Origin of the sequence: Rhizobium sp. S152 (assembly GCF_030380735.1) — a bacterium.
GTDB lineage: Bacteria > Pseudomonadota > Alphaproteobacteria > Rhizobiales > Rhizobiaceae > Rhizobium.
This window is the reverse complement of the sequence record NZ_JAUDRZ010000026.1, coordinates 1-56,051: the sequence shown is the minus strand read 5'-3', so window position 1 is coordinate 56,051 and position 56,051 is coordinate 1. Positions and strand designations below refer to the sequence as shown.

The window sequence follows — 56,051 nt, the reverse complement described above, 5'->3', positions numbered from 1 at the left end:
GAGAGCTGGAAGGTGCGGATCTGGCCGTTTTCGAGTGCTGCCACATCCGTGGTGCCGGTCGTGGTGATCTCGTCGAGGCCGCTGCCATGGACGACCCAAACGCTTTCCGAACCGAGGTCGCGCATGACCTCAGCGATCGGCATGACCAGCTGCGGGGAATAGACGCCGAGCAGCTGGCGGCGCACGCCGGCTGGGTTAGAAAGGGGGCCGAGCACGTTGAAGATCGTGCGGGTGCCGAGCTCGACGCGGCTCGGACCGACATGACGCATCGCGGAATGATGCTGCTGCGCGAACATGAAGCCCACGCCGGCCTCGCGGATACAGCGGGAGATGATCTCGGGCGTAACCTCGAGATTGACGCCGAGGGCAGCCAGGCTGTCGGCCGCGCCAGACTTCGAGCTGAGCGCGCGGTTGCCATGCTTGGCGACGGGGACGCCGGCGCCGGCGACGATCAGGGCCGCCAGCGTCGAGATGTTGTAGGTGCCGCTGGCATCGCCGCCGGTGCCGACGATGTCGATCGCATCGGCGGGCGCTTCCACGGTCAGCATCTTCGAGCGCATCGTGGTGACGGCGCCGACGATCTCGTCGACGGCTTCGCCCCGCACGCGCAACGCCATCAGGAAGCCGCCGATCTGCGAAGGGGTGGCCTGGCCGGACATCAGGATATCGAAGGCCTGGCGGGCCTCGTCACGCGTCAAGGGCTCGCGGCTCGCGGCCTTCGCCAAAAGCGGCTTCAGATCGGTCATGCGTTGTCGCTCCCCTTAACGAACCGCCGCCTGTTCGGCGAGCGCCTGATTGATCGAGGCGCCATACTGCGTCTGCAGCATGTTGACCATCTGATCGAGAATGTCATCACCCGCCGCATTGGCAAGCGAGGCGATCTGCTGGTCCTGGTTGTTGAGCACGTCGCCCGTTGGCTCGGTGTTCACTTCCGTGACCTTCATCAGGATCTGCGTGGTCGGGTCCGCGCCGATCGCGGTGGCGACCGTGTCCATCGGGCCGGTGAAGGCAGCGCGCACGCCGCCGGCGCCGAGGACGGCATCATCAAGACCACGGGTGATGCCGCTCTTGGTCTCTACGGTGATGCCGAGCGGGGCGGCGATATCGGCGAGCGACGTGCCCTTCTGCGCCTGCTGCTTCAGCTCGTCGGCCTTCTTGGCAAGCTCGACCTTCTGCTGCTCGGCCGTCCAATCGGCCACGGCCTTGTCCTTGACTTCCTCGAGCGGACGATCGCGAGTGGCGATCACGTCGTTGACGTCGAACCACAAATAGCCGTCGGTGCCGACCGAAAGCGACGGCGGCGACATGCCGGCCTCGGTGCTGAATACCGCGCTCAGAACCTGCTGCTTGGCCGGGATGTCCTTGACCTCGTTGCCGTTTTTATCGAGGCCGGTCTGGTCGATCGCATCGATGACAACGGACTTGAGCTTCAGCTGCGTGGCGATCTGTTCGAGCGTCGAGCCGGAGCTGCGGAGGTCCTCGATCTGGTCGTGGACATTGATCATTTCCTGGGAGGCATTGGCGACAGCCAGCTGCTTGCGGATGTCTTCCTTGACCTCGTCGAAGGTCTTGGCGGTCTCGGGCTTGATGTTGCTGATGCGCAGGATCACAGGGCCGAAGGAGCCATCGACAACGGGCGAGGTGCCGCCGTTGCGGCTGACCGCGAAGGCGGCGTCGGCGACGGCCTGATCGGGCACCTTGTCCTTGGTGAATTCGCCGAGGAAGACATCGCTTGCGGTCTTGCCCTGGTCGGCGATCAGCTGGTCGAAGGTCGTGCCGGTCTTCAGCGCGGCGGCGGCCGCATTGGCGAGATCCTTGTTTTGGAAGGTCAGCTGCTCGATGGTGCGGGCTTCCGGCGTGCGGTAGGCGTCCTTGCGCTTGTCGAAGTCCTCGCGAATCTGCTCGTCGGTGACGGACGCCGCATCGGCGATGTCTTCCGGCTGAAGCTTCAAATAGGTGAACTTGCGATATTCGGGAGCGCGGTAGCGCGGCTTGGCGCCTTCGAACCACTTGGCCAGCACGTCGTCGGCCGGCGCCTTGATCGGCTCGATATTGGCGTTGGTCAGCAGCAGGTAATCGATACCGCGGCTTTCCTGGCCGTAGAGCTTGAGGGCGTCGACGAGCGCCTTTGGCGGCGTGAAGCCGTTCGAGATCGCATCGACGATCTGACTGCGGACCGCGACCTTGCTGCGTTCCTTGATGTAATCGTCCTCGCGGATACCGGCGTTGCGCAGGCGCGAGGTGAAGAGATTGCGGTCGAACTGGCCATTGACGGCCTTGAACGCGGGATCATCGCCGATCAACTGGGCAAGCCGATCCTGGGAGAGGCCGAGCCCCATGTCGTCGGCCAGCTGATCGAGCGAGGCACCGGCGACGAGCTGCGACAGAACCTGCTGCTCGACGCCGAAGGCGCGGGCCTGTTCGGGCGTCAGACGCATGCCGAACTGCTGGCTGACATTCGCGACCTGGCGCTGGTAGGCAAGGCGGAATTCATCGACATCCACCTTCTGGTCGCCAACCGAAACGACGGTCGTGCTGCTGCTGCCCGTCAGCAACGAGTGGGACACGCCCCATATGCCGAAAGAGGCAACCAAAAGAAGCATCAGGAGCTTGGCGGCCCAAGTATGGGCAGCTCTTCGCAGAAGATCGAACATCGAAACGCAAACCTCGCATTCTTTTCGCCCGTTCGCGGGCAAAGCATTGGACGTTCCTTAGAACAAAGCCGGCAGGAAATGAAGGGTTATCGCGTGAAAACATATGCGCTATACCAGCATCGGTTCGAAGACCGCTCCCGTCGCAAAACAAGCCCTGGGATCGGAACCTTTCGCAGGGTCTCAACGTTGTGCAACGTCCCGGAAAAAGAGGAGCTAGAAATGGCCGACATGAAAACCGCCTCCGCCCAGTCGACAACCGCGCGGGTCAAGGCGGACATCGCTGCAGACGATCTTTCCGCACAGGTGACGGCTCTGCGCGAGGATCTTGCACGGCTCTCGGAGAGCGTTGTCGCGCTGGGGCAAGGCGCCAAGACTGCTGTAACCGACGAAGCCTCGGTCATGACTGAGCGCGTACGCGACAAGGTTCGCGAGGAGCCGATTTTCGCGCTGACCGTCACTGCCGGCGTGGCGTATCTCTTCGGCCTTCTCAGCCGCCGATAAGCAGTCAAGAGTCAGCGATAAAAAAGGGACCAGCCGCCAGCGCAGCCGGTCCCTTTTAATATTTGAGATGATCAGCGGCGAAACAATCGACCGACGGCGATCAGGATGCATGCTCCGATGAAGCCGGCAATAAGATAGGCCAGCCAGCCGCCCCCGAGCGAAAGATTCAGCGCTCCCAAAATGGCATTGGCCACGATGGCACCAACGATACCCAGAATAATGTTCATGATCAGCCCCATATTGCTGTTCATGAACTTTTCCGCCAGCCAACCGGCGAAGCCGCCAATGATAATGGCGGCTATCCAACCTACGCCTGCGTCTTCCATATGGCTTCCTTCCAAAACAAGAGCTGAACGACAGAATTGACATCCGTGATGGGTAGAAACGACGTCTGTCCACGCGAGCGGAACTACCCCCAAAAAGAGATAGGCGAACCATCAGTCACGGCAAGCCAAGCTTTAGCGTCAACCAAGATCTGCTGCGTCTCTTCCGGAGCACGGCACTAACCGACCCGTGCGAAGCTATCCGACGGCTCAACCGCAATCTAAAATACAACCTGCAGAGGATTCACCCGCAAAAACTCGACATAACGTCGCGCCGGAGAGTGAGGAAGAACCGAAACCACGGATGTCGACAACGCCATGAAAGTCGCCGGCCACAAATTTCACTCAGGAAGAAAATTGCATCCGCAGTTAGCGAAGGCGCAATGGCAAATTATCTGGCAGCCCACAAAATAATACCAATTCAAGAAGCTTACTTGTTCGCATGACGGTAATAGTAATACCAATTAGTCGCCGCGCGAACCGCGCGTGTATCGGTCAAAAAAACAGGCCACAGACTATTTTATGAGTAAAACTCGCGTTTTCCATCACTGACTTGTGATGATTTCGCCATCCGAACTGCCGTTACCGCCATGCAAGTGTCATCAAAAAACATCATTTGCGGCGAAAATGAGCTTTTCTTTCAGCAATCGCTTGCTCAACCTGCAATCTATGTCATGTTAGCAGCCTGCAAATGAGGGGAACCTGCCATGATCAATCTTCAGTCGGTTCAAAGTGACGCAACTCACGACCAACGCTTGCTGGACTGCCGGGCGGAAGTGGAGCCAGCACTTCACCAGATCATTAAGGATGCGCAGCGCAACGGGTGGGCACCTGCGGAAGTCGCGATGGCCATCGCCGACGCGGCCGATGACTACATCCTGCTGCTCGCCAATCGCAAGGCGACCGCCCATTGATCAAGCGGCCGTCGTCCGTCTAGCCGGCGATAGCGAATGACTTAGGCAACTAATCTTTTTGCGAGAAAGCAATTGCCCGGAACAGCCGTCACATGCTCGCCAAGCATTCCGAGCAATGGAAATATCCTGCCCAAGCGTTAGGCGTTGGCGACTTGCAATGTCACCGGCTGCCGACGCTTGGCGGCCATCAGCAAATCGAGTTCGGTGGCTGACGGACCGAACTTGTCAAAGAGCCGCTTGGCTTCCTCATCGTTGAGGCGATATCTGCGGGTGAACTCTGCAAGATCATAGGCTCTCCCACGAAGAACCTTACGTGTGGCCGGGTTATGTTCGATCATGCTGGTCATGACGGGGCTCCTTGTTGCTTGACGTATTAACTAGTGCGTTATAGCCTGGTGAACAGATTGATTTCATTAAATATTCTTCGGAACCTTTTAGCGACTCGTGCGTTCGTGGCGCCAATTTTCGCGAACTGCAGACGTGCGACGGTTTCGACGCGCCGATACCGCCACGACGTCGATAAGGAAAGCGGCGGCCAGATTGGTCATTTCTCTGGGGTGGCCAAACCCTGCGCGAGAAATGTGCGTGATGCACAGAAAACGAAGATTTTTCTGTTGACCGCAATAAGGTGCCTGCATATGTTCCGCGCACTTCCAGCCGGGGCGTCGCCGCGGTGACAGGGAGAGCGTAGCTCAGCTGGTAGAGCAACTGACTTTTAATCAGTAGGTCATGGGTTCGAGCCCCATCGCTCTCACCATATAATCAATCACTTAGGTTTTTTGGCCTCGATTATCGGTATCTCGAACCGATCCCGCGACCGCCGCTATAGGAATTGGCTTCTAGGCCGCTGCATCGCACTGGCGACATATTCCCTGCATGTCAGACCTGGCAAAAACTAAACCCTCATTACCAAGATTTCATTTCGCTCCCGCTTCAATCCATGGCAATTCGGCCATAGATGAGTCGCATGACGGCTCCGCCCGCGATTATCGCGGCGCGGGAATGACTTACCGATCGAGGACGGAATGAACGATACGGGAACCAGCAGCGAAACGAAAGCGGCGAAGAGCGGCGCCGATCTTGCGGCGATCCTTTCCGCGTCGGCGACGCAGGGCAAGGGGCGCCGTTGGCGCGGGCGGCTGCTGGTGGCCGGCTTCGTTCTACTGGCGGGTGGCGCTGCCTATTATTTCTATTCCGGAAGCGGGCAAAGCCAATACAGCTACGCCACCCAACCCGTGAAACGGGGCGATCTCACGGTGCTCGTGACCGCGACCGGGTCGGTGCAGCCAACGGAACAGGTGGACATCTCAAGCGAGCTTTCGGGCACCGTGCGCGACGTGAATGTCGACTATAACAGTGACGTGAAAGCAGGCGAGGTGCTGGCTGTGCTCGACACCAACAAGCTCGAAGCCGATGTGAAGAGTTCGCGTGCCAAGCTTGCCTCCGCCAAGGCCAACGTCGTCAAGGCTATCGCCGACATGCAGTCGGCTGACACGTCCTACCAGCGCTACCGCAATCTGGTGCAAAGCAACGTTTCCACGCAGCAGAGCCTTGAAGACGCGCGTTTCAAGTATGAATCCGCCGTCGCCACCAAGGATATCAACGAGGCGACCGTTCTCTCCTCCGAGGCCGACCTGCAGCTTGCCGAAGTCAACCTCGCCAAGGCCAAGATCGTTTCGCCCGTCGACGGAGTGATCCTAACGCGCTCGGTCGATCCCGGCGCGACCGTCGCGGCCTCGCTGTCGGCGCCGGTGCTCTTCGTCATTGCCGGGGACCTGAAGCAAATGGAACTGCAAGTCGATGTCGACGAGGCCGATGTCGGGCAGATCGCCGTCGGACAGAAGGCAACGTTCACCGTCGATGCCTATCCCGACCGGACCTTTCCCGCCGAGATCAGGCAAATCCGATTCGCGTCGGAGACGACCAATAATGTGGTGACATACAAGGCGATTCTTTCGGTCAACAACGCCGACCTCCTGCTGCGCCCGGGAATGACCGCCACAGCGGACGTCACCGTCGAAGCCGTGAAGGATACGCTGATGATCCCGAACGCGGCCCTTCGCTACGCGCCGCCTGCGGCCGAAGCACCGCGCCGGGGCGGCCTCTTCGGGCTGTTTCGTCCGCCCCGCATGGGACCTCGCGGCGGCCGGCAGGATGGAGACGCGCTGACCGGCGCCAAGCGCCGTGTTTGGGTGCTGCAGGCGGGGAAACCCGCGCCGGTCGTCATCCAGGTCGGATCATCGGATGGACAATTCACGCAGGTCACGTCAGGCGACCTTAAGGAAAACGCCGCCCTGATCGTCGATGCCACGACGCAGACGAAGTAGGTGGTGGCGAGATGACACGTCCGCCGCTTCTTGAATTCAGGCAAGTCTCGAAGACCTATGGCCACGGTGAGGCGACGATCCACGCGCTCAACCGGGTCGATCTCTCGATCCGCGAGGGAGAGTTCGTCGCCATCATGGGCCCTTCCGGTTCCGGTAAATCGACGGCGATGAACATTCTCGGCTGCCTCGACGTGCCGACTTCGGGCGCCTATGTGTTTCAAGGCTTGTCGACGCAGGGCTTCGACCGCGCGCAACTGACCTTGCTGCGGCGGCATATGCTCGGTTTCGTGTTTCAGGGATTCAATCTCCTGTCGCGCACCTCGGCGGTGGAGAATGTCGAGTTGCCGCTGGTCTATCGCGGCATGCCTGCCGGCGAACGGCATCGCCGGGCAAAGGAAGCTCTTCGGCTCGTTGGCCTCTCGGGGCGCGAAAATCACAAGACCCAAGAGTTGTCCGGCGGCCAACAGCAGCGCGTGGCGATCGCCCGAGCGATCGTTACCCAACCATCGCTGCTCCTTGCCGACGAACCGACCGGCAACCTCGACACAAAGACCAGCATCGAAATCATGGACCTTATGACGCGGCTCAACCGGGAAGAGGGGATTACCATCGTTATGGTGACCCATGAGCCAGACATCGCCGCTTACGCGGGACGCCTGCTGCGCTTCATCGACGGCAAGCTGGAAACGGAAGCCGAGCATCAGGGGAGGGTCGACCATGTTCTTTGAGACCCTTAAGCTGGCGCTACGCGCCATCAGCCGCAACATGCTGCGCTCCTTCCTCACCGTGCTCGGCGTGGTGATCGGCGTCGCCGCCGTCATCGCGCTGGTGACGATCGGCAACGGCACCACCGCGCAGGTGACGACCGAATTGTCGCGGCTGGGCACCAATATGCTGTTTGCCCGACCCGGCCAATTCGGTCCCGGCCGCGCCAGCAGCGAGGCGAGGCGTTTCACGACCAAGGACGTCGATGCGATCCGCGAACAGGTGCCCGACCTCAGGGCCGCGGCGCCACTCAATCAGACGACGGCCACCGTCATCTATGGCGGCCAGAGCCACTCGACGACCGTCATGGGAACGACCAACGACTATTTCATCGCGCAGGACTGGGACATGGCGATCGGACGCACCTTCGATGCCGCCGAGGAGCGCGGACGGGCGCGCTGCATCCTGGGTGAGACCGTGCGATCGCAGCTCTTCGGCGCCGCCGATCCAACGGGACAGCAGATCCGCGTCGGCAAGGTGTCCTGCGGAGTGATCGGGGTGCTTGCCAAACGCGGGCAGTCGGGCATGGGCAACGACCAGGACGACGTCGTGATCCTGCCGGTGAAGGTCTACCAGCGCCGCGTCGGCGGTCGCGCCAACGCCAATGTGCAGATGATCGTGATTTCGGCGCGCGACGGCGTTTCCACCACGAAGATCCAGACCGATACCGAAAACCTGCTGCGCGAACGGCGTAAAATCATTCCCGGGCGCGAGGACGATTTCAGCGTCAACGACATGACGCAGATCGCCGAGGCGATGACGGGAACCACGATGCTTCTGACAAGCCTGCTCGGCGCGGTGGCCGCGATCAGTCTGCTCGTGGGCGGTATCGGCATCATGAACATCATGCTGGTGTCCGTGACCGAGCGGACGCGCGAAATCGGCATCCGGCTGGCGATCGGGGCGTTGGAAGGGCAGGTTCTCATGCAGTTCCTCGTCGAGGCCGTGGCGCTGTCGATATTCGGCGGCATCGCCGGCATCCTGCTCGGGCTGGGGCTAGGCTTCGGGGCCAGCGCGGTTCTGAAGATACCTTTCGTCGTCAGCCCGACGATGATCGGGGTGGCTTTCGCCTTCTCCGCCGCAATCGGCATGATCTTCGGCTATTTCCCGGCGCGGCGCGCGGCACAGCTTAATCCGATCGAGGCTCTACGGCACGAGTAGGCGAGGCTGGAGGAAACCGGGCGCAGAATATAAACTCCTGCATCCATGGCGTGCGACGATAGGATAAAATGGTTGCATTACAACCATTTGATGCCTTGCTATCGCAATTGCCTCATGGCATTTGAGATATATCAGAAAATGCGAATGGATTCGGGATGCAGGACTCTCTGAGCCACCGTGCCTATCTTGCGCTGGAGCACGCAATCGTGACGCTCGCGCTGCAGCCTGGCGCGCTGGTGACCGAGAGACAGCTCATCGAGCTTTCCGGTCATGGCCGCACGCCGGTGCGTGAAGCGATCCAGAAATTGGCATGGCAAGGGCTGGTGCTCGTGAAGCCGCGGGTGGGCCTGCAGGTGACGTTTATCAAGGACACCGACCACGTGAATGTCATGCAGGTGCGTCGCGAACTTGAACCGATCGCGGCAGCACTTGCTGCTGAGCACGCCACTCAACGGCAGAGAGACCAGCTTGGACTGTGCGCCGAAACGATGCGCGGTTGCGCTGCCAACGCTGATCTCGAAGGTTTTTTCGCCGCGGACAAGACATTTGACGAGATCCTCGAAGAGGCCTGCCCGAACGCATTCATCACCTCGGCATTAGGACCGGTGCAGACCCATTCACGCCGGCTTTGGTATTCGAATGCCGAGGCGGACCGGACCCAGCGATCGATCGCGTTGCACGTTACAACGATCACTGCCATCCAGCAGGGGGACGTTGATGCGGCGCGCGCTGCGATGGGAAGGCTGATCGACTATCTCAGTCAGACATGAAAACGGCTCCGTCTCCGGAGCCGTGGACATTTTCAAAACGCTCATCGACCTCAGCCGACGAAGGCGCGCTCGATGACGAACTCGGCTGGCTTGCTGTTGGCGCCTTCGTTGAGGCCGGCCTTTTCCAGCAGTTCCTTGGTATCCTTCAGCATGGCCGAGGAGCCGCAGATCATGCCACGGTCGATCGAGGGATCGAGCGGCGGGACGCCGAGATCGGTGAACAGCTTGCCAGAGGAAATCAGATCGGTGATACGGCCGCGATATTCGAAGTCTTCGCGGGTGACCGTCGCGTAGTGGCGCAGCTTGTCGCCGACGACTTCCTTGAGCAGTTCGTCATGCTGGATTTCGTGCACAAGGTCGAAGCCGTACTTCAGTTCGGCAACGTCGCGCGTTGTATGGGTCAGGATGACTTCCTCGTACTTCTCATAGGTTTCCGGATCGCGGATCAGGCTGGCGAAGGGTGCAATGCCGGTACCGGTCGAGAACATATAGAGGCGCCGGCCGGGTGTCAGCGCGTCGAGGACCAGCGTGCCGGTCGGCTTCTTGCGCATCAGGACCTGGTCGCCCGGCTTGATCGCCTGCAGGTGCGAGGTCAGCGGGCCATCCGGAACCTTGATCGAAAAGAATTCGAGTTCCTCGGCCCAGGCAGGGCTTGCGATCGAATAGGCACGGAAGATCGGCTTGCCCTCGACCATCAGGCCGATCATCGCGAACTCGCCCGAGCGGAACCGGAAGCCCTGCGGACGGGTCATCGTGAAGCGGAAAAGGTGATCCGTATAATGGGTCACGCTCAGTACCGTTTCGGCGTAGACGCCGGCGGGAATCGGGGAGGCAAATTCTTCGGTCTTCGCAGGGGCGTTCATTTCGGTATCGGATCCCGTATTCGTCGGATGAACTTTCGGATGCGAGCGAGATATTACAAATAGGTGTTGATTTAAAGGTATTCCATTCTTTCCGACGCCGCCTGCACGAAATATGCGTGTCATTGTCAGGATTCGGCAGCCCCTGTGGGCCGAGCGCTTTTGCTCTGGCGAAGCGAAGCAAAGGATGCATATTAGGCCAAAACCGCGCCTGCCGGGTGCGGATGCCATCGGCAGGTCGGGGAAACATGAAGATTTTCAATTACAAGCGTGTACCGTATGCGGAGATGCGCGCCTTTTCCGTCCATATTCTGACGGCATCGGGTTCGTTCCTCGCATTCCTGGGCGTGGTCGCGGCGGCCGAGCATCGCTTCATCGACATGTTCTGGTGGCTTGGTCTCGCATTGCTGGTCGACGGCATCGACGGTCCGATCGCGCGCAAGGTGAAGGTCAAGGAAGTGTTGCCGAACTGGTCCGGCGATACGCTCGACAACATCATCGACTACGTCACCTACGTGCTGTTGCCGGCCTTCGCGCTTTACCAGAGCGGCATGATCGGCGAGCCCTGGTCCTTTGTGGCGGCGGGTATGATCGTCGTGTCGAGCGCGATCTATTATGCCGACATGGGCATGAAGACCGACGAGTATTTCTTCTCGGGCTTTCCTGTTGTCTGGAACATGATCGTCTTCACGCTGTTCGTCATCGATGCCAGCGCCATCACTGCGCTATCCGTGGTCACGGTTTCGGTCGTCCTGACCTTCCTGCCGATCAACTTCCTGCATCCCGTGCGCGTGCAGAGGCTGCGGACATTGAACCTCGCGGTGTTCTTCCTGTGGTCGGCGCTCGGTATGTATTCGCTGCTGGCGCACTTCAACACGCCTCAATGGGCAATTGTCCTCTTCATCCTGAGCGGTATCTATCTCTATTGCATCGGCGCCGTGCTGCAGCTTTTCCCTTCGCTCGGACGCAAGAACTAGGACAGTACCATGAGCAAGACGCAGGCAGTTTCGTTCAGCAAGACCGGCGGACCTGAGGTCTTCGAGTTTGTCGATCTGGATCTGCCGCCGCCGTCCTCGGGCGAAGTGCAGATTCGTCACGCCGCCATCGGCCTGAATTTCATCGATGTCTACTTTCGTACCGGTCTCTATAAGGCGCCGCATCTGCCTTTCGTCACCGGCAAGGAAGCGGCGGGAACGGTGACCGCGGTCGGCCCCGGCGTGACCGATTTCGCGGTCGGCGATCGTGTCGCCTATGCGGGTTCGGATGGCGCCTACAGCGTCGAACGCAACATCGAGACCAAGCATCTCGTCAAGGTGCCCGACGGCATCTCGCTGGAAACGGCGGCCGCGATGATGCTTAAGGGAATGACGGCGGAATATCTGCTGCGGCGGACCTTCAAGGTTGGGCCGGAGACGGTATTGCTGTTTCATGCCGCGGCCGGCGGGGTTGGGCAGATCGCCGGGCAATGGGCCAAGGCGCTGGGCGCAACCGTCATCGGCACGGCCGGATCGGACGAGAAAGTGAAGATCGCTCTCGACCACGGCTATGATCACGTCATCAACTACAAAACCGAGACCTTCCTCGACCGGGTGCGCGAGATCACCGGCGGCAAAGGCGTGGACGTCGTCTATGACTCCATTGGACGCGATACCTTTCCGCAATCGCTCGATTGCCTGAAGCGGCTCGGCATGTTCGTCTCCTTCGGACAGTCGTCCGGGCCCATCGAAGACTTCTCGCTAGCAATGCTGGCACAGCGGGGCTCGTTGTTTGCGACAAGGCCTACACTTTTCAGCTATATCGCCACGGCTGGGGAGCTTAAGGATTGTGCAAACGCGTTATTTGATGTTGTGCTGAGCAACAAAGTGCGTATCAATATCAACCAGACCTATCCGTTACGTGAGGTCGGGCGAGCCCACTCGGATTTGGAATCCAGAAGAACTACCGGAACGACGCTGCTGATCCCATAAAGTCCGCAAAGGATGGGGACAGCGGGGGGAAATGAGGGAACGTGTCGTCATCGAATGCGCCGATTGCCGGTGCGTTACTGTCGGTTCAGAAGCTGACGAAGCTCTTTGGCAGCTTTACTGCCTGCGACCATATCGATCTTGATATAGCCCCCGGCGAAATCCACGCTCTTCTCGGCGAGAATGGCGCGGGCAAGTCGACCCTGGTGAAGATGCTGTTCGGCGTTCTAGAGCCGACGGAAGGCCAGATTGTCTGGAGCGGCAATCCCGTTTCGATCGCGTCTCCCGGCGATGCCCGCAAGCTCGGCATCGGCATGGTGTTCCAGCATTTCTCGCTGTTCGAGGCGCTGACGGTCGCCGAAAACATCGCGCTGTCGCTCGACGACAGCATCCCGATCGGCAAGATCGCCGAGGAGGCGAGGGCGCTTTCGCGGGCCTACGGCCTGCCGCTCGATCCGCATGCCCATGTCGCCGATCTCTCCGTCGGCGAGCGCCAGCGCATCGAGATCGTGCGCGCGCTGCTGCAGAACCCGAAGCTGATCATCCTCGACGAGCCGACCTCGGTGCTGACGCCGCAGGAAGCCGACAAACTGTTCGAGACGCTGTTCAAGCTTAAGGCAGAGGGACGTTCGGTTCTCTATATCAGCCACAGGCTCGAAGAGGTGCAGCGCATCTGCGACCGCGCAACGGTTCTGCGCCACGGCAGGGTCACCGGGGCCTGCGATCCACGCCAGGAAACGCCGGCGTCGCTTGCGCGCATGATGGTGGGCAACGACATCGCGGCTGTCACCCATCCGGAACGCGGCAGCAAGGGCGAGGTGCAGCTTGCCGTCTCCGGGCTCTCAGTCGCAGCACGAACGCCCTTTGCCATGCCGCTGAAGGATGTATCGCTGAAGGTCTGTTCGGGCGAAATCCTCGCCATCGCCGGCGTTGCCGGCAATGGCCAGAGCGAGTTGTTCGACGCGCTGTCGGGCGAATATCCGGTCGCGACACCGGATGCCATCATCATCCGCAACAAACCGGTCGGCACGCTCGGCATAACGGCGCGAAGGATGATCGGCGCGGGCTTCGTTCCCGAGGAACGTCATGGCCATGCCGCCGTCTCCGCGATGAAGCTTTCCGATAACCTCGTGCTGGCGCGCAGCCAGTCGGACCGCAAGGCGTTTCTCGCCGGCGGCTTCCTGAAGATCATTCGTCGCAGCGCGGTGAAGAACGCGGCCAAGCGCATTTCCGAGGAAATGGACGTGCGCAAGAGCGGCGAGGATCCGGCCGCCGGTTCGCTTTCCGGCGGCAATCTGCAGAAATTCATCGTCGGTCGCGAGCTCGACCGCCAGCCCGCCGTCCTCGTCGTCAACCAGCCGACCTGGGGCGTGGACGCCGGTGCCGCCAGCCGCATCCGCCAGGCACTGGTCGATCTCGCCCGCAACGGTTCGGCGGTCGTCGTCATCAGCCAGGATCTGGACGAGATCTTCGAGGTCGCGACCGATATCGCCGTCATCTCCGAGGGACGGCTTTCCTCGCCGTTTCCATCAGGCGAACTGACACGTGAGAAGATCGGCCTGCTGATGGGCGGCCTGCACGAAAGCAAGGCCGCATCGGAGACCACGCATGCGCATTGAACTCGAAAAGCGCCCGCAGGCGTCGAAGCTCTATGGCCTCGTGTCGCCGCTTCTGGCGTTGGTGCTGACGCTCGTCGCCGGCGCGATCATGTTCGAAATCCTCGGCAAAAACCCGATCGAGGCGCTGGATGCCTTCTTCCTCGAGCCGCTGCTTGAGGTCTGGTCACTGCACGAATTGGCGATCAAGGCCGCGCCGCTGATCATGATCGCCGTCGGCCTTGCCGTCTGCTATCGCTCCAACAACTGGAACATTGGCGCCGAGGGTCAGTTCACCATGGGCGCGATCACTGGCTCGATCCTGCCGATCCTGTTCACCGAATGGCACTCGCCGCTCGTTCTGCCGCTGATGCTGATCATGGGCGCGCTCGGCGGGGCGCTGTTTGCCGGCATCCCGGCTCTGCTCAAGGCGCATTTCAACACCAACGAGATCCTGACCAGCCTGATGCTGGTCTATATCGCGCAGCTGTTTCTCGACTGGCTGATCCGTGGCGCATGGCGCAATCCGGCCGGATTCAATTTCCCCGAAAGCGTCTCCTTTCCGCCAGAAGCGGTGCTGCCGGCGATCTGGGAAGAGTCCGGCCGTGCCCACTGGGCCTTCATCTTCGCGATCATCGCCGCGATCCTCGTCTGGTTCATGCTGAAATATACGCTCAAGGGCTTCGAGATCGTCGTCCTCGGCCAGTCGGAACGGGCAGGGCGCTTCGCCGGTTTCTCGTCGAAGAAGATGATCTGGTTCAGCTTCCTCTTCTCCGGCGCGCTGGCAGGCCTTGCAGGCATTTCCGAAGTGTCCGGCTCGATCGGCCACCTGCAGCCGGCGATCTCGCCGGGCTACGGCTTTACCGCGATCATCGTCGCCTTCCTCGGACGACTCAATCCGCTCGGCATCATCGCCTCCGGCCTGGTGCTGGCGCTGACCTATCTCGGCGGCGAGGCGGCGCAGCTGTCGATCGGCGTCTCCGACAAGGTGACCCGCGTCTTCCAGGGGCTGCTGCTGTTTTTCGTGCTCTCCTGCGACACGCTGATCGCCTACAAGATCCGCATCGTCTGGTCGCGCATTCGGGGAGGCGTCGCATGAGCATTTTCGAAGCCATCCTGCTGACAGTCATCACGGCGTCGACGCCGCTCGTCATCGCCGCCCTCGGCGAGCTGGTGACCGAACGCTCGGGCGTGCTCAACCTCGGCGTCGAGGGGATGATGATCATGGGCGCCGTCGCGGCATTCGCCGGGGCGCAGATGTCGGGGTCGCCCTACATCGGGCTGTTGGCGGGTATAGGCATGGGCGCGCTGTTTTCGCTGCTGTTCGCCTTCCTGACGCTGACGCTGGTCGCCAATCAGGTGGCGACTGGTCTGGCGCTGACCATCCTCGGCCTCGGCCTCTCCGGCATGCTCGGCGAGGGCTATGTCAGCGTGCCCGGCGTGCGGCTTGTGCCGATCGTCGTGCCTTATCTCTCCGACCTGCCATTCATCGGCTCGGTGCTGTTCCGGCAAGACCTGACCTTCTACCTGTCGCTGGCGCTGGTTTTCGGCGTCAGCTGGTTCCTGTTCCGCAGCCGCGCCGGCCTCAAGCTGCGTGCCATCGGCGACAGCCACGGTTCTGCGCATGCACTCGGCATCGGCGTCATCCGCACCCGCTATCTCGCGGTGATGTTCGGCGGCGCCTGCGCGGGGCTTGCGGGCGCGCAGCTATCGCTGGTCTACACGCCGCAATGGGTGGAGAACATGTCGTCCGGTCGCGGCTGGATCACGCTGGCGCTTGTCGTATTCGCCTCGTGGCGTCCGTGGCGGGTGTTTGCCGGAGGCTACCTATTCGGCGCGGTTACCATCCTGCAGCTCCACGCGCAGGCTTTCGGTATCGGCATCCCGGCGCAGTTCCTGTCGATGCTGCCCTATGCGGCGACTATTGTGGTTCTCGTCATCATTTCTCATAATCGGCGCACGACGCTGATCAACACGCCCGCGTCCCTGGGAAAACCATTCGTCCCGGAACGCTAGGACAAGAACAAAACGAACTCGGAAACTTCAAACCAACAGGGGTTATCATGAAGAGACTAGCATTCGCATTTGCCGCTTCGGCAGCTGCCATTTTGAGCGTTGGCTCGGCTGCTCAAGCCGCCGACAAGACCAAGGTCTGCTTCGTCTATGTCGGCTCGCACACCGACGGCGGCTACTCGCAGGCGCACGACCTCGGCCGCCAGCAGATCCAAAAGGAATTCGGCGACAAGATCGACACGCCTTATCTCGAAAACGTTCCTGAGGGTCCGGATGCAGAGCGCGCCATCGAGCGTCTCGCCCGCTCCGGCTGCAAGCTGATCTTCACGACGTCGTTCGGCTTCATGGACGCCACCGTCAAGGTTGCCGCGAAGTTCCCTGACGTGAAGTTCGAGCATGGCACCGGCTACAAGTCCGGCCCTAACCTCGCGACCTACAACTCGCGCTTCTACGAAGGCCGCTACATCCTCGGCCAGATCGCCGCGAAGACCTCGAAGAACCACGGCGCCGCCTATATCGCCTCGTTCCCGATCCCTGAAGTCGTCATGGGCATCAATTCCTTCGAGCAGGGCGCGAAGTCGATCGATCCCGATTTCAAGCTCAAGGTCATCTGGGTCAACACCTGGTTCGACCCGGGCAAGGAAGCCGACGCCGCCAAGGCCATGGTCGACCAGGGCGTCGACGTGCTGACGCAGCACACCGACACCACCGCGCCGATGCAGGTTGCCGAAGAACGCGGCATCCACGCGTTCGGCCAAGCGTCCGACATGATCGCGGCCGGCCCGAAGGCACAGCTGACGGCAATCGTCGACACTTGGGGTAACTACTACTCCAAGCGCGTGCACGCGCTGCTCGACGGCACCTGGAAGTCCGAGCAGAGCTGGGACGGCCTGAAGGACGGCATCCTCAAGATGGCCGACTACACCAACATGCCCGACGACGTGAAGAAGATGGCCCAGGACACCGAAGCCAAGATCAAGTCCGGCGAGCTGCATCCCTTCACCGGCCCGATCAACAAGCAGGACGGCACGCCCTGGCTGAAGGCCGGCGAAAAGGCCGACGACGGCACGCTTCTCGGCATGAATTTCTACGTCGAAGGCGTGGACGACAAGCTGCCGAAGTGATCGCGGCAAACACCTGTTTGCAAATGCGAAAGGGCGCCCGTTTACGGCGCCCTTTTTGCTGCGTTGCATGCCAAAATGTGCATTTACAAAAGTAATACTATATGATTTTTCTTACATGTGCCGCGAGGAGGCGGCTTTGGGAGGAAATCATGAAATTGAAGAACGCACTTCTGAGTGCAACCGTTATTGCTGCCTGCATGTTCGGTTCGGCGCAGGCTGCCGAACTGGTCGTGGGCTTCTCGCAGATCGGCTCGGAATCCGGCTGGCGCGCCGCCGAGACGACTGTCACCAAGGAAGAAGCCAAGAAGCGCGGCATCGACCTCAAGTTCGCCGATGCGCAGCAGAAGCAGGAAAACCAGATCAAGGCGATCCGCTCCTTCATCGCGCAGGGCGTCAACGCCATCCTGCTCGCACCAGTCGTCGAAACCGGCTGGGATGCAGTGCTCAAGGAAGCCAAGGAAGCCGATATCCCGGTCATCCTGCTCGACCGCACCATCAAGGCGCCTGAAGATCTCTACCTGACAGCCGTCACGTCTGACCAGGTGCACGAAGGCAAGGTTGCCGGCGACTGGCTGGTGAAGACCGTCGGCGACAAGAAGTGCGACATCGTCGAGCTTCAGGGCACCACCGGCTCGTCGCCTGCGATCGCCCGCAAGAAGGGCTTCGAGGAAGCAATCGCTGGCAAGTCGAACTTCAAGATCGTTCGCAGCCAGACCGGCGACTTTACCCGCACCAAGGGCAAGGAAGTCATGGAAAGCTTCCTGAAGGCCGAGAATGGTGGCAAGGACATCTGCGCCCTCTACGCCCATAACGACGACATGGCTGTCGGCGGCATCCAGGCAATCAAGGAAGCCGGCCTGAAGCCGGGCAAGGACATCCTCGTCGTCTCGATCGACTCGGTTCCCGATATCTTCAAGGCGATGGAAGCCGGCGAAGCCAACGCGACCGTCGAGCTGACGCCGAACATGGCTGGTCCGGCATTCGACGCGCTCGACGCCTACCTCAAGGACAAGAAGGCTCCGCCGAAGTGGATCCAGACGGAATCGAAGCTCTACACCCAGGCTGACGATCCGAAGAAGGTGTACGAGTCCAAGAAGGGCCTCGGCTACTGATCTCAAACTGGAACCGCACCGGTCCATCATGGACCGGTGCGGAACTGCCGGCCGCCGACAGGGACGTCATGTCCCGAAACGGCGGGGCATTCTGGGTCAATATCAGGAAAAGCCGCTTTCATGATTCACGATTTCGAGAACGTTCTTGAGGCGTCCGGGATATCGAAATTCTTCCCCGGCGCGGTGGCGCTCGACAAGGTCGAATTCTCGTTACGGAAGGGCGAAGTGCACGCGCTGCTCGGCGAAAACGGCGCCGGCAAGTCGACGCTGATCAAGTGCATCACCGGGGCGTATCACCGCGACGAGGGCACGCTGCTTCTCGACGGCGCGGAGATCGATCCCGCCGATACGCTGGCTGCGCAGAAGCTCGGGATCGGCACCGTCTATCAGGAGGTAAACCTCCTTCCCAATCTCAGCGTCGCCGAGAACCTGTTCATCGGTCGCCAGCCGCGACGCTTCGGCATGGTCGATGTCCGCGCGATGAACCGCGACGCCCGCGCGCTGCTCAAGCAGTATGGCATGGATATCGACGTTACCGCGCAGCTTGACCGCTTCTCGGTCGCCGTGCAGCAGGTGATCGCCATTGCCCGGGCCGTCGACCTATCCGGCAAGGTCCTCATCCTCGACGAGCCTACCGCCAGCCTGGACACACAGGAAGTGGCGATGCTCTTCGGCATCATACGTGACTTGAAGAAGCGCGGATTGGGCATTGTCTTCATTACGCATTTTCTGGAACAAGTCTACGAGATCAGTGACCGCATCACGGTGCTGCGCAACGGTAAGCTGGTCGGCACGCGCGAGAAGGCCGATTTGCCGCGCCAGAGCCTGATATCGATGATGCTGGGCCACGAGCTCGCCCATGCCGAGGCAGCCGTCGGCGAACGCACGGTCAAGGCAGGGCCTGTCAAATACAGCTTCAAGGGCTACGGGAAACGCGGCAAGGTAAAGCCATTCGATCTCGACGTGCGTGTCGGCGAAGTAGTGGGCGTTGCCGGACTTCTCGGCTCAGGCAGAACTGAAACGGCGGAACTCCTCTTCGGCATCGAGAATGCCGATAGCGGCACCGTGGCGATCGACGGCAAGACGGTGGCACTCTCCAACCCGCGCACCGCGATCCGCAACGGATTCGGCTTCTGCCCCGAGGACCGCAAGACAGACGGCATCGTCGGCGACCTCTCCATTCGCGAAAACATCGCGCTGGCGCTGCAGGCACGCCGTGGATGGGCGCGGCCGCTGTCACGCGGCGAGCAGAACACACTCGCGGACCACTACATCAAGGCGCTGGATATCCGCACGACGGACCGGGAGAAGCCGATCCGCCAGCTCTCCGGCGGCAACCAGCAGAAAGCGATCCTGGCGCGGTGGCTCGCCACCAATCCGAATTTCCTGATCCTGGACGAACCGACCCGCGGCATCGACGTCGGCGCCCATGCGGAGATCATCCGGCTTATCGAGGAACTCTGCTCCAAGGGCATGTCGCTGATCGTCATTTCCTCGGAGTTAGAAGAACTCGTCGCCTATAGCTCGCGCGTCCTCGTGCTGCGCGACCGCGAGCATGTCGCGGAGCTGACAGGCGACAGCGTCAGCACTAAACGAATCGTCGAGGCCATCGCCGCCGCACAACAGAAAACGGAGGACGCATGAGCTCGTCTCTTAAGGCGCTGCTCGTTAGGCTGGCACCCCAGCTCATCGCGCTGATCGTCATCCTTTTCTTGAATTTCATGATGTTCCCGCAATTCTTTAATGTGGTTATTCAAAATGGTCGACTCTACGGCAGCCTCATCGACGTGCTGAACCGAGGCGCTCCCGTCGCGCTTCTGGCGATCGGCATGACGTTGGTCATTGCGACCAAGGGGATCGACCTATCCGTCGGCGCCGTCGTCGCCATCTGTGGGGCAGTCGCGGCGTCGTCGATCGTGGCGGGGAACTCGCTCGCCTATACCCTGCTGATCACCATCGTCGTCGGACTGCTCTGCGGGCTGTGGAACGGCCTCCTGGTTGCGGTCCTGAACATCCAGCCGATCATCGCGACGCTGGTGCTGATGGTGGCCGGACGCGGGATCGCGCAGTTGATCACAGAAGGCGTGATCATGACCTTCAACGACGACGGCCTGATCTTCTTCGGCAGCGGCTCCTTCGGCTTCCTGCCGATGCCTGTGGTCATCTGGCTGCTGATGGGCGCGCTCGTCATCCTGCTGGTTCGGCGCACGGCGCTCGGCATGCTGATCGAGGCGACCGGCATCAACCGCCGCGCCAGCACGCTGTCGGGCGTTCGCACGCCAGTGCTTTTGATGGCCGTCTACATCCTGAGCGGGCTGTGCGCCTCGATTGCCGGCATAATTGTCGCCGCCGACATCAAGGGCGCAGACGCCAACAATGCCGGGCTCTGGCTCGAGCTCGACGCGATCCTCGCGGTGGTCGTCGGCGGCAACTCGCTGCTCGGCGGGCGCTTCAGCATCCTGGGGTCGCTGATCGGCGCGATGATCATCCAGGCGGTCAATACCGGCATCCTGCTCTCGGGCTTCCCGCCGGAATTCAACCTGATCATCAAGGCCGTGATCATCATCGTGATCCTCGTCATCCAATCACCGGCGCTGCAATCGGCGACCGTGTTTTTCAGCCGGCGGTCAGCCGCCACCGGAGCGCAGCCGAAATGAACTCGAAATACCTGCCGCTGCTCGCGACCATCGTCATCTTCATCCTGTCCTACGCGGCCTGCGCGCTGCAGTATCCCAACATCCTGTCGACGCGCGTCGTGGGCAACCTTCTGACCGACAATGCCTTCCTCGGCGTTGCGGCGGTGGGCATGACCTTCGTCATCATCTCGGGCGGCATCGACCTCTCGATAGGCTCGGTGATTGCCTTCACCGGCGTGTTCCTCGCGGTCATCCTGCAGAACACCTCCATCCATCCGCTGATCGCCTTCGCGCTGGTTCTCGTTATCACCACGGCCTTCGGCGGCATCATGGGCGCGATTATCCACTACCTTGAAATGCCGGCCTTCATCGTGACGCTGGCCGGGATGTTTCTTGCGCGCGGCATGGCCTTCGTGCTGTCGATCGACAGCATCCCTATCAACCATGACTACTACAACACGCTGACGAGCCTTTATTTCCGGCTTCCGGGAGGAGGGCGCCTGACGCTGATCGGCGGCATAATGCTTGCTGTCTTCGCGGCCGGTATCTTTCTTGCGCACCGCACGCGCTTCGGCACCAATGTCTATGCACTCGGAGGCGGCGCGCAGACGGCGCAGCTGATGGGCGTTCCAGTTGGTCGCGTGACGATGCAGATCTATGCGCTCTCCGGCTTCCTCGCCGGTCTCTCGGGCATCGTCTTCTCGCTCTACACTTCGGCCGGCTATTCGCTGGCGGCTGTCGGTGTGGAACTCGACGCCATCGCCGCGGTAGTCATCGGTGGCACGTTGCTGACGGGAGGCGCGGGGTTCGTGGCGGGTACCTTCATCGGCATCCTGATCCAGGGGCTTATCCAGACCTACATCACATTCGACGGAACGCTTTCGAGCTGGTGGACCAAGATCCTGATCGGCCTATTGCTTTTTGCCTTCATTCTAATGCAGAAGGCAATCATCTTCCTCTCCAGCCTTAACAAAAGATATGCCTGACCAAGGGGGACTCTGATTGCGCAGCAGATTGCTTGAGACGGGAAAAACGACGGGCAAATCGCGAACGAGCCATGCACAGGTCGTCGAGGAGCTCGGCCGCGCCATTGTCGCAGGCACCTATCCCGTGGGAAGCATCCTGCCTGGAGACGTGGAGCTGGCGCAGCGCTTCAAGGTCTCGCGCACCGTTCTGCGCGAGACGATGAAGACGCTGGCCGCCAAGGGCATGATTATCGCCAAGGCGCGCGTCGGCACGCGGGTAACCGAACGCAATCGCTGGAATATGTTCGACAGCGAGATGATCGCTTGGCACTTCGACAACGGCGTGACCGAAGAATTCCTGCTGCAGCTCTACGACATCCGCCTCGCGGTCGAGCCTTTCGCTGCTGGCCTCGTGGCGGAACGGGCCAGCACTGACGATATCGAGCACTTGCGCGAGCTGGCGCAGGCCATGGCGGCCCCCGGGCACACGCCGGACAGCCTGGCGCTCGCCGACCTGCATTTTCATCTCGCGATCGCTGAAGCCTCGCACAATCCGTTCATGCGGACGCTCGGCAGCCTGATCGAGGCCGCGTTGGTGGGTATGTTCAGGATCAGTACGCCACCGTCGCAGAACGGCTTTTCCAACATCGCGGAAACCCACCTGCAGATCGTCAACGCGATCGTCGCGGGCGATGTGGAGGGTGCACGCAAGGCGATGGAGGCCGTCATCATCGAAGGGCGCGACCATGTGCGCGATGCCTATGCGGCTATGCCGAAGGCGTTCGCCTGATCGATTTTGATCTTGGTTCCGCGTTTCTCTTGCTGCTATGAGGCAGGAAAGCACTCGCTGAAACGGATTCTCGGAGCCGATCATGGAACGCACTTGCCTCGCCGTCATTCTCGCCGCTGGTGACAGCACGCGAATGAAATCGTCGAAATCGAAGGTGCTGCACGCCGTCGCCAACCGGCCGATGATCGCCCACGTCGTCGATGCCGTTGCAAAGACCGCGATTTCCTCGGTGGCGCTCGTGGTCGGCCGCGATGCCGAGGCGGTGGCAAAAGCGGCGACGATCGACGGCGTCGAGATCGAGACATTCCTGCAAAGGGAACGGCTTGGCACCGGTCATGCCGTGCTGGCGGCCCGCGACGCGATCGCACGCGGCTACGACGATATCATCGTGACCTATGGCGACGTGCCGCTGCAGACCGAAGGACCGTTGAAGGCGGCGCGCCAGGGGCTGGCAGACGGAAGCGACATCGTCGTCATCGGCTTCCACACCGACAAGCCGACAGGATACGGCCGCCTGCTGGTCAAGGACGGCGAACTGATCGCCATCCGCGAGGAGAAGGATGCGACCGACGCCGAACGCGCGGTTACCTGGTGCAACAGCGGCCTGATGGCGATCAACGGCCGCAAGGCGCTCGATCTGCTCTCGCGCATCGGCAACAGCAACGCCAAGGGCGAATATTATCTGACCGATCTCGTGGAAATCGCCCGTTCGCTCGGCGGCCGCGTGACGGCCGTCGATGCGCCGGAAATCGAGATGACCGGCTGCAACAATCGCGCCGAACTCGCCTATGTCGAACGCCTCTGGCAGGAGCGCCGCCGGCATGAACTGATGATCTCGGGCGTCAGCATGATCGCCCCCGAAACGGTGTTCCTGTCGCACGATACCGTCATCGGTCAGGACGCACTGATCGAGCCGAACGTCATCTTCGGCCCGGGCGCGGTCATCGACAGCGGCGCCGTCATCCACGCTTTCTCGCATATCGAGGGCGCGCATGTGGCGGCCGGCGCAGCGGTCGGGCCGTTTGCCCGCCTGCGGCCGGGCGCGGATCTCGCCGAGGGATCGAAGGTCGGCAACTTCTGCGAGGTTAAGAACGGCAAGATCGGCGAAGGCGCCAAGGTCAACCACCTCACCTATATCGGCGACGCCACGGTCGGCGCCGGAACGAACATCGGGGCAGGGACGATCACCTGCAACTATGACGGCGTCAACAAGCACCAGACGGTTATCGGTGAGAACACCTTCATCGGCTCGAACTCGTCGCTGGTGGCACCCGTCAGCATCGGCGACAATGCCTATGTGGCATCAGGCAGCGTCATTACGGCGGAAGTTCCGGCCGATGCGCTCGCCTTCGGTCGGGCCCGCCAGGAATTGAAGCCGGGGCGCGCGACCGTGCTGCGCGAGCGGGCGCTGGCGATCAAGGCCGCGAAGAAAACCAAGGGTTGAGCCTTCCGTAACCGGCGGAAATCGAAAGTGACCGCCGAGCCGATTGATAAACAAGAGAAAATCATTACGACTGCCGTTCGATAGGGATGGCTGCTGGGGTCTTTTGCATGTGTGGAATTGTTGGAATCGTCGGAAGCAATGCGGTCGCGGAGCGACTTGTCGATGCGCTGAAGCGGCTCGAATACCGAGGCTATGATTCCGCCGGCGTCGCCACCATCCATAATGGCGCCATGGACCGCCGTCGCGCCGAGGGCAAGCTCTTCAATCTGGAGAAGCGGCTCGATGCCGAACCGCTGCCCGGCAACACCGGCATCGCGCATACGCGCTGGGCAACGCACGGCGTTCCCAATGTCACCAATGCGCATCCGCACTTCGTCGATGGCGTCGCCGTCGTCCATAACGGCATCATCGAGAACTTCTCCGAGCTTCGGGACGAACTGACCGCCGAAGGCGCCGTGTTCACGACGCAGACGGACACCGAGGTCGTGGCGCATCTGATGGCCAAGTATCTCCGCGAAGGCGTGGAGCCGCGCGCCGCCATGCTGCGCATGCTGAACCGCGTTTCCGGCGCCTATGCGCTGGTGGTGATGCTGAAGAGCGACCCGGGCACGCTGATGGCCGCCCGTTCCGGTCCGCCGCTGGCGATCGGCTACGGTCGCGGCGAAATGTTCCTGGGCTCGGACGCCATCGCGCTATCGCCATTCACCAACGAGATCGCCTATCTGGTCGATGGCGACTGGGCGATCGTTACGCGTGACGGCGCCGAGATCCTCGACTATGCCGGCAATCCGGTGGAGCGGCCTCGGCAAATTTCCCAGACGACCGCCTATGTCGTCGACAAGGGCAACCACCGCCACTTCATGGAAAAGGAAATCTACGAGCAACCTGAGGTCATTTCGCATGCCCTCAGCCATTACGTGGACTTCGCCAGCAACACAGTGGGTGACAACGCGGCGGCGATCGACTTCAAGTCTGTCTCCGGCCTTGCCATCTCCGCCTGCGGTACGGCCTATCTCGCCGGCCTTGTCGGCAAGTACTGGTTCGAGCGCTATGCGCGCCTGCCGGTCGAGATCGATGTCGCTTCCGAGTTCCGGTATCGCGAAATGCCGTTATCGCCGTCGCAGGCTGCACTCTTCATCTCACAGTCAGGCGAGACGGCCGACACGTTGGCGTCGTTGCGTTACTGCAAGGACAACGGACTGAAGATCGGCGCGGTCGTCAACGTCAAGGAATCGACGATCGCCCGGGAATCGGATGCGATCTTCCCGATCATGGCCGGGCCAGAGATCGGCGTCGCCTCGACCAAGGCCTTCACCTGCCAGCTTGCCGTGCTCGCGTCGCTGGCGCTCGGCGCCGGAAAGGCGAGGGGCACGATCACGCCGGAACAGGAAAAGCAGATGGTGCGACATCTGGCCGAGATGCCGCGCATCATGAGCCGGGTGCTCAACCTGATCGAGCCGCAGATGGAAAGCCTGTCGCGCGAGCTGTCGAAATGCCGCGACGTGCTCTATCTCGGCCGAGGCACCAGCTTTCCGCTGGCCATGGAAGGCGCGCTGAAGCTCAAGGAAATCTCGTATATCCACGCGGAAGGTTATGCCGCCGGCGAACTGAAACATGGTCCGATCGCGCTGATCGACGAGAACATGCCCGTCATCGTGATCGCTCCCTACGACCGGTTCTTCGAAAAGACCGTATCGAACATGCAGGAAGTCGCGGCCCGCGGCGGGCGGATCATCTTCATCACGGACGAGGCCGGCGCCGCCGCATCGAAGCTGCCGACGATGGCAACGATCGTTCTGCCCAATGTCGACGAGATCATCGCGCCGATGATTTTCTCGCTGCCGATCCAGTTGCTCGCCTACCATACCGCGGTGTTCATGGGCACCGACGTCGACCAGCCGCGCAATCTCGCCAAGTCGGTCACGGTGGAGTGAGCCGCCGAGGCTTGTGCGACACAGCGAATTCTGGCAGCGTCCCCGATGGAAACCATGGGGGCGCTGATTTCCGATTGCCGGCTTGCTAACGGAGTTCATCAGCCAGAGATGACGGAAAAACTGCCTCGACTGTCGATCGCGACCCGCATCAGAAACAACTTTCTGGCCGGCATCATCATCTGTGCGCCGATCGCTATTACGCTGTGGCTGACATGGTCCGTTGTCCGCTGGGCCGACAGCTGGGTGAAGCCTTACCTTCCGGCGCGCTACGACCCCGACAACTACCTGAACTTCGCGGTTCCAGGCTCAGGGCTCCTGATCGGCCTGATCATCATCACCATCATCGGCTTTCTCGGCAAGAACCTGATCGGGCAATCGATCGTGCAGTTCAGCGAATCGATGGTGCGCCGCGTGCCGCTGGTTCGTGTCATCTACAAGAGCGTGAAGCAGATCTTCGAGACGGTGCTCAAGGAGCGCAGCAACTCCTTCAAGAAGGTGGGCCTGATCGAGTATCCCAGCGCCGGACTGTGGTCGATGGTGTTTATAGCCACCGACGCGAAGGGCGAGATCGCCTCGAAGTTCAATGCCATGGGGCACGACATGGTCTGCGTCTTCCTGCCGCCGACACCCGTGCCCACCGCCGGCTTCCTGATCTTCGTGCCGCGCGAGAAGATCGTGCCGCTAGACATGACGCCTGAGGACGGCGCCAAGCTACTGATATCGGGTGGTCTCGTGACGCCGGACGAATTGGCGGCGAAAATCTCGAAGTCAAAGGGGCCGAACAAGCAGTTGCCGGAGCCGATCGAGCTTTAGGCTGTCAGCCCGCGTGCAGGAAGCGGATCGCCTCGTCGCGGCGGAAGAGATAGAGCAGGGTACGCACGGCCTTACCGCGCTCCGAGGTCAATTCGGGATCGCGCTCGATCAGATAGGCTGCATCCTTCCTGGCGATTTCGAGGAGATCGGCATGCGCTTCCAGACTGGCTATGCGAAAGCCCGGCGTTCCTGACTGTCTGGTTCCGAGCAATTCGCCTTCTCCGCGCAGCTTCAGGTCCTCCTCGGCAATACGAAAACCGTCTTCCGTTTCGCGCATGATCGATAACCGTGCGTGGCCGGTTTCGCCGAGCGGCCCCTTGTAGAGCAGGATGCAGGTGGACGCCTCGTCGCCGCGCCCGACGCGGCCGCGCAGCTGATGAAGCTGGGCAAGACCGAAGCGCTCGGCATGCTCGATGACCATGATCGTCGCATCCGGCACGTCGACGCCGACCTCGACGACCGTGGTCGCCACCAACAGCCGGATCTCTCCGGCCTTGAAGGCCAGCATGACGGCGTCTTTCTCCGGACCGCTCATGCGCCCGTGGATGAGGCCGATGCCGGGACCCAAAGCGGACACAAGCGTCGCATGCCGCTCTTCCACCGACATGAGATCGAGTTCTTCGGATTCCTCCACCAACGGGCAGATCCAGTAGGCCTTCTTGCCCTCGGCGAGCGCGCTTTGCAGCCTGCCGACGATGTCGCCAGTGCGTTCGCTCGGGATGGTGATGGTCTGGATCGGTTTGCGACCTGCCGGCTTTTCGGTGAGCTTCGAGACATCCATGTCGCCGAAGGCCGCCAGCACGAGGGTGCGCGGAATGGGCGTCGCCGTCATCACCAGCATATGCGGGGAGATCCCCTTGGCCGTCAGGCGCAGACGCTGATGCACGCCGAACCGGTGCTGCTCGTCGACCACGGCAAGCATCAGGTTCTTGTAGTTGACGCTGTCCTGGAACAGCGCATGGGTGCCGATGACGATCTGCGCTTCGCCGGAGGCAATCCGCTCGAGGATTTCATCGCGCTCGCGGCCCTTTGTGCGTCCGGTCAGTACCTCGATGCTTAGGCCGGCGGCGGCGCCGAATTTCGAGATCGTCGCGTGGTGCTGTCGCGCGAGGATTTCCGTCGGCGCCATCAGCACGGCCTGGCCGCCGCTTTCGATCACCGCGGCCATCGACAGCAGCGCCACCAGCGTCTTGCCGGAACCGACGTCGCCCTGCAGCAGCCGCAGCATGCGGTCCTCGCCGGCCATGTCCTTCAGAACTTCAACTACGGCCGTGCTCTGGCTCTGTGTCGGTGAAAACGGCAACGCTTCGAGAATCCGGCCGCTGATCGCGCCCGTCGCGTGCACCGGTTTACCCGCGACCTTGCGCAGACGCTGGCGCACCAGCGAAAGCGACAGCTGACCGGCGAGGAATTCGTCATAGGCGAGACGGCGGCGGGCAGGGGCTTGCGGATCGATATCGGCGGGATCGCGCGGCTCGTGCAGCATGTGGAAGGCGTCGGAGATCTCAGGCAATCCCTGCTTCTCGGCAAGCGCGAGGTCAATCCACTCCGGCAGCACGGGCATGCGCGGCAGCGCCGCCTCGATGATCTTGCGCAGCGTCTTCGGAGAGAGCCCTGCGGTCAGCGGATAGATCGGCTCCACCAACGGCAGGTTCTCGGCTTCGCTGGCCTTCACGATGTAATCAGGATGCACCATCGATGCGCGGCCGTTGAACCAGTCGATCTTGCCGCTGACGGTGACCTCCTCGTCGAGGGGGAGCTGCTTCTCCAGCCAGCTCGACTGGCCGCGGAAGAAGACGAGCGTCAATTCACCCGTCTCGTCGTGCAGGAAGACGCGATAGGGGACGTTGCTCTTGCGGTTCGGCGGCGGCTGGTGGCGATCGACGCGGCCGGTGATCGTCACGATCGCGCCTTGCGGGGCGCGAGCGATTCCGGGCTGGTTGCGCCGGTCGATCAGCGAGTGCGGCGCATGGAACAGAAGATCGACGACGCGGCAATCCTCGGGCGTCTCGCGGCCGAGCAGCTTCACCAGAAGCTCGGCAATCTTCGGGCCGACGCCGGGAAGGGCCGAAGCGGGAGAAAACAGGGGATCGAGGATGGCGGGGCGCATGCCGGCAAAATGCGACGAACAATGCGGCCTTGGCAAGGCTGACAAGCCGCTTTCGACGGTCTATAGAGGCGCATCAACAGGAAGGTCATGCCATGACAGGTGTCACACTCTCGAGCGCCGATCTCGACCCGCGCCGCCGCCGGATTCTCTTTCGCTGCTGGCACCGGGGCATCCGCGAGATGGACCTCGTCTTCGGCCAGTTCGCGGAAAAGGAAATCGCTGACCTATCCGAGGCAGAACTCGACGAGTTCGAGACGATCATGGCCGAGGAAGACAATGACCTGGTGCGCTGGATCATGGGAACCTGGCCGGTGCCGGAGCGTTTCCAGACACCGATGTTCGAACGTCTGGCGGCCTACAAGCCCGATTTCGAATATCCGGCCGATAGCCTGCCCGGGAAAGCATGATGATACCAGGATTTGACGCAAGGAAGCTCGCCGCTCTCGCCGAGCCGCTGACGATCGGCAACGTGCCCTCCGGGCTAGAGCCGGTGCTGTTGGCGGAATTGGCGCGCGCCGGAGGCCCTGTTGCCTACGTGCTGTCCGACGGCCAGCGCATGGCCGATCTGGAGCAGATGCTCGGCTTCGTTGCGCCGGACATCCCTGTCCTGACGTTGCCCGCTTGGGACTGTCTGCCCTACGACCGCGTCTCACCCAGCGCCGACACGTCGGCGCGCCGGCTGGCGGCGCTGAGCGGGCTTATCGCGCACCACAAGAAGCCGCACGCGGCGATCGTGCTCGTGACCGTCAACGCCATGCTGCAGAAGGTGGCGCCGCAGGACGTGATCGAAAGCCTGGCGTTTTCCGCCCGACCCGGCAACCGGGTGCGGATGGAGGACGTCGCCGGACGTCTGGAGCGCAACGGCTTTGATCGCGTCGCGACCGTTCGCGAAGTAGGCGAGTACGCGGTGCGCGGAGGCATTCTCGACGTCTTCGTGCCCGGCACGGAAGAGCCGGTCAGGCTCGATTTCTTCGGCGACACGCTGGAAAGCATCCGCAGCTTCGATCCGGCCAGCCAGCGAACGACGGGGCAGGTACGCTCGCTCGACCTCAACCCGATGAGCGAGGTGACGCTGACGCCGGATACCATCAGCCGCTTCCGCAAGAATTATCTCTCCTCCTTCGGCGCGGCGACGCGCGACGATGCGCTCTACCTCGCGGTTTCCGAGGGACGCCGCTACGCCGGCATGGAGCATTGGCTGCCGCTTTTCTATGAAAAGCTGGATACCGTCTTCGACTATCTCAAGGGTTTCCGCCTCGTCACCGACCATACAGTGCGCGAGGCCGCCGAAGAGCGCTCCAAGCTCGTTCTTGACTATTATGACGCCCGCCTGAACTCCGGTCAGCCGGTCAAGGGCCAGATGGCTCAGGGCACGCCCTACAAGCCGGTGGTGCCGGGCCAACTCTATCTGGAAAGCAAGACCTTCTCGCAGACGCTGGACGCGTTCAACGCCATCCGCATCACGCCTTTCAACGAGCATGAGGGCGAAGCAAGGCGGGTCATCAACATCGACGCGCGCCAAGGCGAACGCTGGGCGCGCTCGAACGCGGAAGACACGGGCGGCAATGCCGAGCGCGTCAACGTCTTCGACGCGGTCGTCAAGCATGTGGCCGACCGGCGCGCCAAGGGCGCCAAGGTGCTGATCGCCGCCTGGACGGAAGGCTCGCTCGAACGGCTGCTGCAGGTGCTGAACGAGCATGGGCTGGAGCGGGTCAAGCCGATCGCCGCGCTGAGGGAGATCGACAAGCTCGACAAGGGTGAGGCGGCGGCGGCCGTGCTCAATTTGGAGGCCGGCTTCGAGAGCGGCGAACTCGTCGTCATCGGCGAGCAGGACATTCTCGGCGACCGCATGGTGCGCCGCTCCAAGCGCCGCAAGCGCGCCGCCGACTTCATCTCCGAAGTGGCGGGCCTCGACGAGGGATCGGTCGTCGTCCACGCCGAACACGGCATCGGCCGCTTCGTCGGCCTCAGGACGATCCAGGCGGCCGGCGCGCAGCACGCGTGCCTGGAGCTGCAGTATGCCGACGAGGCCAAGCTCTTCCTGCCGGTCGAAAACATCGACCTGCTCTCGCGCTACGGCGGCGAGGGGACCGAGGCGCAGCTTGACAAGCTCGGCGGCGGCGCATGGCAGATGCGCAAGGCCAAGCTCAAGAAACGCCTGCTCGACATGGCCGACGGCCTGATCCGCATCGCCGCCGAGCGCATGACGCGACACGCGCCCGTGCTGACGACGCCGGAAGGCCTCTACGACGAGTTCGCGGCGCGCTTCCCCTATGACGAGACCGAGGACCAGGACAACGCCATCGAGGCGGTGCGCGGCGATCTCGGAGCCGGCCGTCCGATGGATCGCCTCGTCTGCGGCGACGTCGGCTTCGGCAAGACCGAGGTGGCGCTACGCGCAGCCTTCGTCGCGGCCATGAACGGCATCCAGGTCGCCGTCGTCGTGCCGACGACGCTGCTCGCCCGCCAGCACTTCAAGACATTCGCCGAGCGGTTCCGCGGCCTGCCGGTGCGGGTGGCGCAGGCATCACGCCTCGTCGGCTCGAAGGAACTGGCGCTGACGAAAAAGGAAGTGGCCGAGGGCAAGACGGATATCGTCGTCGGAACCCACGCGCTGCTTGGCGCCGGCATCAAGTTCGCCAATCTCGGACTGCTCATCATCGACGAGGAGCAGCACTTCGGCGTCAAGCACAAGGAGCGGCTGAAGGAGCTGAAGAGCGACGTGCACGTGCTGACGCTCTCGGCAACGCCGATCCCGCGCACGCTGCAGTTAGCGATGACCGGCGTCCGCGAGCTGTCGCTGATCACCACGCCGCCGGTGGACCGCATGGCGGTGCGCACCTTCATTTCGCCATTCGATTCGCTCGTCATCCGCGAGACGCTGATGCGCGAGCATTATCGCGGCGGTCAGAGCTTCTATGTCTGCCCGCGGCTGGCCGATCTGGAAGACGTGCATGCCTTCCTGCGCTCGGACGTGCCGGAACTGAAGGTCGCCGTCGCGCACGGACAGATGCCTGCCGGCGAGCTCGAAGACATCATGAATGCCTTCTACGAGGGCCGCTACGACGTGCTTCTGTCGACGACGATCGTCGAATCCGGCCTCGACGTGCCGACCGCGAACACGCTGATTGTGCACCGCGCCGACATGTTCGGTCTGGCCCAGCTCTACCAGCTGCGCGGCCGCGTCGGGCGCTCCAAGGTGCGCGCTTTCGCGCTGTTCACGCTGCCAGTCAACAAGGTGCTGACGGCAACGGCCGAGCGGCGCCTGAAGGTGCTGCAGTCGCTCGACACGCTCGGCGCCGGCTTCCAGCTTGCCAGCCACGACCTCGACATTCGCGGCGCCGGCAACCTGCTCGGCGAAGAGCAGTCGGGGCACATCAAGGAAGTCGGCTTCGAGCTCTACCAGCAGATGCTGGAAGAGGCAGTGGCCGAGGTGAAGGGGGTCGACGAGATCCAGGACACCGGCTGGTCGCCGCAGATTTCCGTGGGCACGTCGGTGATGATCCCCGACAACTACGTGCCGGACCTGCATCTGCGCATGGGCCTTTATCGCCGCCTCGGCGAGGTCAGCAGCCTCAAGGAGATCGATGCCTTCGGCGCCGAGATGATCGACCGCTTCGGCCCGATGCCGATCGAGGTGCAGCATCTCCTGAAGATCGTCTACGTGAAATCGCTCTGCCGCATCGCCAATGTCGAGAAGCTGGATGCGGGTCCGAAGGGGATCGTGGTTCAGTTCAGAAACAAGGAATTCCCGAACCCCGCCAATCTCGTCGGCTTCATCGCCAAGCAGGGCTCGATGGCGAAAATCCGGCCGGATCACAGCGTGTTCCTGACACGCGACCTGCCGACACCGGAAAAACGGCTGCAGGGCGCAGCCGTTGTCATGACGCAACTGGCGGAGATGGCGAAGCCTTGAAGCGCGTCGCGATCTTTCAGATTCGCTCGTTGCGCTTTAGGTCTTTGTTCTCTCGCATGTCTCCCGAAACCGGTGACCACTTTCGGGAGACATGCTTTAAAGGCCCCGCCTAGTTCATGCCGGCGCGGGCTTCGGGCTTCGCCTTGGCAATATCGCGCAACGCGCCGGCGATCACGTCGGGCGTCTGCGCGCCGCTGACGGCATATTGCTGGTCGAAGATGAAGAACGGCACGCCGTTGACGCCCATCTTCTGCGCCGATTCGATTTCCTCGATGACGAGAACCTTGTCGGCATCGGAGGCCAGCAGGGAGGCGGTCACGGCACGGTCGAGACCGGATTTCTCTGCGATATCAAGAAGCACGGCGTGGTCGCCGACATTGCGGCCTTCCTCGAAGTTCGCCTTGAACAGCCCATCGACCACACGGTCCGCCTTGTCGCGGTCTTCGATCATCGCCCAGTGAATGAGACGATGGGCATCGAGCGTGTTGGGGCCGATCTTGATGGCGTCGAAATTGAAGTTGATGCCGACCTCACGACCGAAATCCGTCAGCGTCTTGTGTCCCTGAGCGACGCGCTCGGCGCCGCCGAGCTTTTCTTCCAGCGCCGTCTTCTGATCGACGCCTTCAGGCGGGTAATCGGGATTGAGCCGATAGGGCCGCCAGTTGACGTCGACGCCGACCTCGTCCTGAACCTCGGCAATCGCCAGCTCGAGGCGGGCCTTGCCGAGATAGCACCAGGGGCAGACAACATCCGAGACGACGTCGATCACTATGCGTTCCACGGGCTTTCCTTTCCTGATTTTCCGCCTTGCATTGCAGCCATCTAGTCGCTGCGGCAGCAGACTTCAACCAGGCAGGAAAATGGAACCTGCGCCTATTGTACGCTTTGGTCCCACCAAGCCGGCAGCTGGTACCCGTAGAGCGGCACGGTATCGGGATGGCCAATGCGCTTGCTGCGCGCGACCCACTGCTTATCGACGTGGTAGAGCGGAAGGACGTAGTGGCCCGAGAGCAGCATGCGGTCGTGCGAGCGCACGGCAGCGGTAAAATCCTCGGCGGAGCGGGCGGTCAGAATATGCTGTATCAGCGTATCGACATCGGGATCGGCGACGCCGGCAAAATTATCCGTGCCCTCGCGGTCCCTTGAGGCCGACGACCAGCGGCCCATCTGCTCGATGCCTGGAGACAGCGACGAAGTGAAGGATTTGACGACGACGTCGTAATCGAAGGTATTGGTGCGGCTCTGGTACTGCGAATCGTCCACCGTGCGGATCGACACGTTGATGCCAAGCAGTTGCAGGGAGCGCTGGTAGGAGACAGCGAGCTTCTCCTGGTCGGTGTTCTGCGTCATGATCTCGAAGGTGAGGGGACGGCCCTTGTCGTCGCTCATCTTACCGTTCTTGATCGTATAGCCGGCCTCCTTCAGAATGCCGACGGCCTTTTTCAGCACGTTCCGGTCACGGCCCGAGCCATCGGTGACCGGCAGCTTGTAGGTGCCGTCGAGAATCGCCGGATCGATCTTGTCCTTGATAGGACCGAGCATCTTCAGTTCGCGCTCGTCGGCCGGGACGCCGAAGCTCGAAAGATCGGAATTCTGCCAATAGCTCTGGGTACGGATATAGGCGCCGGAGAACAGGTTTTTGTTGGCCCACTCGAAATCGAAGATCAGCGACAGGCCTTCGCGCAGCTTCGGATTGGCGAAGACCGGACGGCGGGTGTTGAAGACGAAGCCGAACATGCCCGATGGCAGCTTCGGTTCGAACACGTCCTTGACGACATTGCCGGAGGCCACCGCCGGGAAATTATACGCGCTTGCCCAATGGCCCGGGCTGCCATCGGGATAGATGTCTATGTCGCCTTTCTTGAACGATTCGAACAGCGTCGTGTCCTGCAGGAAATACTGCACGGTGATCTGGTCATAATTGTCGAGGCCGACCTTGGCGGGAATATCCTTGCCCCAGTAGTTCGGATCACGCTCATAAGTAATACTCTCGCCCGGTCTGACCGTTTTGACCTTGTATGGACCGGAGCCGATCGGCGTTGCCAGCGACGTCCGGTCGAAAGCCTCGGGGTCGATCGCGTGCTTTGGCAGAATAGGAAGGAGGCTGACGATCATCGGCGTCTCGCGATCCGCTTCAGTGCTGAAGGTTATACGGACGCCCTGCTCGGACACCTTTTCCATCTTCGATATGAGCTTGAGTGGTCTGGAAAAACGCGGGAGACCTTTCTCCCGCAGCAGATCGAAGGAAAAGATCACGTCATCAGGCGTCACGGACCGTCCGTCCGACCATTTGGCGCCAGGATTGAGATTGAACTGGATATAGCTGCGATCGTCATCCCATTCGACCGATTGTGCGAGCAGGCCATAGAGCGTGAAAGGTTCGTCGCTCGACCGCTGCATCAGGGCTTCATAGACGAGATTGCCGTATTGCGGATCCCACATGCCGCGCGCCGTCGTGCGCGAGCTTTTCAAGATGAACGGGTTCAGACTATCAAACGTGCCGACCACGCCATAGGTGATCTTTCCGCCCTTCTTCACGTCGGGATTGGCATAGGGAAAATGCTTGAAATCCGCCGGCAGGGCAGGCGCTCCATGCATGGCGATGCCATGGACCGGTTCGGCGAGAACCGCACTGCTGACGAGGGTAAAGACAACGGGGAGGACAATCCGGAGCATAGTCTGCATCCTTTCCGGAAACGGCACGATTCGGTCGAAGACTATCATGGGCTTCGCTCAATTCACCATCTAAGGCAAATTCTTTCCGACGCTCGCCAATTCGCCAAAGAAACACTGGAAATCTGCAGCCACGCGATGTAACACGAACGCCGAAGTCGGGGGGTCATGCATTTGCCTCATTGTTTTAAGAGGTCAAAAGCGAACAACCCTGTTGGTGAGGACGGCATATCCGCTGTCCCAACGGGATACCAGGAGACGGAATTCGTATGATGTTCAAGTCTGAAAAGAAAACACGGGCAGCCCTGTCCGTAATGGCAGTGATGCTTGGCGCCGCGATGGCTCCGGTGTCTTCTTTCGCGCAGGAAGCAGCTGACGGCGCGCAGGCCGCCGGCGCTCCGCGTCTGGGCTGGTACAAGACCTGCAGCAAGCAGGAAGACAACGACGTCTGCGTCGTCCAGAACGTCGTCCTGGCAGGCGGCGGCCAGCTCGTTACCGGCGTTGGCCTGATCACCGTTTCCGGCAAGATCAACAATAAGAGCCTTCAGGTTTCGGTTCCGCCGGCACGCCTCATTCCTCCGGGCATCGGCATGCAGATCGATGGCGGCAAGAGCCAGAAGATCGACTACCTGATGTGCATGCCCGACCGTTGCGTCGCGCAGATCCCACTGACGGACGCCATGGTCGCCAGCCTGAAGAAGGGCACGGACCTCGTTCTGACCTCGATCAACTTCCGCCGCGCGCCGAACCCGATCAAGATCTCGCTTGAAGGCTTCACCGGCGCATTCGACGGCGAAGCGGTTTCCGCTTCCAAGCTCGCCGAAAGCCAGAAGAGCCTGCAGGACAGCATGCAGAAGAAGGCTGACGAAGCGCGCAAGAAGCTCGAAGACGCCCAGAAGGCCGCCAAGGCGCAGTAATCCAGGCGCAAACCAGACATCGAAAACCCGGCCTCGCGCCGGGTTTTTTGTTGCCGCCTGGGCAAAGAAAAACCCCGCCGTAAGCGGGGTTGAAGAAGATATATGTCTGCGACTTAGTGGGCGAAGCTCATCTTGGGTTTGAACTGCCCTGTCGGCGCCATATCAAAGATCTGGTAGACCTGCTCGTTGCGCAGCGGCACGCCGCTTTCGTCGTTCGTCAGGTTCTGCTCGGATACGTAGGCGACGTATTCGTTTTCATCATTTTCGGCGAGCAGGTGATAGAAGGGCTGATCCTTGCTCGGCCGCACTTCGGCGGGAATGGAGTTCCACCATTCTTCCGTGTTGGCGAATTCCGGATCGACATCGAAGATGACGCCGCGGAACGGGAAGACCTTGTGCCGAACCACTTCGCCGATACTGAACTTAGCTACTTTTTCTTTCATGGTACGACTTCCTTTCATCACCCAATTTGGTGATTGGTGCCGCTTAAATCAAGATTTGTGTGAAATCTCGTCACATGAGTGTCATGACAACGAAAAGAACTGCGTGGCACCAGATAGACGAAAGCCCCGGATGTCCGGGGCTTTCCAATGCTTTGATCAAGACGAATAGTACATGTCGTATTCGACGGGATGCGGCGTCATGTCGAAACGCATGACTTCGGCCATCTTCAGCTCGATGAAGCTATCGATCTGGTCGTCGTCGAAGACACCGCCGGCGGTCAGGAACTTGCGGTCCTTGTCGAGGCTTTCCAGCGCTTCGCGCAGCGAGCCGCAGACCGTTGGGATCTTCTTCAGTTCCTTCGGTGGCAGGTCGTAGAGATCCTTGTCCATCGCCTTGCCGGGATGGATCTTGTTCTTGATGCCGTCGAGGCCGGCCATCAGCATGGCCGCGAAGGAGAGGTAGGGGTTCGCCATCGGATCCGGGAAGCGGACTTCGACGCGCTTTGCCTTCGGGTTTGTACCAAAAGGAATGCGGCACGATGCCGAGCGGTTGCGGGCGGAGTAGGCGAGCAGAACCGGTGCTTCATAGCCTGGGACGAGACGCTTGTAGGAGTTCGTCGACGGGTTGGTAAAGGCATTCAGTGCCTTGGCATGCTTGATGATGCCACCGATGTAGTACAGGCAGGTTTCGGACAGGCCCGCGTATTCGTCACCGGCGAAGGTCGGCTTTCCGCCCTTCCAGATAGACTGGTGAACGTGCATGCCCGAGCCGTTGTCGCCGAAGATCGGCTTCGGCATGAAGGTCGCCGTCTTGCCGTAGGCGTTAGCGACCTGGTGCACGACATACTTGTAGATCTGCATCTTGTCGGCGTTGCGCACCAGCGTGTCGAACTTGATGCCGAGCTCGTGCTGGGCAGCCGCCACTTCGTGGTGGTGCTTTTCGACGACGACCCCCATTTCACTGAGGACCGTCAGCATCTCGGAACGCATATCCTGGCAGCTGTCGATCGGCGGAACCGGGAAGTAGCCGCCCTTGACGCGCGGACGGTGACCGAGGTTGCCGGTCTCGTATTCGGTGTCGTCGTTCGACGGCAATTCCGTGGAGTCCAGCTTGAAGCCGGTGTTATAGGGGTCGGCTTTGTAGCGGACGTCGTCGAAGACGAAGAATTCGGCTTCAGGGCCGACGAACACGGTGTCACCGATGCCGGATGCCTTGAGATAGGCTTCTGCCTTCTTGGCGGTTCCGCGCGGATCGCGGTTATAGGCTTCGCCCGAGACCGGGTCGAGAATGTCACAGAGAATGACCATGGTGGACTGCGCGAAGAACGGGTCCATATGAACCGTTTCCGGGTCCGGCATCAACACCATGTCGGATTCGTTGATGGCCTTCCAGCCGGCGATGGACGAACCGTCGAACATGACGCCATCGGCGAACATGTCTTCGTCCACGCAGACGACGTCCATCGTCACGTGCTGCAATTTGCCCTTGGGGTCCGTAAAGCGCAGGTCCACGAACTTGACGTCGTTTTCCTTGATCTGCTTGAGAATTTCACTCGCGCTCGCCATTAAATAGTTCCTTTATTCGAGATGACGATCATGTTCCGCCCGCAGGCGCCAAACACTAAATAGCGTCGATACCGGTTTCGCCAGTACGGATTCGAATAACCTCCTCCACATTGGATACGAAAATCTTGCCGTCGCCGATGCGGCCCGTCTGCGCCGCCTTGCGAATGGCGTCGATGACCGCTTCTGCGTTCTCGTCGGCAAGCACGACTTCCACCTTTACCTTAGGCAGGAAATCCACGACATATTCGGCACCACGGTAGAGTTCCGTGTGCCCCTTCTGGCGACCGAAGCCTTTTGCTTCCGTGACAGTGATACCCTGAAGACCAACTTCCTGAAGGGCTTCCTTCACTTCGTCGAGCTTGAATGGCTTAATGATCGCTTCGATCTTTTTCATGAGAAAATGACTCTCCGCTTCTCCCGTTAAAGCAGGCTCAGGCCCGCTCCCGGCATGATGCAGTTATCATGCCAATTGGAAAGCGGATTTTTTGAAAAATTGGTCACAGGACCCAAAAAGCTGAGAGAAACAGCGGTTGAGCAGCCAATTCGGAGAGAAACGGGATCGAAATCATGCACAACGGTGCAAAACGGGTCAGAAAATCAAAATATTCACAATGCCTTATCGATAAACCGGACGCGGGATAAGTGGTCACATTTTGTGCATTTGCCCATTTTAACGTCCGTGCAAATTGTATTTCGCTGATTGTTATTTGGGCGCTTTCTGTTTGAATGGGCGAATGATCAAAGACCTTGCATCGCTGCTTCTCACTCCCGCCGAAATGAACGCCGTCGACGCGGCGGCAGCGGCTTCCGGTATCGACAGCTTCAGCCTCATGGAACGGGCAGGGGCCGCCGTGGCCGCTATGGCTCTCGCACGTTATCCCGACGCGACGCGGATCGTCGTTCTCTGCGGCCCGGGCAACAATGGCGGCGACGGCTATGTAGCCGCCCGCCATTTGCACGAGAGCGGCGCCAGTGTCGCCGTGTTTCATCTCGGCGACCCTACGACACTTAAGGGCGACGCGGCACGCGCCCGCGAGCAGCTTCAGCTGCGTTCGGTCACGCTTGAAAGCTACACGCCCGATGACGGGGATATCGTCATCGACGCGTTGTTCGGCGCGGGTCTGACGCGCGAGGTTTCGGAAGAAGTTCACGCTGTCATCGACCGTGTGAAGGATGCTCGGATACCCGTCATCGCAGTCGACCTTCCCTCCGGCGTCGACGGACGGACGGGGGAGGTGCTGGGAGCGGCGTTTTCGGCGGCTCGCACCATAACCTTCATGACGCGCAAGCCGGGGCATCTGCTGATGCCGGGCCGCGAGCTCTGCGGCTCGCTCGAGGTGTTCGACATCGGCATTCCTTCTCGCATCGTGCGCGCCGCCACCGACGGTACCGTCGCCGAAAACGGGCCGGAGCAGTGGCGCCATCTGCTCCCGTCGGCGGCCCTCGAAACGCACAAATACATACGCGGCCATCTCGTTGTCTTCTCCGGCGAGGCGACCAAGACCGGGGCGGCGAGGATGTCTGCCGAGGCGGGCCTGAGGGCCGGCGCGGGCCTCGTCACGATCGCCTCGCCTTCGCAGGCTATGGACGCCAACGCCGCGCATCTGACGGCGATCATGCTGCACGAGATCGACGATGAGACCGCGCTGCGCGGATGGCTTGAGGATACGCGACTGCGGAGCTTCGTGCTCGGTCCGGGTTTCGGCATCGGCGAGAAGGCGCGCGCTTTCGTGAAACTGTTGCGGGAACGAAATCTGGTGCTCGACGCGGACGGCATCTCGTCTTTCCGAGGCGATCCGGCCGAGCTGTTCGATCTTTTCGCGGATGGTGATACAAGACTTGTGCTGACGCCACATGACGGCGAGTTCGCCCGGCTGTTTCCCGATATCGCTGCAGACAGGACACTGGGCAAGGCGGACAAGGCACGGGCAGCAGCCGCGCGAGCTCACGCCGCCATCGTCTACAAGGGAGCGGATACAGTCATCGCCTCGCCCGATGGCAGAGCCCTCATCAACGGCAATGCGCCGATCTGGCTGGCGACGGCAGGATCAGGCGACGTGCTGGCCGGCATCATCGGCGCGCTCATGGCGCAGGGCGTGCCGACCTTCGAGGCCGCCGCCGCCGGTGTCTACATGCACGGCGAAGCGGGCAACCGCGCCGGCAAGGGGCTGACGGCCGAGGATCTGGCCGTCCACGTGCTGCCCTTCTGATTGTTTGGCGCTTTGATTATTTATCGACCTCGTCCTGAAGCGCGATGGCGCCGAAGGGAGCATTGACCTTGCCCTCGTGGATCATGAAGGCGAAGACGTCGCGCGGTTCGACCTTGACCTTGCGCTCGCCGTCAACCAGCGGCAGATCATCCGGCACCTTGCCCTCTGCCCAGGTCTCAAGGCGCTTGGCCCAAGCCTTCAGCTCCTTCGGCGGATAGCAGGTCTTGATCTCGTCCGAGCCCTTCTGCAGGCGTGTGTAGACGAAATCGGCGGTCACGTCCGATATCATCGGGTAGTCGAAATGCTCGGCGACGACAGGGGCAACGCCGTATTTCCCCAGGAGCGCCACGAATTCCGGCACCTTGAAGCTGTCGTGACGGACTTCGACGACATGCTTCAACGGCAGGCCATCCTGCTTTTCCGGTAGCAGCTTGAGAAATCCCTCGAAATCCTCCGGCTCGAACTTCTTGGTCGGCGCGAACTGCCAGAGAATGGGACCGAGATGCGGGCCGAGTTCGACGATACCCTGGCCCAGAAACCGTCCTATCGATTCACCCGCTTCCGCCAGAAGCTTGCGGTTGGTGCTGAAGCGGCTGGCCTTCAGCGAGAAGATGAACCCTTCAGGGACATCTGCGGCCCACTTGGCGAAAGTCTCAGGCTTCTGCGAGCTGTAATAAGTCCCGTTCACCTCGATGACCTTCAACTGACGGCTGGCATAGTTCAACTCGTCCTTCTGCTTCAGGTCATCAGGGAAGAAATGGTTGCGCCAGGGCTCGAAGGTCCAGCCGCCGATGCCGACGCGAATGGTGCCGGGTTTTGTCATCAATTCCTCCTCGTTGAAGTTCGCGAAGTCGTTGTCTATTATCTCTTTATCGATCATCGAAAGGCATTCCGATGACAGTCGTAACTGTGCCCAAGGCCAACACCGAACTCTCCGAACTCCTCAGCCGTGTCGAAGCCGGTGAGGAGATTATTCTGGCACGCGATGACAAGCCGCTGGTGAAACTGGTGCCTGTCGAGACCGATAAGCCACAAGTTCGCGGCTATGGTCGCTTCGCTCACCTGCGCGACAAAATTCCGAGCGATATCTTCCTTGAGCCAATGTCAGAAGATGAACTGGCTGCGTGGGAAGGAAAATATTCATTTCCCGGCGATAACGGCGAATGAATATTTTGCTGGATACGCACGCATTCTTATGGTGGCTCACAGCCGATCCGAAGCTCAGTGCGAACGCGAAAGCAGCAATAGAAGACTCGAGCGCCACACGCTACATCAGCTCCGCCACCGGATTTGAGATCACCAACAAAGTGCGGATCGGCAAGCTCGATTTTGGTCGACCCGTCGTCGAGAACTTCGATTCCATTCTTGCCGACGGCGGGTTTGCCAAATTGTCTCTTTCCATGGCTCATACTTTTCTTGCTGGTCAGATGGCCGGTGTTCACAAAGACCCTTTTGATCGCATGCTTGCCGCTCAGTGCAAGCTCGAAAACCTCTCGCTCATATCGATCGATCCCGCCTTCCAGGAATTCGGGATCGACATCATCTGGTAGGGGCGTTTCACTCCGCCGCCTGCACCTTCTTCACCGGCCGTCGCTCCAGCAACTCCTTCAGGAACTGGCCAGTATAGGAGCGCTTCTCCTTAACGATCGCCTCGGGCGTGCCCGATGCCACGATCTCGCCGCCGCCGTCGCCGCCCTCGGGGCCGAAGTCGAGAACCCAGTCGGCGGTCTTGATGACTTCCAGATTATGCTCGATGACGACGACCGAATTGCCCTGATTGACCAGTTCGTGCAGCATTTCAAGCAGCTTGGCCACGTCGTGGAAGTGCAGGCCGGTCGTCGGCTCGTCGAGAATATAGAGCGTGCGGCCGGTCGAGCGCTTCGAGAGTTCCTTGGCGAGCTTGACGCGCTGCGCCTCGCCACCCGACAGCGTGTTCGCCTGCTGCCCGACCTTGATATAGCCGAGGCCGACATCGAAGAGAGCCTGCAGCTTGTCGCGCACGGCGGGGACGGCGGCGAAGAACTCGACGCCTTCCTCGACCGTCATGTCGAGCACGTCGGCGATCGACTTCTGCTTGAAGGTGACGTCGAGCGTTTCGCGGTTGTAGCGCTTGCCGTGGCAGACGTCGCAGGTGACGTATACGTCGGGCAGGAAGTGCATCTCGATCTTGATGACGCCGTCGCCCTGGCAGGCCTCGCAGCGGCCGCCCTTGACGTTGAAGGAGAAACGGCCCGGCTGGTAGCCGCGCGCCTTGGCTTCAGGCAGGCCGGCGAACCAGTCGCGGATCGGGGTGAAGGCTCCGGTGTAGGTGGCCGGGTTGGAGCGGGGGGTGCGGCCGATCGGCGACTGGTCGATGTCGATGACCTTGTCGATATGCTCGAAGCCGTCGATGCGGTCGTGGTCCGCCGGGATTTCGCGCGCGCCCATGACGCGGCGTGCGGCGGACTTGTAGAGCGTCTCGATCAGGAAGGTGGACTTGCCGCCGCCAGAGACACCCGTAACCGCGGTGAAGACGCCGAGCGGGATCGATGCCGTGACGTTCTTCAGATTGTTACCGCGAGCGCCAACAACCTTGATTTCCTTGCCCTTCTTGACCTTGCGACGCTCGTCGGGAACCGGCACGCCGAGTTCGCCCGACAGGTATTTACCGGTCAGTGACTTCGGGTTGGCCATGATATCCTGAGGCGTGCCGTGGGCGATGACCTGACCGCCATGGATGCCGGCAGCCGGGCCAATATCGACCACGTCGTCGGCCTGCAGGATCGCGTCCTCGTCATGCTCGACGACAATCACGGTGTTGCCGATATCGCGCAGGTGCTTCAGCGTCTCCAGCAGGCGGGCGTTGTCGCGCTGGTGCAGGCCGATCGACGGCTCGTCAAGCACGTAAAGAACGCCCGTCAGGCCGGAGCCGATCTGCGAGGCGAGACGGATACGCTGGCTTTCGCCACCCGAGAGCGTGCCGGAATTGCGCGACAAGCTCAGATATTCGAGGCCGACGTCGTTGAGGAAGCGCAGGCGGTCGCGGATTTCCTTGAGGATGCGGACGGCGATCTCGTTCTGCTTGGCGTTGAAGCTGTCAGGCAGGGTCTCAAACCAGTCTCGGGCGATGCGGATCGACATGTCGGTCACCTGGCCGATATGCAGCTTGTTGATCTTCACGGCCAGTGCCTCCGGCTTCAGGCGGAAGCCGTTGCAGGAAGGGCAGGGTGCGGCTGACATGTAGCGCTCGATCTCCTCGCGCGCCCAGGCACTGTCGCTCTCCTTCCAGCGGCGCTCGAGGTTGGTGATGATGCCTTCGAAATTCTTGTGGGTCGTGTAGGAGCGGGCGCCATCGACGTAGTGGAATTCGATCTTCTCCTCGGTGCCGTTGAGGATGACGTCCTGCGCCTTGGCGGAGAGGTCGTTCCAGCGGGCGCCGAGCTTGAAGCCGAAATGCTTGCCGAGCGCTTCCAGCGTCTGGTTATAGTAAGGCGAGGACGACTTGGCCCAGGGGGCGATGGCGCCGTCGCGCAGCGTGCGCTCGGGTTCCGGCACGATCAGGTTGGCATCGATCTTCTGCTGGGCGCCGAGGCCGTCGCAGGTCGGGCAGGCGCCGGCCGGGTTGTTGAAGGAGAACAGGCGCGGCTCGATCTCGGAAATGGTGAATCCGGACACCGGGCAGGCGAATTTTTCCGAGAACAGCACGCGTTCATGCGTCTCGTTGAGCGACTTGTTGGCGCTGCCGCCGGCCGCCGTCTCCTCCACCGGCAGCGGCTTGTCGGCGAATTCGGCGATGGCGAGGCCGTCGGCAAGCTTCAGCGAGGTCTCCAGACTGTCGGCAAGACGCGCCGATACATCAGCGCGCACGACGACGCGATCGACCACGATGTCGATGTCGTGCTTGTACTTCTTGTCGAGCGCGGGGGCATCGGCGATCTCGTAGAACTGGCCGTCGATCTTCACGCGCTGGAAGCCCTTCTTCATGAGCTCCGCGAGTTCCTTCTTGTATTCGCCCTTGCGGCCGCGCACCAGCGGCGCCAGGATGAAGAGGCGGGTACCTTCCTCGAAGGCGAGGATGCGGTCGACCATCTGGCTGACGGTCTGGCTCTCGATCGGCAGGCCGGTGGCCGGCGAATAGGGAACGCCGACGCGCGCGAAGAGCAGGCGCATGTAGTCGTAGATTTCGGTTACGGTGCCGACCGTCGAGCGCGGGTTGCGCGAGGTCGTCTTCTGCTCGATCGAAATCGCCGGCGAGAGGCCGTCGATCTGGTCGACATCGGGCTTCTGCATCATCTCGAGGAACTGGCGGGCATAGGCCGAGAGGCTCTCGACGTAGCGGCGCTGGCCCTCGGCATAAATGGTGTCGAAAGCGAGCGATGATTTACCCGATCCCGACAGGCCAGTCATCACGATCAGCTTGTTGCGCGGCAGATCGAGGTCGATGCCCTTCAGATTGTGCTCGCGCGCGCCACGGATTGAAATCGTCTTCAGTTCGCTCATCGTCTTCTGCTTCTGTGCTGGAACAAGCCCCTTATTTAGTGATGCCGGCGGGCGAGTCGAGGCTGAATGTCTGGATGGTGCAAGGTTTTCGATTCGGTTGACAGGATCATAGGGATAAAATAGAACAAATAAAGAACAAAATTCCTTGTGGATGAACCGCTATGGACGTCCATCGCGCCGCCTCTATGGTTTAAGGTGCACCGATTGTTTCAAGCGCCGCCGGGCAGGGCGGCAGGTAGGGTGAAAAGTATGGCTGGCAGCGTAAACAAGGTAATTCTGATCGGAAACGTGGGTGCAGACCCGGAAATCCGTCGGACGCAGGACGGCCGGCCCATCGCCAACCTCCGCATCGCGACGTCCGAGACATGGCGCGATCGCAATTCCGGCGAGCGCCGCGAGAAGACCGAGTGGCACACCGTCGTCGTCTTCAACGAAGGCCTGTGCAAGGTCGTCGAGCAGTACGTCAAGAAGGGCGCCAAGCTCTATATCGAAGGCGCGCTGCAGACCCGCAAGTGGCAGGACCAGCAGGGCCAGGACCGCTATTCGACGGAAGTGGTGCTGCAGGGCTTCAACTCGACGCTGACGATGCTTGATGGGCGCGGCGAAGGCGGCGGTGCCGGCGCGGGCGGCGGCTATGGCGGCGGTCGCAGCAACAACAACGATTTCGGCGGCGGCGGCGGCGGTTATGGCGACGATTACGGTTCGCCTTCGCAATCGTCGGGTCGTGGCGGATCGAGCGGCGGCCAGTCCTCGGGCGGCGGCAACTTCTCGCGGGATCTGGACGACGACATCCCGTTCTGATCGATCGCTTCGATCAAGATTTCAAACGGCGCTCCTTTCGGTGCGCCGTTTTCATTTGAGCCCTCAGATCGCAGCGGGCGCGAGGTTCATCGTCGATTTGATGCCATCGACCACGAACTGCGTCGCCAGCGCCGCGAGGATGACGCCGAGCAGGCGGGTGAGGATGGCGCGGCCGGTAACGCCGAGGAAGCGATCCAGGCGGTCGGCGATGAGCAGGGCCAGAAACATCAAAAGCAGGCTGACGGCGATGACGATGATCAGCTGCGCCCGCTCGAAAGACCCCTGCATAGAACCCGCCAGCAGGATGGTCGCCGAAATGGCGCCCGGACCGGAAATCAGCGGGATCGCCAGCGGGAAGACGGCGATGTTCTGAATGTGATCGACGGTGATCGCCGCCGTGCCGGTCTTCTCCTTGCGGTCCTGTCGCTTCTCGAACACCATTTCAAAGGCGATCCAGAAGAGCAGCAGACCACCGGCGATGCGGAATGCGCCGATCGATATGCCGAGAATGCCAAGCACGCTAGCGCCGAACAGCGCGAAGACCGCGAGGATGATGAAGGCGATGATCGTACCCCGCAGCGCAACCTGCTTTCGCTGCGCGCGGGTCATGCCCACCGTCAGCCCGAGAAAGATCGGCGCGAGACCCGGCGGGTCGATGGTTACGAGCAGGGTGGTGAAGGCGTTGATCAGTTGGTCGGCGCTTGCCATCATGTCTCCATAAGCCCATATAGCGGGCCTGACTGCGAGTGATTGTGCGGTGGGGAAATCGATTTGGCAAACAACTCTGCTCGGATAGCGCGAATAGCCCGCCGAAAGGCCGGACTTGCCGCGATTGAGCCGTAAAAGCCTGTTCAAAACTCCCGCTGAAATTGGCGTCCCAGCAGCCTTTCCGTTATAAATCTTCAAGTGATTCTAGAAGAGATCGTGATCCGTTTTGACTGAGCAAACACCCCCCGGCGGCGGGAAGCTCCCGCCAGGCATCGAGCCCATCTCCATCATGGAGGAAATGCAGCGGTCGTATCTCGATTACGCGATGAGCGTTATCGTCAGCCGCGCGCTGCCCGATGTGCGTGACGGACTCAAGCCCGTGCACCGGCGCATCCTTTACGGCATGTCCGAGCTCGGCATCGACTGGAACAAAAAATACGTCAAGTGTGCCCGCGTCACCGGGGACGTGATGGGTAAATACCATCCGCACGGCAACACGGCGATCTACGATGCGCTCGCGCGCATGGCGCAGGACTGGTCGCTGCGCCTGCCGCTGATCGACGGGCAGGGCAACTTTGGCTCCGTCGACGGCGACCCGCCGGCGGCCGAACGCTACACTGAATGCCGCCTCGAGAAAGCCGCGCACTCGCTGCTCGACGACCTCGACAAGGAAACGGTCGATTTCCGCGACAACTACGACGGCACGCTCTCCGAGCCCGTTGTCGTTCCCGCGAAGTTCCCGAACCTTCTGGTCAACGGCGCTGGTGGTATCGCCGTCGGCATGGCGACCAACATTCCGCCGCACAACCTGATCGAAGTCGTCAACGGCTGTATCGCGCTGATCGACAATCCGGCGATCGAGCTGCCTGAGATGATGCAGATCATCCCGGGTCCCGACTTCCCGACAGGCGCCAAGATTCTCGGCAGGGCGGGCATCCGCTCAGCTTACGAGACGGGCCGTGGCTCTGTCATCATGCGCGGTGTTGCCACCATCGAGCCGATGCGAGGTGACCGCGAGCAGATCATCATCACCGAGATCCCGTTCCAGGTAAACAAGTCGACGATGATCGAGAAGATGGCCGAACTGGTGCGCGACAAGCGCATCGAGGGCATCTCCGACCTGCGCGACGAATCCGACCGCCAGGGCTACCGCGTGGTCGTTGAACTCAAGCGCGACGCCAATGCCGACGTCATCCTCAACCAGCTCTACCGCTATACACCGCTGCAGACCTCGTTCGGCTGCAACATGGTGGCGCTCAACGGCGGCAAGCCGGAACAGCTGCAGCTGCTCGACATGCTGCGCGCCTTCGTTTCGTTCCGCGAGGAAGTCGTTAGCCGGCGTACCAAATTTTTGCTGCGCAAGGCGCGTGAGCGCGCCCACGTCTTGGTCGGTCTGGCGATTGCCGTCGCCAACATCGACGAAGTGATCCGCGTCATCCGGCAGGCGCCGGACCCGCAATCGGCCCGCGAAGAACTGATGACGCGCCGCTGGCCGGCGCATGACGTCGAAAGCCTGATCCGGCTGATCGATGATCCGCGTCACCGCATCAACGAGGACATGACGTACAACCTCTCGGAAGAGCAGGCGCGCGCCATCCTCGAGCTGCGTCTCGCCCGTTTGACGGCTCTCGGTCGCGATGAAATCGGCGACGAACTCAACAAGATCGGCGAGGAAATCAAGGATTACCTCGAAATCCTGTCTTCGCGCATTCGCATCCAGACGATCGTCAAGGAAGAGCTCGCCGCCGTTCGCGACGAGTTCGGCACGCCGCGCCGCACCGAGATCATGGATGGCGGTCTCGAGATGGACGATGAAGATCTCATCGCCCGCGAGGACATGGTCGTGACCGTCTCGCATCTCGGCTACATCAAGCGCGTGCCGCTGAACACCTACCGGGCCCAGCGTCGCGGCGGCAAGGGCCGCTCCGGCATGACCACGCGCGACGAGGACTTTGTTAGCCAGCTATTCGTTCTCAATACGCATACGCCGGTTCTGTTCTTCTCCTCGCGTGGCATCGTCTACAAGGAGAAGGTCTATCGCCTGCCGATTGGCACGCCGCAGTCTCGCGGCAAGGCGATGATCAACATGCTGCCTTTGGAACCCGGCGAACGCATCACCACGATCATGCCGCTGCCCGAGGACGAGAATTCCTGGGAAAACCTCGACGTCATGTTCGCGACGACGCGCGGCACGGTTCGTCGCAACAAGCTCAGCGACTTCGTTCAGGTCAACCGCAACGGCAAGATCGCCATGAAGCTCGAGGAAGAGGGGGACGAAATCCTCTCCGTCGAGACCTGCACGGCGCCGAACCACGATCTTGGCATCCCCGGCGACGACGTGCTGCTGACGACGGCGCTCGGCCAGTGCATCCGCTTCGCGGTCGACGACGTCCGCGTCTTCGCGGGCCGCAACTCGATCGGCGTGCGCGGGATCAACCTAGGCGATGGCGACCGGATCATCTCGATGACGATCGTCGGCCACGTGGATGCCGAACCGTGGGAACGCGCCGCCTATCTGAAGCGTGCTGCGGCCGAACGCCGCCTGACGACGGGAGAGGCTGAAGAGATCGCTCTCGTCGGCGAGGAAGTGACCGAAGAAGGTCAGCTCAGCGACGAGCGCTACGAAGAGCTGAAGGCACGCGAACAGTTCGTGCTGACGGTTTCGGAAAAGGGCTACGGCAAGCGCTCCTCGTCCTACGACTTCCGCATCTCCGGACGCGGCGGCAAGGGCATTCGCGCTACCGATACGTCAAAGACCGGAGAGATCGGCGAACTCGTTGCTGCCTTCCCGGTGGATGTAGGCGACCAGATCATGCTGGTGTCAGATGGCGGCCAGCTGATCCGCGTGCCTGTCGGCGGCATCCGCATCGCCAGCCGCGCGACCAAGGGCGTGACCATCTTCTCGACCTCCAAGGACGAGAAAGTCGTGTCGGTCGAGCGCATCAGCGAGCCTGAAGAGGATGCCGAGGAAGCGACCGAAAACGGCGCGGAGAACATCGCCGACGACGGCGACGCGACAACGGAACCGGAAGCATAAGCGCTTCCTTGCAGCCGAACCTTTCGAAAGCCGGGCGGAATTTCGCCCGGCTTTTCTTATGGTTGGTCGTTGAACCGGCATCACGCTCATGTATCTTCGGCGCTCGTTCTGGGAGACCGACAACATGCAAGAAAGTGAAGTGACGATCCGGATACTGACGGTGGACGACGCGGATGCCTTCCGGCAGATCCGGCTGGAGGCCTTGCGTCTGGAGCCGCTTGCGTTTGCCAGCACACTGGAGGATTGGCAGGTTTTGCCGGAGGCCGAGTGGCGGCGGCGGCTCGATGTCGATCCCATTTTCGTGGCTTTCCACTCCGGCATGCCGATCGGCATCATGGGCCTCGCGCGGCAACGGGCCAGCAGGATGGCACACCGCGCGACGATCATCATGGTCTATGTCAGGAAAGAGCACCGCGGCGCGGGTATTGCGTCGCGGCTGCTACGGGCGGTCGCCGAGCACGCCGGCAATGCCGGGATAAAACAGCTGGAGCTCGCCGTCAGCGACGAGAACCTGACCGCGCGGCGTTTTTATGTGAGGGAGGGGTTCGCAGAGATTGGAGTGGTTCCAGGAGGCTATATCTTTGACGGGCGGGAAATTGACGAGGTGATGATGGCGCGCCGTACGTGACCACAAAAAAACCGGAGGCGCTTGGGACGCATCCGGTATGATTGTGCCGGTTTTCGGCGGAGCAGTTTGCGGCGTTCAGAAAACGCTGCGCTTGTGCTCGAACTTCTTCATGTCTTCGCTTTCACGTCGCAAAGCGCTTATGGTGGATCCCACGGACACGATAAACATCACGCTGATCAAGGCAGTGAGTAGAGTTAAAATCGTGAACATGGGCAATCCTCCTGGGTTTTGCGTTCACGTTCCTTAGTATTGGCTCGCAATGACCGGACGGGCCGAAGCATAAGGGCCGTATACCTTGGACGTATCAACCTTCTGATCGTAGAGCGCGATAGTCGCTGCAAGCATACCCGTCATCATTACCATCCAAACTGCATTAATCATGGTAATCTTATTTGGCATCTTGTTTTCCTTGTGCGGCTTAGCGCGTTCGTTCGAGAGATTGAACGCACCCGTTGAGAAATGGTTCCGTCAGATATTGACGGGTCGTTTACCAACCGCGATCTGAAGCGACCTTGAATAGGTCGTTCATCTGGCGTTCAGAATTCCTAATCGGTTTAAATGCAACGTGACCTGTGCGGCGTACGATCGCGTGGTGCTCGCTGACCTCGGCACGAACCCACGCCATATCCCTGTTATCCTGGATCCAGCCATGGACGGCTTCGACGAGGAACGAGAGTACGACGGCTGCGGTAACGAGGATAATCAGCATGGTGGTTTCCGGAAAGGGCAGGGCCGGGATTGACCTCTGCCGGGTTGACGCTTTCGGTATAGTGATCGTCGTCTGAAGCCGCCTTGAACGTCGCGTTCATCCAGCGTTCAGTCGCCCGGCGCACTTGGGGCAAATGACTTGCGGCTAAGCCTCATCCGTGACAAAAGGCGTCGAAACAAACGGCTGGGGCCAATGACGACAGCTTACTATCCGGGGTCGTTCGACCCGATGACCAACGGCCATCTGGATGTACTCATCCAGGCGCTGAACGTTGCGTCGAAAGTGATCGTCGCCATCGGCGTTCATCCCGGCAAGGCGCCGCTCTTCTCGTTCGAGGAACGCGCCGAACTGATCGTGAAGTCGCTCGCGGAAGTGCTGCCCGAAAAGGCCAGGGAAATCTCCGTCGTCTCGTTCGACAATCTCGTGGTCGACGCGGCGCGCGCGCATGGCGCGACGTTGCTGATCCGCGGCCTCAGGGATGGTACGGATCTGGACTATGAAATGCAGATGGCGGGCATGAACCGACAGATGGCGCCCGACATTCAGACGATATTTCTTCCCGCCGGCACGGCTTCGCGGCCCATAACGGCCACATTGGTCCGTCAAATCGCGGCCATGGGAGGCGATGTCAGCGCATTCGTGCCTGCGGCCGTCTTGAAAGCCCTTCAATCCAAGCGCAAATCCTAGGCGAATTCGCCACCATGGAGCTCACATGAAACTGTTTTATCTCGCATTTGCCGGCGTCCTTTATCTGGCTTCCTTCGCCGGCGACGCCTTTGCCGCCGATACGCTGACGATCCAGCTCAAGGGCGGCCCCGTCGTCATCGAGCTCGCACCAGATGTCGCGCCGAAGCATGTCGCGCAGATCGAGGCGCTGGCCAAGAAGGGCGCCTATGACAACGTCGCCTTCCACCGCGTCATCGACGGCTTCATGGCCCAGACCGGCGACGTCCAGTACGGCAACATGGAAAAGGGCTTCGACAAGGGCCAGGTCGGCACCGGCGGTTCGGACATGCCGAACATCCCGGCCGAATTTTCCAAGGCGCCTTTCGTGCGCGGCACGGTCGGCATGGCGCGTTCGCAGGACCCGAACTCCGCCAACTCGCAGTTCTTCATCATGTTCGCCGACGGCTCCTTCCTGAACGGCCAGTACACGGTCGTCGGCAAGGTCGTCTCCGGCATGGAGAACGTCGACAAGATCAAGAAGGGCGAAGGCCAGAACGGCGAAGTCAGCGATCCCGACCGGATGATCAAGGTCACCGTCGGCAAGAAGTAAGTTTCAATACAAGGAGAAAGAACATGGCTGAGATCAAGGATCCGGAAAACACCATCATCCTGGAAACCACCAAGGGTAAGGTCGTCATCCAGCTTCTGCCTGAAGTCGCGCCCGAGCACGTGGCTCGCATCAAGGAACTCGCGCGCGAGAAGGCCTATGACGGCGTCGTATTCCACCGCGTCATCAACGACTTCATGGCCCAGACCGGCGACGTTAAGTTCGGCAAGAAGGGCGGCGAGAGCTTCAACCCGGGCCGCGCTGGCATGGGCGGCTCGGAAAAGCCGGACCTCAAAGCCGAATTCTCGGCAATCAGCCACGTGCGCGGTACCTGCTCGATGGCGCGTTCGCAGAACCCGAACTCGGCCAACTCGCAGTTCTTCATCTGCTTCACGGACAGCCCCTGGCTGAACAAGCAGTATTCCGTCTGGGGCCAGGTCATCGAAGGCATGGAGAACGTCGACAAGATCAAGAAGGGTGAGCCTGTCGTCGATCCTGACTCGATCGTCTCGATGCGGGTTGCCGCCGACGTCTGATTGTGATGTTTGCTGGAACCCGCCCTTGCGCGAAAGCGCGGGGCGGGTTTCGCTTTGCCTGGACCAGCCTTCCCGGAATTGCCCCTGATGCGCGTAGACCTTTTCGATTTCGACCTGCCTGAGGAACGCATTGCGCTGCGACCCGCGGAGCCGCGCGACAGCGCGTGCCTGCTCGTCGTCAATCCCAATGGCGAGACGCAGCTATCAGATCATCGCGTCAGTGACCTGCCGTCGTTTCTGAAGGCAGGGGACGCGCTCGTGTTCAACGATACCAAGGTCATCCCGGCGCAGCTCGAAGGTATCCGCCACCGCGAGGGCGCAGGCGGCCAGCAGGTTTCGGCGACGCTGCACATGCGTGTTGGCGCCAACCGCTGGAAGGCCTTTGCCAAGCCCGGCAAGCGCATCAAGGTCGGCGATCGGATCGCCTTTGGCCATGGTGGCGAGAGCTGCCTGCTCGGCGCGCTGGACTGCACCGTCGAGGAGAAGGGCGAGGGCGGCGAGGTGACGCTTGCCTTCGATCTGTCGGGCCCTGCGCTCGACGAAGTCATCCATTCCGTGGGCCATATTCCGCTGCCGCCCTATATCGCCGCCAAGCGCGCCGAGGACGCGCGCGACCGCGCCGACTACCAGACGATCTATGCGCGCGAGGACGGCGCCGTCGCAGCGCCCACCGCGGGCCTGCATTTCACGCCCGAACTCTTCGCGGCGCTCGACAAGGCCGGCATCGAGCGGCATTTCGTGACGCTGCATGTCGGCGCCGGCACCTTTCTGCCGATGAAGGCCGACGATACCGATGATCACAAGATGCATCTCGAAAGCGGCTATGTCAGCGGCGAGACGGCAACCAAGCTCAATGCGGTCAGGGCGAGGGGCGGGCGGATCGTCTGTGTCGGCACCACCTCGCTACGGTTGATCGAGAGTGCCGCGCAGGATAGTGGCGAGATCCGCGGCTGGGCGGGCGCTACCGGCATCTTCATCACGCCGGGCTACCGCTTCAAGGCGGTCGACGTGCTGATGACCAACTTCCACCTGCCGCGCTCGACGCTGTTCATGCTGGTTTCGGCCTTCGCCGGTCTGGAGACCATGCACGCGGCTTACGACCATGCCATTTCCACAGGCTACCGCTTCTATTCCTATGGCGATTCCAGCCTTCTTTTCCGGAAAGACTAGATGACCGAGAACTTCCAGTTCACCCTCAAGAAGACCGACGGCGGCGCACGTCTCGGCGAAGTTTCCATGCCGCGCGGCACGATCCGCACGCCGGCCTTCATGCCCGTGGGCACCGTCGGCACAGTCAAGGCGATGTATCTCGACCAGGTGCGCGATGGCGGCGCCGACATCATTCTCGGCAATACCTATCACCTGATGCTGCGCCCCACGGCCGAGCGCGTGGCGCGGCTTGGCGGCCTGCACAAGCTGATCCGCTGGGACGGGCCGATCCTGACCGATAGCGGTGGGTTCCAGGTCATGTCGCTGTCGGGTCTGCGCAAGCTCGACGAGCAGGGCGTAACCTTCAAGAGCCATGTCGACGGCAGCCTGCACCACATGTCGCCTGAGCGCTCCATCGAGATCCAGGGGCTGCTCGACAGCGATATCCAGGTGCAGCTCGACGAATGCGTGGCGCTTCCGGCCGAGCCGCGCGAGATCGAGCGCGCCATGGAGATGTCGCTGCGCTGGGCGGAACGCTGCAAGGTCGCCTTCGGCAACCAGCCGGGCAAGGCTATGTTCGGCATCGTGCAGGGCGGCGATATTCCGGCACTGCGCGTGCGCTCGGCGGCGGCGCTCGCCGATCTCGACCTCAAGGGCTACGCGGTCGGCGGTCTTGCAGTCGGCGAGCCGCAGGCTGTCATGCTGAAGATGCTCGAGGAGACGCTGCCGGTCCTGCCGACCGAAAAGCCGCGCTATCTGATGGGCGTCGGCACGCCCGAGGACATCCTGCGCTCGGTGGCGCGCGGGATCGACATGTTCGACTGCGTGATGCCGACCCGCTCGGGTCGCCATGGCCTGGCCTTCACCCGGCGCGGCAAGGTCAACATCCGCAACGCCCGCCACGCCGAGGATATGCGTCCGCTCGACGAGCAATCGAACTGCCCGGCGAGCCGCGATTATTCACGGGCCTATCTGCATCACCTCGTTCGTTCCAACGAGGCGCTGGGCGGCATGCTGCTCTCGTGGAACAACCTCTCCTATTATCAGGAACTGATGCAGGGCATTCGCAAGGCAATTGCCGAGGGCCGCTTCGCAGACTTCATGGCGGAGACGGAAGCCGAATGGGCGAGGGGCGACATCGACCCCGTATAAGGTCAGATGCCTTTGCTGTCGGTGTTCGGAAGGATCTGGACGCCGTTGATCTTGTAGCTCCCGTCGGGTTGGCGGGAGACCTGGTAGATCGCGGTCCAATCCTTGTCGTCACGGCCTGATATCAACACCTCCTGGTAAATCATCGCGCCGTCATCAATCGAACGGCTGCGGCCGAAGGCATAATTGCCGGGATGGTAGACCGGCTCGTAGCTCTTCTTGACCATGGCGAAGAAGACATTCTTGTCGGGGTAAAGCGCCTTGATACCGGGTGCGGCATAGGAGTAGGCCGTCTCGGGATCGTCCTTCAGAAACGCCTTGATCTGTGCCTCGATCATCGCTCGGCTGGTCTCTATCGGATCCTGCGCCCGCGCTGTTGTCAACGCGCCCATCGAAGCGGCACAAAAAATGAGGACTGCGAAGAAGGCGCGCATGGGCATTGTCTCCAACTATCCCGAAGGGCTGCAGTATCCTTCAGAATTGTAGGGCTTTTGGAGCGCAAGAAAAGAGGCGTGATCACACTGCGTCGCGGGCAAAGATGCGTGCGAGCAGGAGACCGGCAACGAGCATGCCAAGCGCGATGAATATCGTGTCGATCGGCGTGCCGATATACAGCGGGCCAATATTGGCGAAGAGCAGAAACGCCACAACGAAATTCGCCCAGCTCCAGACCACGTTCAGTTCGGCGGAACTCGTTCGGCCGCCCGACATTCTCGCAAACGGCGTGCGAAACGGCCGGCCGCAGACGCCGCTCACGAAATGCGGAATACCGTTGGTCATGATGGCGGCTGCGAGGAAATGAGCGATGAAGGCGATCCAGGGCATAAAGGTCTCCACAGTGAATCCGAAAGAGACGGGTGCAGGTTACGCCCGGCCAAGTCCGGAAATTTCACAGTGAACGCATCTTCGCAAGCTTTTGTTCCAGCAGTGCTTTTGCGCTGTCGGGCAAGGTACGAGTTTGAGGACGGGGATATGCGCTACCTGTGAGTTCATGCTGAAGCGCGACTTGCGGGGCCTCTCAAGCTAACCGGCGTAGCGTATCTGGGCGAGGAGTTTCTTTCGAAAGACCTCTGCCGGCGTTC

Annotated in this window: 52 protein-coding genes and 1 tRNA gene (1 of these 53 running past the window's edge); 35 read left to right on the top strand and 18 right to left on the bottom strand. The window is 61.2% G+C overall.

The genetic code is table 11. From position 1 onward, the window contains the following. Both trpD and QTL95_RS19475 read right to left on the bottom strand, forming a co-directional pair. Positions 1–746, bottom strand: partial view of an anthranilate phosphoribosyltransferase gene (trpD, locus tag QTL95_RS19480; RefSeq protein ID WP_289721579.1) — the 5' portion only. 271 nt of this gene lie to the left of the window's left edge; 746 of the gene's 1,017 nt are visible here — the first part of the coding sequence; its start codon is at positions 744–746; the stop codon falls past the left edge of the window. Positions 747–761: 15 nt separating this feature from the next. Continuing rightward, a complete protein-coding gene (locus QTL95_RS19475) occupies positions 762–2,654 on the bottom strand; it encodes a peptidylprolyl isomerase (RefSeq protein ID WP_289721578.1) in 1,893 nt (630 codons plus the stop codon). Positions 2,655–2,873: 219 nt separating this feature from the next. On the opposite strand from QTL95_RS19475, the gene QTL95_RS19470 reads away from it, so the two are divergent. After that, the gene (locus QTL95_RS19470; protein ID WP_289721577.1) at positions 2,874–3,155 is read left to right on the top strand and encodes a hypothetical protein; all 282 of its coding nucleotides are present in this window, start codon (positions 2,874–2,876) and stop codon (positions 3,153–3,155) included. 71 nt (positions 3,156–3,226) lie between these two features. On the opposite strand, the gene QTL95_RS19465 is transcribed toward QTL95_RS19470, so the two are convergent. Beyond that, a complete protein-coding gene (locus tag QTL95_RS19465) occupies positions 3,227–3,481 on the bottom strand; it encodes a GlsB/YeaQ/YmgE family stress response membrane protein (RefSeq protein WP_289721576.1) in 255 nt (84 codons plus the stop codon). A 704-nt stretch (positions 3,482–4,185) separates the two neighbouring features. On the opposite strand from QTL95_RS19465, the gene QTL95_RS19460 reads away from it, so the two are divergent. Next, the gene (locus QTL95_RS19460; protein WP_289721575.1) at positions 4,186–4,392 is read left to right on the top strand and encodes a hypothetical protein; all 207 of its coding nucleotides are present in this window, start codon (positions 4,186–4,188) and stop codon (positions 4,390–4,392) included. A gap of 137 nt (positions 4,393–4,529) precedes the next feature. Here QTL95_RS19460 and QTL95_RS19455 read toward each other — a convergent pair whose 3' ends face one another. After that, positions 4,530–4,739 carry a hypothetical protein gene (locus QTL95_RS19455; RefSeq protein ID WP_289721574.1) on the bottom strand — a complete coding sequence of 70 codons (210 nt, stop codon included), beginning with the start codon at positions 4,737–4,739 and terminating at the stop codon, positions 4,530–4,532. A 334-nt stretch (positions 4,740–5,073) separates the two neighbouring features. Between QTL95_RS19455 and QTL95_RS19450 the strand changes: the two genes are divergently transcribed. The 5 genes from QTL95_RS19450 to QTL95_RS19430 all read left to right on the top strand — a co-directional run bounded on the left by QTL95_RS19450 (position 5,074) and on the right by QTL95_RS19430 (position 9,415). Continuing rightward, positions 5,074–5,149: transfer RNA gene (locus QTL95_RS19450), tRNA-Lys, on the top strand. A gap of 268 nt (positions 5,150–5,417) precedes the next feature. Further along, complete coding sequence (locus QTL95_RS19445; RefSeq protein ID WP_289721573.1) at positions 5,418–6,719, top strand: efflux RND transporter periplasmic adaptor subunit; 1,302 nt, start codon at positions 5,418–5,420, stop codon at positions 6,717–6,719. 11 nt (positions 6,720–6,730) lie between these two features. Continuing rightward, a complete protein-coding gene (locus QTL95_RS19440) occupies positions 6,731–7,447 on the top strand; it encodes an ABC transporter ATP-binding protein (protein ID WP_289721572.1) in 717 nt (238 codons plus the stop codon). Then, complete coding sequence (locus tag QTL95_RS19435; RefSeq protein WP_289721571.1) at positions 7,437–8,645, top strand: ABC transporter permease; 1,209 nt, start codon at positions 7,437–7,439, stop codon at positions 8,643–8,645. The genes QTL95_RS19440 and QTL95_RS19435 overlap by 11 nt, the downstream gene beginning before the upstream one ends. Positions 8,646–8,800: 155 nt before the next feature. Continuing rightward, a complete protein-coding gene (locus QTL95_RS19430; protein ID WP_289721570.1) occupies positions 8,801–9,415 on the top strand; it encodes a GntR family transcriptional regulator in 615 nt (204 codons plus the stop codon). 50 nt (positions 9,416–9,465) lie between these two features. Here QTL95_RS19430 and QTL95_RS19425 read toward each other — a convergent pair whose 3' ends face one another. Continuing rightward, positions 9,466–10,278, bottom strand: coding sequence for a ferredoxin--NADP reductase (locus QTL95_RS19425; RefSeq protein WP_037178325.1), 813 nt, complete (start codon positions 10,276–10,278; stop codon positions 9,466–9,468). Between the two features lie 245 nt (positions 10,279–10,523). Between QTL95_RS19425 and pcsA the strand changes: the two genes are divergently transcribed. The 14 genes from pcsA to QTL95_RS19355 all read left to right on the top strand — a co-directional run bounded on the left by pcsA (position 10,524) and on the right by QTL95_RS19355 (position 26,665). Next, positions 10,524–11,252 carry a phosphatidylcholine synthase gene (gene pcsA / locus QTL95_RS19420; protein ID WP_289721569.1) on the top strand — a complete coding sequence of 243 codons (729 nt, stop codon included), beginning with the start codon at positions 10,524–10,526 and terminating at the stop codon, positions 11,250–11,252. Between the two features lie 9 nt (positions 11,253–11,261). Beyond that, on the top strand, positions 11,262–12,242 hold the full coding sequence (locus QTL95_RS19415) for a quinone oxidoreductase family protein (RefSeq protein WP_289721568.1): 981 nt from the start codon (positions 11,262–11,264) through the stop codon (positions 12,240–12,242). A 41-nt stretch (positions 12,243–12,283) separates the two neighbouring features. Continuing rightward, the gene (locus QTL95_RS19410) at positions 12,284–13,858 is read left to right on the top strand and encodes an ABC transporter ATP-binding protein (RefSeq protein WP_289721567.1); all 1,575 of its coding nucleotides are present in this window, start codon (positions 12,284–12,286) and stop codon (positions 13,856–13,858) included. After that, complete coding sequence (locus tag QTL95_RS19405) at positions 13,848–14,933, top strand: ABC transporter permease (RefSeq protein ID WP_289721566.1); 1,086 nt, start codon at positions 13,848–13,850, stop codon at positions 14,931–14,933. The genes QTL95_RS19410 and QTL95_RS19405 overlap by 11 nt, the downstream gene beginning before the upstream one ends. Further along, complete coding sequence (locus QTL95_RS19400) at positions 14,930–15,850, top strand: ABC transporter permease (RefSeq protein WP_289721565.1); 921 nt, start codon at positions 14,930–14,932, stop codon at positions 15,848–15,850. The genes QTL95_RS19405 and QTL95_RS19400 overlap by 4 nt, the downstream gene beginning before the upstream one ends. Before the next feature lie 47 nt (positions 15,851–15,897). Further along, positions 15,898–16,971, top strand: a complete 1,074-nt coding sequence (locus tag QTL95_RS19395; protein WP_289721564.1) for a BMP family ABC transporter substrate-binding protein — start codon at positions 15,898–15,900, stop codon at positions 16,969–16,971. Between the two features lie 149 nt (positions 16,972–17,120). Further along, the gene (gene ytfQ / locus QTL95_RS19390; protein ID WP_037178316.1) at positions 17,121–18,083 is read left to right on the top strand and encodes a galactofuranose ABC transporter, galactofuranose-binding protein YtfQ; all 963 of its coding nucleotides are present in this window, start codon (positions 17,121–17,123) and stop codon (positions 18,081–18,083) included. Positions 18,084–18,203: 120 nt separating this feature from the next. Then, entirely contained in the window at positions 18,204–19,727 is a 1,524-nt protein-coding gene (gene ytfR / locus QTL95_RS19385; protein ID WP_289721563.1) for a galactofuranose ABC transporter, ATP-binding protein YtfR, read from the top strand. Continuing rightward, a complete protein-coding gene (locus QTL95_RS19380) occupies positions 19,724–20,740 on the top strand; it encodes an ABC transporter permease (protein ID WP_289721562.1) in 1,017 nt (338 codons plus the stop codon). Before ytfR ends, QTL95_RS19380 begins: the two co-directional genes overlap by 4 nt. After that, entirely contained in the window at positions 20,737–21,705 is a 969-nt protein-coding gene (yjfF, locus tag QTL95_RS19375) for a galactofuranose ABC transporter, permease protein YjfF (RefSeq protein WP_289721561.1), read from the top strand. Before QTL95_RS19380 ends, yjfF begins: the two co-directional genes overlap by 4 nt. A gap of 16 nt (positions 21,706–21,721) precedes the next feature. Further along, positions 21,722–22,474, top strand: coding sequence for a FadR/GntR family transcriptional regulator (locus QTL95_RS19370; protein WP_289721560.1), 753 nt, complete (start codon positions 21,722–21,724; stop codon positions 22,472–22,474). Between the two features lie 82 nt (positions 22,475–22,556). Continuing rightward, the gene (gene glmU, locus QTL95_RS19365) at positions 22,557–23,918 is read left to right on the top strand and encodes a bifunctional UDP-N-acetylglucosamine diphosphorylase/glucosamine-1-phosphate N-acetyltransferase GlmU (RefSeq protein WP_289721559.1); all 1,362 of its coding nucleotides are present in this window, start codon (positions 22,557–22,559) and stop codon (positions 23,916–23,918) included. Between the two features lie 107 nt (positions 23,919–24,025). Continuing rightward, positions 24,026–25,852 (top strand): glutamine--fructose-6-phosphate transaminase (isomerizing), encoded by a 1,827-nt coding sequence (glmS, locus tag QTL95_RS19360; RefSeq protein WP_289721558.1) that lies wholly within the window; start codon positions 24,026–24,028, stop codon positions 25,850–25,852. A 108-nt stretch (positions 25,853–25,960) separates the two neighbouring features. Continuing rightward, positions 25,961–26,665, top strand: a complete 705-nt coding sequence (locus tag QTL95_RS19355) for a DUF502 domain-containing protein (RefSeq protein WP_289721557.1) — start codon at positions 25,961–25,963, stop codon at positions 26,663–26,665. A 4-nt stretch (positions 26,666–26,669) separates the two neighbouring features. Here QTL95_RS19355 and recG read toward each other — a convergent pair whose 3' ends face one another. Continuing rightward, positions 26,670–28,775, bottom strand: a complete 2,106-nt coding sequence (recG, locus tag QTL95_RS19350; RefSeq protein WP_289721556.1) for an ATP-dependent DNA helicase RecG — start codon at positions 28,773–28,775, stop codon at positions 26,670–26,672. 92 nt (positions 28,776–28,867) lie between these two features. Here recG and QTL95_RS19345 point away from each other — a divergent pair, with 92 nt between their 5' ends. Continuing rightward, positions 28,868–29,182: an FAD assembly factor SdhE gene (locus QTL95_RS19345; RefSeq protein ID WP_289721555.1), complete on the top strand. Its 315-nt coding sequence runs from the start codon at positions 28,868–28,870 to the stop codon at positions 29,180–29,182. Then, positions 29,182–32,691 carry a transcription-repair coupling factor gene (gene mfd, locus QTL95_RS19340; RefSeq protein WP_289721554.1) on the top strand — a complete coding sequence of 1,170 codons (3,510 nt, stop codon included), beginning with the start codon at positions 29,182–29,184 and terminating at the stop codon, positions 32,689–32,691. Before QTL95_RS19345 ends, mfd begins: the two co-directional genes overlap by 1 nt. Positions 32,692–32,800: 109 nt before the next feature. Here the strand turns inward: mfd and QTL95_RS19335 are convergent, their stop codons facing one another. Next, positions 32,801–33,472 (bottom strand): DsbA family oxidoreductase, encoded by a 672-nt coding sequence (locus QTL95_RS19335; protein WP_289721553.1) that lies wholly within the window; start codon positions 33,470–33,472, stop codon positions 32,801–32,803. A 92-nt stretch (positions 33,473–33,564) separates the two neighbouring features. After that, positions 33,565–35,367 (bottom strand): extracellular solute-binding protein, encoded by a 1,803-nt coding sequence (locus QTL95_RS19330; protein WP_289721552.1) that lies wholly within the window; start codon positions 35,365–35,367, stop codon positions 33,565–33,567. 266 nt (positions 35,368–35,633) lie between these two features. On the opposite strand from QTL95_RS19330, the gene QTL95_RS19325 reads away from it, so the two are divergent. Then, entirely contained in the window at positions 35,634–36,281 is a 648-nt protein-coding gene (locus QTL95_RS19325) for an invasion associated locus B family protein (RefSeq protein ID WP_289721551.1), read from the top strand. Between the two features lie 113 nt (positions 36,282–36,394). On the opposite strand, the gene hspQ is transcribed toward QTL95_RS19325, so the two are convergent. The 3 genes from hspQ to QTL95_RS19310 all read right to left on the bottom strand — a co-directional run bounded on the left by hspQ (position 36,395) and on the right by QTL95_RS19310 (position 38,684). Continuing rightward, on the bottom strand, positions 36,395–36,724 hold the full coding sequence (gene hspQ / locus QTL95_RS19320; protein ID WP_289721550.1) for a heat shock protein HspQ: 330 nt from the start codon (positions 36,722–36,724) through the stop codon (positions 36,395–36,397). Between the two features lie 156 nt (positions 36,725–36,880). Next, the gene (gene glnA, locus QTL95_RS19315; RefSeq protein ID WP_289721549.1) at positions 36,881–38,290 is read right to left on the bottom strand and encodes a type I glutamate--ammonia ligase; all 1,410 of its coding nucleotides are present in this window, start codon (positions 38,288–38,290) and stop codon (positions 36,881–36,883) included. A gap of 55 nt (positions 38,291–38,345) precedes the next feature. Continuing rightward, positions 38,346–38,684 (bottom strand): P-II family nitrogen regulator, encoded by a 339-nt coding sequence (locus QTL95_RS19310; protein ID WP_003539626.1) that lies wholly within the window; start codon positions 38,682–38,684, stop codon positions 38,346–38,348. Positions 38,685–39,024: 340 nt separating this feature from the next. Here QTL95_RS19310 and QTL95_RS19305 point away from each other — a divergent pair, with 340 nt between their 5' ends. Continuing rightward, a complete protein-coding gene (locus QTL95_RS19305; protein ID WP_289721548.1) occupies positions 39,025–40,500 on the top strand; it encodes an NAD(P)H-hydrate dehydratase in 1,476 nt (491 codons plus the stop codon). A 16-nt stretch (positions 40,501–40,516) separates the two neighbouring features. On the opposite strand, the gene QTL95_RS19300 is transcribed toward QTL95_RS19305, so the two are convergent. After that, positions 40,517–41,323, bottom strand: a complete 807-nt coding sequence (locus QTL95_RS19300; protein ID WP_289721547.1) for a DUF72 domain-containing protein — start codon at positions 41,321–41,323, stop codon at positions 40,517–40,519. A gap of 71 nt (positions 41,324–41,394) precedes the next feature. Between QTL95_RS19300 and QTL95_RS19295 the strand changes: the two genes are divergently transcribed. Both QTL95_RS19295 and QTL95_RS19290 read left to right on the top strand, forming a co-directional pair. Then, a complete protein-coding gene (locus tag QTL95_RS19295; RefSeq protein ID WP_289721546.1) occupies positions 41,395–41,667 on the top strand; it encodes a type II toxin-antitoxin system Phd/YefM family antitoxin in 273 nt (90 codons plus the stop codon). Continuing rightward, entirely contained in the window at positions 41,664–42,050 is a 387-nt protein-coding gene (locus QTL95_RS19290; protein ID WP_289721545.1) for a type II toxin-antitoxin system VapC family toxin, read from the top strand. The genes QTL95_RS19295 and QTL95_RS19290 overlap by 4 nt, the downstream gene beginning before the upstream one ends. A gap of 7 nt (positions 42,051–42,057) precedes the next feature. On the opposite strand, the gene uvrA is transcribed toward QTL95_RS19290, so the two are convergent. Then, complete coding sequence (gene uvrA, locus QTL95_RS19285) at positions 42,058–44,979, bottom strand: excinuclease ABC subunit UvrA (RefSeq protein ID WP_289721544.1); 2,922 nt, start codon at positions 44,977–44,979, stop codon at positions 42,058–42,060. 249 nt (positions 44,980–45,228) lie between these two features. Here uvrA and QTL95_RS19280 point away from each other — a divergent pair, with 249 nt between their 5' ends. After that, positions 45,229–45,780, top strand: coding sequence for a single-stranded DNA-binding protein (locus QTL95_RS19280; protein ID WP_289721543.1), 552 nt, complete (start codon positions 45,229–45,231; stop codon positions 45,778–45,780). A gap of 63 nt (positions 45,781–45,843) precedes the next feature. Here the strand turns inward: QTL95_RS19280 and QTL95_RS19275 are convergent, their stop codons facing one another. Next, entirely contained in the window at positions 45,844–46,488 is a 645-nt protein-coding gene (locus QTL95_RS19275) for a MarC family protein (protein ID WP_289721542.1), read from the bottom strand. A 226-nt stretch (positions 46,489–46,714) separates the two neighbouring features. Between QTL95_RS19275 and gyrA the strand changes: the two genes are divergently transcribed. Next, entirely contained in the window at positions 46,715–49,525 is a 2,811-nt protein-coding gene (gyrA, locus tag QTL95_RS19270; RefSeq protein WP_289721541.1) for a DNA gyrase subunit A, read from the top strand. Positions 49,526–49,649: 124 nt separating this feature from the next. Then, complete coding sequence (locus QTL95_RS19265; protein ID WP_289721540.1) at positions 49,650–50,153, top strand: GNAT family N-acetyltransferase; 504 nt, start codon at positions 49,650–49,652, stop codon at positions 50,151–50,153. Positions 50,154–50,396: 243 nt separating this feature from the next. Here the strand turns inward: QTL95_RS19265 and QTL95_RS19260 are convergent, their stop codons facing one another. Next, positions 50,397–50,552, bottom strand: a complete 156-nt coding sequence (locus QTL95_RS19260) for a hypothetical protein (RefSeq protein ID WP_197069467.1) — start codon at positions 50,550–50,552, stop codon at positions 50,397–50,399. An 88-nt stretch (positions 50,553–50,640) separates the two neighbouring features. After that, entirely contained in the window at positions 50,641–50,862 is a 222-nt protein-coding gene (locus QTL95_RS19255) for a hypothetical protein (protein WP_289721539.1), read from the bottom strand. Positions 50,863–51,054: 192 nt separating this feature from the next. Between QTL95_RS19255 and coaD the strand changes: the two genes are divergently transcribed. The 5 genes from coaD to tgt all read left to right on the top strand — a co-directional run bounded on the left by coaD (position 51,055) and on the right by tgt (position 54,972). Beyond that, the gene (gene coaD / locus QTL95_RS19250; protein ID WP_289721538.1) at positions 51,055–51,549 is read left to right on the top strand and encodes a pantetheine-phosphate adenylyltransferase; all 495 of its coding nucleotides are present in this window, start codon (positions 51,055–51,057) and stop codon (positions 51,547–51,549) included. 25 nt (positions 51,550–51,574) lie between these two features. Continuing rightward, complete coding sequence (locus QTL95_RS19245; RefSeq protein WP_289721537.1) at positions 51,575–52,138, top strand: peptidylprolyl isomerase; 564 nt, start codon at positions 51,575–51,577, stop codon at positions 52,136–52,138. A gap of 23 nt (positions 52,139–52,161) precedes the next feature. Next, positions 52,162–52,671: a peptidylprolyl isomerase gene (locus QTL95_RS19240; protein WP_289721536.1), complete on the top strand. Its 510-nt coding sequence runs from the start codon at positions 52,162–52,164 to the stop codon at positions 52,669–52,671. A gap of 87 nt (positions 52,672–52,758) precedes the next feature. Further along, the gene (gene queA, locus QTL95_RS19235; protein WP_289721535.1) at positions 52,759–53,841 is read left to right on the top strand and encodes a tRNA preQ1(34) S-adenosylmethionine ribosyltransferase-isomerase QueA; all 1,083 of its coding nucleotides are present in this window, start codon (positions 52,759–52,761) and stop codon (positions 53,839–53,841) included. After that, entirely contained in the window at positions 53,842–54,972 is a 1,131-nt protein-coding gene (tgt, locus tag QTL95_RS19230) for a tRNA guanosine(34) transglycosylase Tgt (RefSeq protein WP_289721534.1), read from the top strand. A 2-nt stretch (positions 54,973–54,974) separates the two neighbouring features. Here the strand turns inward: tgt and QTL95_RS19225 are convergent, their stop codons facing one another. Together QTL95_RS19225 and QTL95_RS19220 are read right to left on the bottom strand one after the other, a co-directional pair. Then, positions 54,975–55,403 (bottom strand): DUF4864 domain-containing protein, encoded by a 429-nt coding sequence (locus QTL95_RS19225; RefSeq protein ID WP_289721533.1) that lies wholly within the window; start codon positions 55,401–55,403, stop codon positions 54,975–54,977. 82 nt (positions 55,404–55,485) lie between these two features. Beyond that, on the bottom strand, positions 55,486–55,794 hold the full coding sequence (locus QTL95_RS19220; RefSeq protein ID WP_289721532.1) for a hypothetical protein: 309 nt from the start codon (positions 55,792–55,794) through the stop codon (positions 55,486–55,488). Between the last annotated feature and the right edge of the window lie 257 nt (positions 55,795–56,051).

Excerpts from the sequence above, each read along its gene's own strand:
- QTL95_RS19220 (WP_289721532.1), bottom strand. The coding sequence starts at position 55,794 with ATGCCCTGGATCGCCTTCATCGCTCATTTCCTCGCAGCCGCCATCATG.
- QTL95_RS19475 (WP_289721578.1), bottom strand. The coding sequence starts at position 2,654 with ATGTTCGATCTTCTGCGAAGAGCTGCCCATACTTGGGCCGCCAAGCTC.
- ytfR (WP_289721563.1), top strand. The coding sequence starts at position 18,204 with ATGATTCACGATTTCGAGAACGTTCTTGAGGCGTCCGGGATATCGAAA.
- glnA (WP_289721549.1), bottom strand. The coding sequence starts at position 38,290 with ATGGCGAGCGCGAGTGAAATTCTCAAGCAGATCAAGGAAAACGACGTC.
- glmS (WP_289721558.1), top strand. The coding sequence starts at position 24,026 with ATGTGTGGAATTGTTGGAATCGTCGGAAGCAATGCGGTCGCGGAGCGA.
- pcsA (WP_289721569.1), top strand. The coding sequence starts at position 10,524 with ATGAAGATTTTCAATTACAAGCGTGTACCGTATGCGGAGATGCGCGCC.
- QTL95_RS19310 (WP_003539626.1), bottom strand. The coding sequence starts at position 38,684 with ATGAAAAAGATCGAAGCGATCATTAAGCCATTCAAGCTCGACGAAGTG.
- QTL95_RS19240 (WP_289721536.1), top strand. The coding sequence starts at position 52,162 with ATGGCTGAGATCAAGGATCCGGAAAACACCATCATCCTGGAAACCACC.
- QTL95_RS19265 (WP_289721540.1), top strand. The coding sequence starts at position 49,650 with ATGCAAGAAAGTGAAGTGACGATCCGGATACTGACGGTGGACGACGCG.
- QTL95_RS19405 (WP_289721566.1), top strand. The coding sequence starts at position 13,848 with ATGCGCATTGAACTCGAAAAGCGCCCGCAGGCGTCGAAGCTCTATGGC.
- QTL95_RS19330 (WP_289721552.1), bottom strand. The coding sequence starts at position 35,367 with ATGCTCCGGATTGTCCTCCCCGTTGTCTTTACCCTCGTCAGCAGTGCG.
- QTL95_RS19345 (WP_289721555.1), top strand. The coding sequence starts at position 28,868 with ATGACAGGTGTCACACTCTCGAGCGCCGATCTCGACCCGCGCCGCCGC.
- QTL95_RS19290 (WP_289721545.1), top strand. The coding sequence starts at position 41,664 with ATGAATATTTTGCTGGATACGCACGCATTCTTATGGTGGCTCACAGCC.
- tgt (WP_289721534.1), top strand. The coding sequence starts at position 53,842 with ATGACCGAGAACTTCCAGTTCACCCTCAAGAAGACCGACGGCGGCGCA.
- QTL95_RS19400 (WP_289721565.1), top strand. The coding sequence starts at position 14,930 with ATGAGCATTTTCGAAGCCATCCTGCTGACAGTCATCACGGCGTCGACG.
- QTL95_RS19280 (WP_289721543.1), top strand. The coding sequence starts at position 45,229 with ATGGCTGGCAGCGTAAACAAGGTAATTCTGATCGGAAACGTGGGTGCA.
- QTL95_RS19275 (WP_289721542.1), bottom strand. The coding sequence starts at position 46,488 with ATGGCAAGCGCCGACCAACTGATCAACGCCTTCACCACCCTGCTCGTA.
- QTL95_RS19455 (WP_289721574.1), bottom strand. The coding sequence starts at position 4,739 with ATGACCAGCATGATCGAACATAACCCGGCCACACGTAAGGTTCTTCGT.
- ytfQ (WP_037178316.1), top strand. The coding sequence starts at position 17,121 with ATGAAATTGAAGAACGCACTTCTGAGTGCAACCGTTATTGCTGCCTGC.
- QTL95_RS19425 (WP_037178325.1), bottom strand. The coding sequence starts at position 10,278 with ATGAACGCCCCTGCGAAGACCGAAGAATTTGCCTCCCCGATTCCCGCC.
- QTL95_RS19355 (WP_289721557.1), top strand. The coding sequence starts at position 25,961 with ATGACGGAAAAACTGCCTCGACTGTCGATCGCGACCCGCATCAGAAAC.
- QTL95_RS19225 (WP_289721533.1), bottom strand. The coding sequence starts at position 55,403 with ATGCGCGCCTTCTTCGCAGTCCTCATTTTTTGTGCCGCTTCGATGGGC.
- hspQ (WP_289721550.1), bottom strand. The coding sequence starts at position 36,724 with ATGAAAGAAAAAGTAGCTAAGTTCAGTATCGGCGAAGTGGTTCGGCAC.
- queA (WP_289721535.1), top strand. The coding sequence starts at position 52,759 with ATGCGCGTAGACCTTTTCGATTTCGACCTGCCTGAGGAACGCATTGCG.
- QTL95_RS19325 (WP_289721551.1), top strand. The coding sequence starts at position 35,634 with ATGATGTTCAAGTCTGAAAAGAAAACACGGGCAGCCCTGTCCGTAATG.
- QTL95_RS19465 (WP_289721576.1), bottom strand. The coding sequence starts at position 3,481 with ATGGAAGACGCAGGCGTAGGTTGGATAGCCGCCATTATCATTGGCGGC.
- yjfF (WP_289721561.1), top strand. The coding sequence starts at position 20,737 with ATGAACTCGAAATACCTGCCGCTGCTCGCGACCATCGTCATCTTCATC.
- coaD (WP_289721538.1), top strand. The coding sequence starts at position 51,055 with ATGACGACAGCTTACTATCCGGGGTCGTTCGACCCGATGACCAACGGC.
- mfd (WP_289721554.1), top strand. The coding sequence starts at position 29,182 with ATGATACCAGGATTTGACGCAAGGAAGCTCGCCGCTCTCGCCGAGCCG.
- QTL95_RS19440 (WP_289721572.1), top strand. The coding sequence starts at position 6,731 with ATGACACGTCCGCCGCTTCTTGAATTCAGGCAAGTCTCGAAGACCTAT.
- QTL95_RS19470 (WP_289721577.1), top strand. The coding sequence starts at position 2,874 with ATGGCCGACATGAAAACCGCCTCCGCCCAGTCGACAACCGCGCGGGTC.
- QTL95_RS19380 (WP_289721562.1), top strand. The coding sequence starts at position 19,724 with ATGAGCTCGTCTCTTAAGGCGCTGCTCGTTAGGCTGGCACCCCAGCTC.
- QTL95_RS19460 (WP_289721575.1), top strand. The coding sequence starts at position 4,186 with ATGATCAATCTTCAGTCGGTTCAAAGTGACGCAACTCACGACCAACGC.
- QTL95_RS19415 (WP_289721568.1), top strand. The coding sequence starts at position 11,262 with ATGAGCAAGACGCAGGCAGTTTCGTTCAGCAAGACCGGCGGACCTGAG.
- QTL95_RS19245 (WP_289721537.1), top strand. The coding sequence starts at position 51,575 with ATGAAACTGTTTTATCTCGCATTTGCCGGCGTCCTTTATCTGGCTTCC.
- recG (WP_289721556.1), bottom strand. The coding sequence starts at position 28,775 with ATGCGCCCCGCCATCCTCGATCCCCTGTTTTCTCCCGCTTCGGCCCTT.
- QTL95_RS19300 (WP_289721547.1), bottom strand. The coding sequence starts at position 41,323 with ATGACAAAACCCGGCACCATTCGCGTCGGCATCGGCGGCTGGACCTTC.
- QTL95_RS19435 (WP_289721571.1), top strand. The coding sequence starts at position 7,437 with ATGTTCTTTGAGACCCTTAAGCTGGCGCTACGCGCCATCAGCCGCAAC.
- QTL95_RS19395 (WP_289721564.1), top strand. The coding sequence starts at position 15,898 with ATGAAGAGACTAGCATTCGCATTTGCCGCTTCGGCAGCTGCCATTTTG.
- QTL95_RS19260 (WP_197069467.1), bottom strand. The coding sequence starts at position 50,552 with ATGCCAAATAAGATTACCATGATTAATGCAGTTTGGATGGTAATGATG.
- QTL95_RS19255 (WP_289721539.1), bottom strand. The coding sequence starts at position 50,862 with ATGCTGATTATCCTCGTTACCGCAGCCGTCGTACTCTCGTTCCTCGTC.
- QTL95_RS19305 (WP_289721548.1), top strand. The coding sequence starts at position 39,025 with ATGATCAAAGACCTTGCATCGCTGCTTCTCACTCCCGCCGAAATGAAC.
- uvrA (WP_289721544.1), bottom strand. The coding sequence starts at position 44,979 with ATGAGCGAACTGAAGACGATTTCAATCCGTGGCGCGCGCGAGCACAAT.
- glmU (WP_289721559.1), top strand. The coding sequence starts at position 22,557 with ATGGAACGCACTTGCCTCGCCGTCATTCTCGCCGCTGGTGACAGCACG.
- QTL95_RS19430 (WP_289721570.1), top strand. The coding sequence starts at position 8,801 with ATGCAGGACTCTCTGAGCCACCGTGCCTATCTTGCGCTGGAGCACGCA.
- QTL95_RS19295 (WP_289721546.1), top strand. The coding sequence starts at position 41,395 with ATGACAGTCGTAACTGTGCCCAAGGCCAACACCGAACTCTCCGAACTC.
- QTL95_RS19445 (WP_289721573.1), top strand. The coding sequence starts at position 5,418 with ATGAACGATACGGGAACCAGCAGCGAAACGAAAGCGGCGAAGAGCGGC.